Origin of the sequence: Rhodobacter aestuarii (assembly GCF_900156655.1) — a bacterium.
In the GTDB taxonomy this organism is placed as follows: domain Bacteria; phylum Pseudomonadota; class Alphaproteobacteria; order Rhodobacterales; family Rhodobacteraceae; genus Rhodobacter; species Rhodobacter aestuarii.
Genome location: NZ_FTOG01000003.1, coordinates 1 through 56,477 on the forward strand (window position 1 = coordinate 1; position 56,477 = coordinate 56,477).

The following is a 56,477-nucleotide window of genomic DNA, read 5'->3' on the forward strand; positions in this document are numbered from 1 at the left end:
GAAGCTAGAGCGCCGATATGTCTCGGTTCGCAGTCGCATTCGCGCCCAAACCGCCCACATATCTCTTCAGATATCCATCAATGTCAAAGAGCAAGAGGCAAAAACGAACCAGAAGCGCCATTCTTACTATGGCGTTTCAGGCTGCCTGACCTCTTATGTTTTTTTTGCTTCCCTGCGCCGTCTTTCGTTGGCGCCGTTCCGCGTCCCGCTGCGGTGTGTGCCGCTTCGGTGAGGGGTGTTCTACGCATCTCGACCGGGGGCCGCAAGAGGCTTTTTTGCGAAAACGTCATTTTTCTTCGTTACACTCGGATTTCCTGAGGAAAACTTGGGCATTTTGAAAACGCAGCTACGATATCTGCTCAACCCTTCGCTGTGGGCTTTCGCCTTCCGGCAGAGAATCAATATCGATTCCAGCGCGAATCTGCTGTCCGAGTCGCCTGTCGGCCCCCTACCCCACCGCTTCGGAGCCGAAATCAGAATCAAAAAGGCCGAGTCGGAGCGTTCCGACTCGGCCTTTCATCGAATCTGAAGAGGATCAGCGTAAGATTCGCCCCTTCATCCGCCAGATGCCGGGCATCAGCACCGCGATGTAAAGCAGATCGACGACGATCAAGAACACCCACAGCTTCGTCACCAAAAGCCCGACGCCGATCACCGTCCCCATCAACGTGGCGACAACCCCCAGCCCTTTGAGCTTGAGTGACTTGGGCGAGAAGGTGCGGAGACGGGAGATCATCAGCACCCCCACAAAACCAAGCCAGATCGCCGCCAGCATCGGCACGCTGCGCGCATTGACCCAACCTTCAAAGCTAAGGAAAACCGGCAAAAGTGCCAAAAGTGCTCCGGCAGGCGCGGGCACCCCGGTGAAATGCGTGGTCGAGCCCTCTTCCCCGCGCATCACGTTAAACCGCGCAAGCCGCAAACAGGCGGCCGCCGCATAGACCAGCACAAAGACCCAGCCCAGCGCATTCCCCTCCCCCATCGCGAAACGATAGACGAGCACCCCTGGCGCCACACCAAAGCACAGAAAGTCAGAAAGGCTGTCGAGTTCGGCCCCAAATTCGGAGGTGGCCTTGAGACGGCGCGCAATCAAGCCATCCAGCCCATCAATCGCGGCGGAAAACAGCAGCAACAAGACCGCAGTTTCATATTTGCCTACCATCGCAAATCGGATCGAGGTCAGGCCAAGGCACATCCCCGACAAGGTCACAAGGTTGGGCAGAAGCATCAGGAACGGCATGCGTTCGCGGTCTTGTGGCTCTAGGCTCATCTTCGGTCTTTCTTATTGCCCGCGCCCTTCGCGCGGGGCTTCGCGGCTTAGCAGATCGGCAATAACCGTCTCGCCCGCAATCATCGTTTGCCCGATACAGACCATCGGGTCCACCCCGTCGGGCAGATAGATATCAAGCCGCGAGCCAAAGCGAATAAGCCCGAACCGTTCGCCCGTGGCGAGGCTATCGCCCTCACGCACGAAGCACAAAATGCGCCGCGCCACGAGACCGGCAATCTGCACCACGCCATAGCGCAACCCATCGGGGGTTTCGACAGCAAGGCCGTTACGCTCGTTGTCTTTCGACGCTTTGTCGAGCGAGGCATTGAGGAACAGCCCCTCATGATAGGCGACCTTGGTGATTTTACCCGCCATCGGCAAACGGTTCACATGGCAGTTGAACACCGACATGAAAACCGAAACCCGGGTCATCGGCTGATCGCCCAAGCCCAGTTCCATCGGCGGCACCGCAGGCTCAAGCAGCGAGACAACCCCGTCTGCGGGCGAAACCATCAGCCCCGGGCGTGTGGGCGTCACCCGCACCGGATCGCGGAAGAAGTAATAAACCCAAACCGTCAAGCCGGTGCCGATCCAGCCCAACGGGGCCCAGATCAAAAACAGCACCAAGGTGATCGCGGCGGCAATGGCCACGAACTTGCGCCCCTCGGGGTGCATTGGCTTGATGAAGGTGGAAAGCATGGAAACGGACATCGCAAGCCTTTCTCTTTGGTCTTTCCGTTGCCGCCTTCTACCGCAGCCCGTCTGCAAAGGGAACGGTCCCAGACCCGACATGCCGTCGCGGCCTATTTGAGCGGCTCAGATGCGCAAGCGATTAGGCTGTCTAGTGACAAAACCGCCAATCGGAGACATAGCCGCGGCGGATCACATAGACACCATCGTCATGCGACAGGATCATCACCCGCGCAGTGTATTCCATACCCTCGCCACTACAGACGGCATCATAAAGGACGGCCTTCATGTCGCGCACGGGGGTGGGCTGCGTGAGCTCGCAACTGCTTTCTACGCCTTCGAGCCAATCACCGCGGATCGCAAGCGCGCCGCCATCTGCCCCAATCAGCTCAACACGGCAGGACCAATTCATTCCAGCAGGTTGATAAAGCCCCTCAAACGGCCCTGCGAAAACCGGCGCAGCCATCATGCAAGTGAGAGCGGCAAGACAAATATGTTTCATCGCAACCTCCAATCCCTCTCCTCAGCCTGCCAGCCTCCCCCCACCTGTCAACAGGACGCGAGGCCGCAAAAGCAAATGGGCCCGCAAAACTGCGAGCCCATTCGAATGTGCAAGAGACGATCTGACAGATCAGCGCTTCGAGAACTGGAAGCTACGGCGGGCTTTCGCTTTACCGTATTTCTTACGTTCGACGACACGCGAGTCGCGGGTCAGGAAGCCAGCCGCTTTGAGCGCGGCGCGCAGGCCCGGCTCGTGCAGTTGCAGCGCTTTCGAGATGCCGTGCTTGACCGCACCGGCTTGGCCCGAAAGACCACCGCCAACAACGGTCGCCATCACGTCATATTGGCCTTCGACACCGGCCACACCGAAGGGCTGGTTGACGATGAGCTGGAGCACAGGGCGCGCGAAGTATTCGTTCATCGCTTTGCCGTTCACGGTGATCTTGCCCGAACCCGGTTTCACCCACACACGGGCGACAGCGTTTTTACGCTTGCCGGTGGCATAGGCGCGGCCTTGGGCGTCGCGCACCGGGGCGCGGGGCGCGGCGTCAGTCACGGCGGTCTCGGCAGCAGCCGGGGTGCCCGACACGGCCGACTTCAGATCGTCGAGGGATTTGATATCGGACATGATTACGCGCTCCGGGTGTTCTTCTTGTTCAGGACTTTCACGTCCAGAACTTCGGGCTGCTGGGCTTCATGCGGATGCTCGGCACCGGCGTAAACGCGCAGGTTCGCCATTTGCGCACGGCCAAGACGGTTGCGCGAGATCATACGCTCAACGGCTTTGATCACGACGCGCTCCGGGTGGGCCCCTTCCAGCACTTGACGCGCGGTGCGGAACTTGATGCCGCCCGGGTGGCCAGTGTGCCAGTAGTAGCGCTTGTCGGCGCGTTTGTTGCCCGTCATCTGCACCTTGTCGGCGTTGATGATGATGACGTTATCACCCATGTCCATGTGGGGGGTGAAGGTCGGCTTGTGTTTGCCACGCAGGCGCATGGCAACGATCGTGGCGAGGCGGCCCAGAACGACGCCTTCGGCGTCAATCAGGATCCACTTCTTCTCGATCTCCGCCGGTTTCGCGGTATAGGTTTTCATTGTCGATCGCCCTTTGAAGGGTTGTGGAATTCGGATGCGGGCTTTTCGATGATTTCGGCGCGCAGATCAAGGGCCTTGATGTGCATTTTTTGAAGCGTTTTCAATAGCCTAAAAAATAGGTATCTATTTACCCCACGCGCCGCACGGAAAATAGCCCTGATTCCGGCCCGTTTGCCGCGCAACAGCCCGCCCCGGACAATATGCCCGCCCTGCACATCGCGTCGCGGCCCGCGCGCGCAGCGCTCATGTTAGACTGGAGCGCGGAGAGAGGGAGGACATCATGGCAGAAGACATATCAGAAGACGTGCCCAAACCGAAACGCATTGGCCTTTTGCGCCTGATCGCCCTAGTTCTCGGCCCGCTTTGCCTGATCCCGGCGCTTGCGCTTCCCGCCCCGTTTGAGCTTTCTCCCGAGGCGTGGAAGCTTGTCTGCGTTGCGGCTTGGATGGTGATTTGGTGGCTGTCTGAAGCGCTCCCCCTTTCCGCCACCGCACTTTTGCCGGTGGTGGTGATGCCGAGCCTTGGCATCTTGCCCAGCGCCGAGGTGACAGCTCAATATGGCAGCCCTTTGATCTTCCTTTTCCTCGGCGGCTTTCTTTTGGCTGCTGCGATGCAACGCCACGGGCTGCATCGACGCATTGCACTTTTCATCGTCGCCAATATCGGCCGATCTGCCAGTGGCATCATCGCGGGCTTCATGCTGGCCACCGCTTTCCTGTCTATGTGGATCTCCAACACCGCGACGGCGGTGATGATGGTCGCTGTTGGGGCCTCGGTCGTGGATTTTGTGGCAAACCGTCTTGGTGCCGCACAGGCGCGCAACTTTGGCGTCGCCCTGATGCTCGCCATCGCCTATGCGGCCTCCATCGGCGGCGTTGGCACGCTGATCGGCACGCCGCCCAATGCGCTTTTGGCGAGCCTTCTGGCGCAGACCCATGAAATTGAGATTGGCTTCTTTCAGTGGATGAAGCTGGGCCTACCGGTCGTGGCGGTGATGCTTCCGCTCACCCATCTTTTGCTCACCCGCGTTATCTTTCCGGTGAAGGGGCTCGATCTCGCCGCCGTCCGCCCGCTGATCCGCGCGGAACTTGAGGCACTTGGCCCGATGTCGCGGGGCGAGGGCATTGTGGCCGCGGTCTTTGCGCTCGCCGCTTTTGCCTGGATCTTCCGCGCGGCGCTGAACCTGCCCATTTCCGACAGTGGCATTGCTATTTTGGCGGCTGTTATCCTGTTTGCGATCCCGCTTGGGCGTGATGAAGGTTTCGTGCTGGATTGGTCCGTGGCGCCAAGCCTGCCTTGGGGCGTGCTGCTGCTTTTCGGCGGCGGGCTTGCCCTTGCGGCGGCCTTTGAGGCAACCGGGCTTGCGGGCTGGATTGGTGCGCGCGTTGCGGGGTTGGAGGCCGTGCCGCTTTGGGCGCTGATCTTGGTGGTGGCTCTGGTGATCGTGTTCCTGACCGAGATCACCTCTAACACCGCATCCACCGCAACCTTCTTGCCGGTGCTCGCCGCGGTCGCGGCGGGCTTGGGCGTAGCTGTGGAATGGCTCACTGTGCCCGTGGCGCTTGGCGCCTCGATGGCGTTTATGATGCCAGTCGCCACACCCCCCAATGCGATTGTCTTTTCCCACACCGGGCTTCGGCTCGCCGATATGGCCCGCGCCGGGGTGGTGCTGAACGTGATCTCTATCGTCACCGTTTGGGCGGCAACGCTCTGGCTCGCCCCCATCGTCTTTGGGCTTTAGGGTCCGGGCTGCACCGCTTTCGGCGGGATCGCATAGGTCATCGAAGCGCGCGCGACCGGCGCCCCCTGCCCCTCTGAATAAATCAGCGCCTCGCCCACAGCGAGGCTGCGCCCCAGTTTGAGCATCCGCACATGCGCCAGCAAATCCGCCCCGGCGGCGGGTTTGCGCAAAAAGTCGATGCTCGCATTTGTGGTAACCGCCAGCGCGACCGGCCCGATCCGCGCCAAGATGGCCAGATAAATCCCAACATCGGCCAGCGCGAACATGCTCGGCCCCGACACCGTGCCACCGGGGCGCAGATGGCTGCCATCTACCTTGAGCCGCACAACCAATTCTTCGCCCAGCCGCTCAATCGCGAACATCCCGGCAACCTGCGGGAACTCTTGCGCCAAGAAGGCCTCAAGTGACGTAACGTCCATTTGCAGTTGCATCTTCCCCTCGCGGCTACGGCCTTTCAGACTTCAGCCCAAAGGGAGGAAGTTCAATGACCGATTTGGTGGAGTTGGAAAAACGTGGCGTCATCGCGCATTTGACGCTGAACAGCCCCGGCAGCCTCAATGCGCTGTCAGACGCAATGCTGGATGCGCTGAAAGCCCGGTTTGAGGAACTGGGGGCCGACAGTTCCGTCAAGGTCGTGGTGCTCAAAGGCGCGGGCAAGGTGTTTTGCGCGGGCCATGACCTGAAGGAAATGCAACGGGGCCGCGAAGCGGAAGATAAGGGCCGGGGCTATTTCACCGATCTCTTCACCCGCTGCGCAGAGGTAATGCAGATGATCCCCACCCTGCCCCAGCCGGTGATTGCCGAGGTGCATGGCATCGCCACGGCAGCGGGCTGCCAGTTGGTGGCGTCGTGCGACCTCGCCGTCGCCGCCGAAGGCACCCGCTTTGGCGTGAATGGCGTCAATATCGGGCTTTTCTGTTCCACGCCGATGGTCGCACTGACCCGCGCTGTGCCGCGCAAAGTGGCCTTTGAAATGCTGACCACCGGCGAATTTATCAGCGCCGAGCGGGCGCGGGCGGTCGGGCTGGTGAACCGCGTGGTGCCGCATGAGGAATTGGACGCCGCCACCAACCAATTGGCCGAAACGCTCGCCGCCAAACTCGGTGCGGCAGTCAAAGTGGGCAAACGCGCCTTTTACGAGCAAATCGAGATGGGGCTGGCCGAAGCTTACGCGCATGCCGGCGCGGTGATGACGGAAAACATGCTTTACCGTGACACCGCCGAGGGGGTGCAAGCCTTCATTGAAAAGCGCAAGCCCGACTGGGCCGAATAAGTTAGCGCAGCCGCCGCGCGATATTCGCCGCTTGGCGCGCCCGCCGTGCCGCTTGGCGGGCTTTGGCGGCGGCTTGCTTTTCCTCGGGCGTCATCTGTGCGGCGGGTTTGCCTTTGCCCGCCATCATGTCGATGCCCTTATTGATCCCGGTGCGCATCGCGCGGCGCATCACCATATTCACGACCATCTGCACCAATCGGCCAAGGTCCATACCTCACTCCTCTTCGAACAATTCGCTTTGGCCGACCATATCGCCCTCGTCGTCCTCGGCGCCGGGCATCGGGCGGTTGTCCAACAGCCCCGCCGAGCGCAGTTCCTTGATGCCGGGCAAATCGCGCGCCGATTCCAGCCCGAAATGGTCCAAGAATCCCTCGGTCACGATAAAGGTCACGGGCCGCCCTGGTGTCATCCGCCGCCGCCCAAGGCGGATCCATTCCATCTCCAAAAGCTGGTCGATGGTGCCCCGGCTCACCGCCACACCGCGAATTTCTTCGATCTCTGCGCGGGTGACGGGCTGGTGGTAGGCAATGATCGCGAGCGTCTCGATCGCCGCGCGCGAAAGTTTGCGCAGTTCCACCGTTTCCTTTTGCATCAAAAAACCAAGGTCCGGCGCGGTGCGAAAGGCCCAAGCATTGCCCACCTTGACCAAATGCACCCCCCGCCCCTCGTAGCGGCGCTGCAAATAGGCCAAAGCCTCGGCGGCATCCGAGCCATGCGGCATCCGATCTTGCATTTCGCGCACGCTTACCGGCTCGGGCGAGGCAAACAAGATCGCCTCCACCATCCGCTCCTGTTCTGCCAAGGGCGGTGCCTCAAAGAGCGATTTCTCGTTTGGATCGTAGCGGCTGTCACTCATGCGTGGCTCGCGGTGTGGTGCGCGCCCGGATCGCAATCGGCGCGAAGGTTTCACTTTGGCGAATTTCGATATGGCCTTGCTTGGCCAGTTCGAGCGAAGCGGCAAAGGTCGCTGCGGTGGCAGAACGGCGGCGTTTCGGCTCCAGCCCCCAGCCCTCGGGCAAATAGCTGGTGAGTTCCGTCCAATCGCCCGCAAAACCGATCATGCCACGCATCCGGTCGAGCGCATCTTCCATCGTGAAGACATCGCGCCGATCAAAGGCATAGGGGCGAAATTCGTCGCGGGTGCGAATGCGGGCATAGGCTTGGATCAGCTCCAAAAGGCTTGCGGTATAGCGCACCTTGCGCACCCGCTCGACGCTTTCCTCAAACCCACGCCCGAAGAAATCTCGCCCCAGCCTGTCGCGCGCCATCAACTGCGCGGCAGCCTCACGCATCGCCGAAAGCCGTTCAAGCTGGAAGGCCAGATGCGCGGCCATATCCTCGGCCGAAGGCCCCTCTTCCCCCGGTTCGGGCGGCAGCAAAAGGCGCGATTTCAAAAATGCCAGCCAAGCCGCCATCACCAGATAATCAGCGGCAAGTTCAATTCGCAGCGCTTTAGCGCGGTCCACAAAGGCCAGATATTGCTCGGCCAAGGCCAAAACGGAAATGCGCCGCAAATCCACCTTTTGCGTGCGTGAAAGCGTCAGCAAAAGGTCAAGCGGGCCTTCAAACCCGTCCACATCGACAATCAGCGCCTCGGCCGCAAGCCGTTCGCTGACTGAGGTGCTTTCAAAGAGGCTTGTCTCTTCAGCCATCCATTTTCCCGTGCGAGAGGTTTTCAAACTCGGCACTCAAAGCATCCAAGTCAACCTCTTCGGGGGAATGACGCCAGCGCAAAGCGGCTTCCGCTCGCAAAGCAGCGGCGGGAGACAGCGCCCCGGCAGCGGCCACGGTCTCGGCCATTTCTGCACGCGTGCCATTGCAATGAAGCACCACATCGCACCCCGCCGTGAGCGAGGCTTTGGCCCGCTCGGCATAACTGCCCGTGAGCGCCTGCATCGTGATGTCGTCGGTCATCAAAAGCCCGGCGAAGCCGATCTCTTGGCGGATCAGATCAATCATCTTGGCGCTTTGCGTGGCAGGCGCGGCATCGAAGGCCGGAAAGCGGATATGCGCGGTCATACCCAGCGGCAAGTCATTCAGCGCGGTGAAAACGGCAAAATCGCGCGCGCGCAGATCATCGGCGGTGGCGGCAACGGTTGGCAGGTCTTTGTGGCTATCGGCCTCGGCCCGGCCATGACCCGGCATGTGCTTGATCACCGGCAGCATGCCCCCAGCCAAGAGCCCCTCAGCCGTGGCGCGGGCGTTTTGCACCACCTCGGCCACTGTCTCGCCCATGCAGCGGTTGTGCAAAAACGGATGCGTGCGCGGCCCGGCGATATCGCAAGTGGGAGCGCAATTGCCATCAATCCCCACCGCGCGCAACTCTGCCGCTTGCAGCCGCGCGCGCAACCAAAGCCCACGCGGCCCGGTGGCGCGGGCTTCGTCAAACGGTGGCAGCCATTCGCGCCAATGCGGCGCGCGCAACCGCTGCACCCGCCCGCCTTCTTGATCGACGAAAATCGGCGCATCGCGACCAAGCGCATCGCGCACCCGTGCCGTCAGCCGTGAAAGCTGCGCGGGGCTCTCCACGTTGCGGGCAAAAAGAATAAGCCCCCAAGGATCGGCCTCACGCAAAAACGCCGCCTCATCGGGCCGAAGCTCCAGCCCCTCAAGCCCCAAGATCGTCGCGCCGGGTTGGCTCATTTAATCACCGTCGGGATGCAATTGGCGCCTTCGGCCACCAAAGCCGCGCAGAATTGGCGCGCTTCATCGACATTGGCGAAGCCCTCAACCCGGAGCCGCCAGAAGCTGCGTCCGCCGGAAATCGCCTCTTGCACGATGCGGCGCTTGCCCGCCATCAGCGGCTCAAACTGGCGCATCGCCCGATCCCATTCGCCGCGTGCGATCTCTGGGCTGTCATAGGCCCCCAATTGCACCACGCGCGTGCCAGCGGGCAGACTTGCGGGATCAATTTCAATAACGGTTGTATCGCCTGTTTGCGCGCGTGCAGCCGCCGCCGCTTCGGCCTGCAAATCCCGTGCGGGGCGCGGCACCGGGCGCGGCGAGCGGGCAAGCCCCGGCACATCAGGAGAAATAATGTCAGCGGCTGGTGTTTCGGGCGCGTCCTCGGGCGGTTCGCCTTCGGCCTCTTCTTGCAAGATCTCTTGCATGGCGGCGGCGACAGCGGCCTCAATCCCCGGTTCGGGCGGGTCGTCCAACTCGGGCGTCGGGCGCGCGGAATCGGGCACCGGCAAGGCGGCGACCTCTTCCTCCGCCTCAGGCGCGGCATCCTCTTGTTCGGATTCAGGCGGAGCGATCTCAGGCAGCGGGCGCAGCGCAGCCATCGGCGCGTCATCGGGCGCAAGCTCAACCGGATCGGGCGCCAACACAACACGGTCGGGCCCCGGCGCGGCAACGCCCGAACCCGCTACCTCGTTCACCGCAAGGCCAACATGGGCGGCCAAATCCCCCCCGGGGTTTTCCGGCGCCACGCGCGCGGGCCCTTCAATCGCACGGATGATTGGAACGCCAGAGACATCGCGCACCGCAAGCTTATAGCCCCAGATCACAACGCCAATCACCAGCGTAACAGAACTTGCCGCGCCCGCCCATTGGACCCAGCGCTGCACGGGGGCCCCGCCCCCGCCTGTCATGTCATGTGACCCGCCCATCCGGGGGTCGGGATGTTGCATGCTCGCCTCTTTGCCGGTTGGGGGTTCTCCCCGCGGACGTCCAGCGCCCCGGCAGGAGCTTAGCGCATCTCTTCAGCCGGGGTGACGCCAAGAATACCAAGACCCGCCGAAATCACAACGGCACAAGCCCGAGCAAGGGCGATTTTCGCCGATGTAAGCGGCAGGTCGTCTTCTTGCACGAAACGGAGCGCCGTTTCCTCATTGCCGCGATGCCAAAGCGCATGCAGGTCCGAGGCGATTTCGTAAAGGAAGAAGGCGATCCGATGCGGCTCATTGGCCCGCGCGGCAATCTCCACCAAGCGCGGCCATTCGGCGATTTTCCTCGCCAAAGCGCGTTCCGCCTCATGGGTGTTGCGGGTCAAATCCGCGCCCGCCAGCGCCGCATCATTCACATCTACGCCCAGTTCCACCGCCTTGCGCAGCACCGAGGCCACGCGGGCATGGGCATATTGCACATAGAAAACGGGGTTGTCTTTCGACTGCTCCAGCACCTTGTCAAAGTCAAAGTCCAAAGGCGCGTCGTTCTTACGGGTGAGCATATGGAACCGGGTCACATCCGCGCCCGCTTGCTCCACCACATCGCGCAGCGTCACAAATGTGCCCGCGCGTTTCGACATTTTGAAAGGCTCGCCGTTTTTGAACAGCTTCACGAGTTGGATCAGCTTGATGTCAAGGCTGACCTTGTTCTCGCTCAGCGCCGCGACGGCCGCTTTCATCCGCTTCACGTAACCGCCGTGGTCGGCCCCGAACACGTCGATCAAGAGATCAAAGCCGCGTTCGATCTTGGTCCAGTGATAGGCGATATCGGGGGCGAAATAGGTCCACGCGCCATCCGACTTTTTCACCGGGCGGTCGACGTCGTCGCCATAGTTGGTGGATTTAAAGAGCGTTTGCTCACGCTCCTCCCAATCTTCGGGCAGCTTGCCTTTGGGCGGCTCCAGCACGCCTTCATAGATCAGCCCCAAATCCTCAAGCCGTTTCAGCGCGCCTTCGATCTGGCCCGTACCGTAAAGCGATTTTTCCGAATAGAAGACATCCATCTCCACGCCCAAAAGCGCGAGATCGCCACGGATCATCTCCATCATCGCCTCGGTGGCGAATTCGCGAACATCGGCCAGCCAGTCTTCCTCGGGCTTATCGATCAGGCTTGCGCCGTATTTTGCCTTCAGCGCCTCGCCCACCGGGATCAGGTAATCGCCGGGGTACAGCCCTTCGCGGATTTCCGGCTCAAGGCCATTCGCCTCGCGGTAGCGCTCATAAGCCGAGCGGGCGAGCACATCGACCTGCGCGCCGCCATCGTTGATGTAATATTCGCGCGTGACATCGTAGCCCGCGAAATCAAGCAGGCTGGCCAAAGCATCGCCAAAGACCGCGCCACGGGTATGACCGACATGCATCGGCCCGGTCGGGTTGGCCGACACATATTCCACGTTCACCTTCACGCCCCGGCCAAGGTCCGAGCGGCCAAAATCGCGCCCGTCTTGGAGCGCGGCGCGGATCACCTCGTCCCAAATCCCCGGCGCAAGGCGCAGGTTGATGAAGCCCGGCCCCGCCACTTCGGCAGAGGCGATACGCGGATCATCGGAAAGTTGCTCCACCAGCGCCTCGGCCAAGGCGCGCGGGTTCATTTTGGCGGGCTTCGCCAGCACCATCGCGGCATTGGTCGCCATATCGCCATGCGCGGCATCACGCGGCGGTTCCACCGAGACGTTGGCGGTGTCGAGCCCGGCGGGCAGCGTGCCCTCGGCTTCCATTTCCTCAAGCGCCGCAATGACCGTGCAGCGGATATCGGCAAAAATGTTCATGATCGGCATCCTTCGTTGCCTTTCCCCTGCCAGAGCGTTGCGCCCCCGTCAACTCACGCAGTGGCTCTCTCGCGTGGGCGCGGCGCCACGAAAGCGGCAAAAAACCGCCCCGCGCCCCTGCGTCGCAGGCCGAATCAGCCCTATTTTTGGCAGTTTGTTGACGTTCGCCCGCGTATGAAGTAGGGCAAGCGCGTCGCAATCCGTGCGACCAATCGACCGGGACGCCCGGAAATAGCGTCCCCCCACCCCGTGCCAGCCCGCTGGCGGCGCGATCAAGGACGCTCATGACGAAGTTTACCGATCTCAAACTGTCCCCCGATGTTCTGAAGGCGATCGCCGAGGCAGGCTATGAAACGCCCACCCCGATTCAGGCTGGCGCGATCCCCCATGCACTCGAGGGCAAGGACGTGCTTGGCATCGCCCAAACCGGGACCGGCAAAACCGCCTCTTTCACGCTACCCATGGTGACGATGCTCGCCAAGGGCCGCGCTCGTGCGCGGATGCCGCGTTCGCTGGTGCTGTGCCCGACGCGCGAACTCGCCGCGCAGGTGGCTGAGAATTTCGACACCTATGCTAAATACACCAAGCTGACGAAGGCGCTGTTGATCGGCGGCGTCAGCTTTGGCGAACAAGACAAGCTGATTGACCGTGGCGTCGATGTGCTGATTGCGACCCCGGGCCGGTTGCTTGACCATTTCGAGCGTGGCAAGCTGCTGCTGACCGGCGTGCAGATCATGGTGGTGGATGAAGCCGACCGGATGCTCGACATGGGCTTTATCCCTGATATTGAGCGCATCTTCCAACTGACGCCCTTTACCCGGCAAACGATGTTCTACTCGGCCACGATGGCACCCGAGATCGAGCGGATCACCAACACCTTCCTGCACACGCCCGCCCGCATCGAGGTCGCGCGTCAGGCAACCACCTCGGAAACGATCACCCAGACGCTGGTGGAAATTGCCCCGCCGCGCCGTGACCAAACCGCGAAAGCCAAGCGCGAACTGCTGCGCGCGCTGATTTCGGCGGAAGGCGAGACCTGCACCAACGCGATCATCTTCTGCAACCGCAAGACGGATGTGGATATTGTCGCGAAATCGCTCAAAACGCATGGGTTCAACGCCGCGCCAATCCATGGCGATCTGGACCAAAGCCAGCGCATGCGCACACTTGATGCGTTCCGCGATGGCGGTTTGCAGCTGCTGGTGGCCTCGGATGTCGCCGCGCGCGGGCTTGATATTCCCGCCGTGAGCCATGTGTTCAACTATGACCTGCCGAGCCATGCCGAGGATTACGTGCACCGCATTGGCCGCACGGGCCGCGCGGGCCGCAAAGGCACGGCGATGTCGATTGGCACCCCCGGCGATGCGAAATACCTCGCCGCGATTGAAGCGCTGGTGAAGATGGAAATCCCCCGGGCCGAAGCGCCCGAGGGGTTTGCGCTTTCGGAAGCGGCGCATCGCGAGCCGAAGAAATATGACGATGACAAGGGCGGCCGTGGCAGCCGTTCGCGCGGTGGCCGTGGGGGTCGCGGGCGTGACCGCGATGACAAGCGCAGCGCGCGCCCGGAAAAGGACCGTCCCGAGAAGGAAGCCGTCGTCGAGGCCAAAGCCGCACCGCAAGTCGAGGTTGAAGAGGATCTGATCGTCGAAGTTCCGGAGGCGAAACGCCCCGAACCGCGCCGCGATGACCGTCGAGACAACCGCCGCTACCGTGACAATGGCCCGGCGGTGGTCGGCATGGGCGATCATGTGCCAGACTTCCTGCTGCGCTCGTTCCGTCCCAATACGAAGCAAGCCGCAAGCGCAGACAAAGCCAGCAACGAGACCACCGCGCCGGAAGTGGAAGAAGCCTCAGAAAGCTGAGGCTGCGCAAGCGCCGGACAGAAAGAAAGCCCCAGAGCATCGGCTCCGGGGCTTTTTCTTTGGCAAATGGCCGACCTTTGGCGAGGTTCAAACCACCCCGATGGGTCGCGTTGGGCTAAGCCCAAGGCGAAACAGTTCTTAGACTTTCAGCGCCGGGATGATTTGCTTTTTGCGGCTCATGATGCCGGGCAGCACCAAGGTATCGCCCGAGACGGTGCAACCAAACGAGGCCTCAGCCACCGCTTTAACGAAATCGTTCGGCACCAAAAGCGTGGCTTCTTCGTTCAAGATGTCGATGATGAACAAAAGCACCTGATCGGCCCCGTCTTCTTTGGCGACATCCACCATCGAAGCCATCAGGCTGTCTTTGCGGTCCAAAAGCAGCTTCGGCGCAGTGGTTTCCAGCACCGAGACGCGCAGTTCTTTGCCGTCGACAGTGTATTCCTTGCTGTCCATGCGCAGAAGCTCGGCATCCGAAAACGCCGATACATCGGATTTGGCTTCAAACATCGCCGCCGCCAATTCGCCCATGTTCACACCGAGATCGGCGGCCAGCGCCTCGGCCACGGCTTTGTCATGCTCGGTCGTGGTCGGGGAACGGAATTCCAGCGTGTCAGACAGGATGCACGAGAGCATCGCGCCCTTGATACCGCGCGGGGCTTTGGCGATCGCGCCGCCCATCAGGTCATACATGATGGTGGCGGTGCAGGCGAGCGGACGGATCGTGATGTCGATCGGGCCTTTGGTTTCCAGCCCACCCACCAGTTTGTGGTGGTCGATGATCGCGGTGATATCGGCTTTGTTGATCCCGGCGGGCAATTCGGCGGGGTTGTTGGTGTCGACGATCACCACTTTCTCCCCTTCGGCCACGTCCGAAATAATCTCGGGCTTGGACAGGTTCCAATGTTCCAGCACAAAGGCCGCTTCGGTATTGGGCTCGCCCAGCAGCACCGGGGTCGCCGGCGTAGCAAGCACTTCGCTCATGTACCAAGCCCAAGCGATGGGCGAACCGGTGGAGTCAGTATCGGGGGATTTGTGGCCGAAAACCTTGGTGGTCATGCGTTCCTCGGGTGATCTGTGGCAGTTTGGAAATTTGCGGGGGTTATAGGCGCTGCGCTGGCTCTTGTCACGTCTTGGGCGTCTAATTTCGCACGTGCAGCAAGGCTTTGCCGCCGCAATGCCCCCTAAACGGCTGTCACAAAAAATCTGCAAAATTTTTCGCGGGCCGGATGTTGACAGGCCGCGAGGGCGTGACTAACTCCCTGTGCGTTGGCACTCACCAGATGTGAGTGCTAAAAGCGACAACCTGGAACCTTAGGGAGTGACCCAGATGGCATTCAAACCGCTTCATGACCGCGTGCTGGTCAAGCGCGTGCAAAGCGAAGAAAAAACCAAAGGCGGCCTGATCATCCCCGATTCGGCGAAAGAAAAGCCCGCTGAAGGCGAAGTGGTTGCTGTGGGCGAAGGCGCGCGCAAAGATTCTGGCGAACTGATCGCCCCCTCCGTGGCCGTGGGCGACCGCGTCCTGTTCGGCAAATGGTCGGGTACCGAAGTGACCCTCGACGGCGTCGAAATGCTGATCATGAAAGAGTCGGACATCATGGGGATCATCTCGTAATCGCGAGACGACCCTGATCCCCACAGAATATTCAAGGAGCCTCAAGAATGGCAGCCAAAGAAGTCAAATTCTCCACCGATGCCCGCGACCGGATGCTGGCCGGTGTGAACATCCTCGCGGATGCGGTCAAAGTCACCCTCGGCCCGAAAGGCCGCAACGTGGTGATCGAAAAATCCTTCGGCGCCCCGCGCATCACCAAAGACGGTGTCTCGGTCGCCAAGGAAATCGAACTGGCCGACAAGTTCGAAAACATGGGCGCGCAAATGGTGAAAGAAGTCGCCTCGCGCACCAATGACGAAGCTGGCGACGGCACCACCACCGCCACCGTGCTGGCCCAAGCGATCGTTCGCGAAGGCATGAAAGCCGTGGCCGCTGGCATGAACCCGATGGACCTCAAGCGCGGCATCGACCTGGCCACTGCCAAAGTCGTCGAAGGCATCAAAGCCGCCGCCCGCCCGGTGAAAGACAGCGACGAAGTCGCCCAAGTCGGCACCATCTCGGCCAACGGCGAAGCGCAAATCGGCCGCTTTATCGCTGACGCGATGCAAAAAGTCGGCAACGAAGGCGTCATCACCGTCGAAGAAAACAAAGGCATGGAGACCGAAGTTGAAGTGGTCGAAGGCATGCAATTCGACCGGGGCTACCTGTCGCCCTACTTCGTGACCAACCCCGACAAAATGATCGCGGATCTCGAAGACTGCTACATCCTGCTGCACGAGAAAAAACTCTCGTCGCTGCAACCGATGGTCCCGCTGCTCGAGTCGGTCATCCAATCGACCAAACCGCTCCTGATCATCGCCGAAGACGTGGAAGGCGAAGCGCTTGCCACCCTCGTGGTCAACAAACTGCGTGGCGGCCTGAAAATCGCTGCCGTCAAAGCCCCGGGCTTTGGTGACCGTCGCAAAGCCATGCTGCAAGACATCGCGATCCTGACCGGTGGCCAAGTGATCTCGGAAGACCTCGGCATGAAGCTCGAGAACGTCACCCTCGACATGCTCGGCACCGCCAAGAAGATCTCGATCTCGAAAGAGAACACCACGATCGTCGACGGCGCTGGCGACAAAGCGGAAATCGACGCCCGCGTCGCGCAAATCCGCACCCAAATCGAGGAAACCACCTCGGACTACGACCGTGAAAAACTGCAAGAGCGCGTGGCCAAACTGGCTGGCGGTGTTGCCGTTATCCGCGTTGGCGGCATGACCGAAGTCGAAGTGAAAGAGCGCAAAGACCGTGTGGACGACGCCCTGAACGCGACCCGTGCGGCCGTGCAAGAAGGCATCATCGTCGGCGGTGGCGTTTCGCTGGTTCAAGCCGCGAAAACCCTCGAAGCCCTCGAAGGCGCCAACAGCGACCAAAACGCCGGTATCTCGATCGTGCGTCGTTCGCTCGAAGCGCCGCTGCGTCAGATCGCTGAAAACGCGGGCGTCGACGGCGCCGTGGTGGCGGGCAAAGTCCGCGAGTCGAGCGATGTGGCCTTCGGCTTCAACGCGCAAACCGAAGAATATGGTGACATGTTCGCCTTCGGCGTGATCGACCCGGCCAAAGTGACCCGTACCGCGCTCGAAGATGCGGCCTCGATCGCTGGCCTGCTCATCACCACCGAATGCATGATCGCCGAGAAGCCGGAGCCGAAAGGCGCTGGCGGTGCCCCCGACATGGGCGGCATGGGCGGCATGGGCGGCATGATGTAAGCCTTGCCTCAGAATAGCGGAAAGGGCGCCCCTAGGGCGCCCTTTTTGTTTGTGCCCCAATCCCCTGCCCAAGCCAGGCCCGGCGCTTAGGGCGTAAAAAAACGGGCCCCCGAAGGGGCCCGTCAGAACTTTACTCAGGGATGGCTTAGGCCGCGCGGCCCACCAGAACCTCGTCCACCTTTTTGGCGGCGCCCGCCTCATCGGTGCCCGAGACAGCGGCCACTTCGCGGGTGAGCCGCTCCAGCGCCGCTTCATAAAGCTGACGCTCGGAATAGGATTGCTCGCGCTGATCGTCGGCGCGGTGCAAATCGCGCACCACCTCGGCAATCGACAGCAGATCCCCGGAGTTGATCTTTTGCTCGTATTCCTGCGCGCGGCGCGACCACATCGCCCGCTTGACCTTGGCCTTGCCCTTCAGCGTTTCCAGCGCCTTGGTCACCACATCGGGGGTGGACAGGCCACGCATCCCGACATCGGCCGCCTTGTGCGTCGGCACACGCAAGGTCATTTTGTCTTTTTCGAAGGAAATCACGAACAACTCGAGCCGCAGCCCCGCAATTTCTTGCTCCTCGATCGACATGATCTTGCCGACGCCATGGGCGGGATAGACAACGAAATCATCCGGGCGAAACTCGGTTTTCTTCATTTTGGTCATTCAGTCGCTTCCTTGCAGCCGGGCTGCCCCCGTTTCAGCGCACAAAACACCCACGGCACAGACTGTGCCGCGATGTCTTGTCTTGATCTGAAAGTTCCCCACAGACGAGCAGATCTGCGCGGGGGCTTGCTCCTTTGTAACAGAACGATAGCATAAAAACTGCCCGATTCATAGCATCGCGGCCCGCCACAAGCCTGTGATCAGGGCGATTCCGGTCGTTAACCTTGCTTAAACGTGACTGTTATTTTGTCGCGCGACACAAAACCGGGCCGGAAAGCAAACGGGGACCGATCTCGGCCCCCGCGCAAAGAATCGCCTTCACAAGCTGAGTCGCAGCCCAGCCTGCCTTTGGCTCAATCCCCGGAGCCCGGGTTGGGCGAGAAGTATTTCTCGCGCTTGCCGGTCTCGCCATCGTATTTCTTGGCGTCGGGCAGCGCATCCTTCTTGATGGTGATCACCGGCCAGAGCTGAGCATACTGGCGGTTGAATTCCACCCAATCCTCCATCCCCGGTTCGGTATCCGGGCGGATCGCATCAGCGGGGCATTCGGGTTCACACACACCGCAATCGATGCATTCATCCGGATGGATCACCAGCGTATTTTCGCCCTCATAAAAGCAATCAACCGGGCAAACCTCGACACAGTCGGTGTATTTGCAGGCGATGCAGTTGTCGGTGACGACATAGGTCATTTCGTTACCCCAATCTTCGACGCTGGATTTACCTATCCGCCGAAACAGTCGCAATCAAGGGAAAGAGATACATAAATAACAAACTGCGGCGATGTGGCAGAGGTGCCCCGCACCGCAAGGCCCAAAGCTTGCTGGATCAGGCGTTTTCGGTCTCGGGCGCACGGCCCTCGATCAACTCATAAAGGGTGGCGGCTTCGCTGGCAGGGCCGCGGCGCGTGCCACAGGCCAAGATCCGCACCACCCGCACCTGCCCATGCAGCGCAAAGGTCAGCACGTCACCCGGGCCGACGGCGCGGCCCGGCTTGATCACCTTCTGACCATTGACCCGCAAATGGCCGCCACTGATCAAGGTGACGGCCAAAGGGCGGCTTTTGACAAAGCGTGCCTGCCAAAGCCATTTATCAATGCGAAGTCGGTCGTGGGTATCGACCACGGCTCAGAGCTTGCCCTTGAGCCCCATCAGCGCGGCGGCGAAGGGGTTATCGGGGTCGATCTTCTTCTCTTTGCGCGGCGGATGCGACTCGAAGCCCCGGCCGCCTTCGGGCTTGCCGCCCTTGTGACCGTGCTTGCCCTTGGACTTGCCACCCGGCTTGCCCTCACCGTCGTGGCGACGCGGCTTGCCGCCCTTGTCGCCACCGCCGCGATGATCTTTGTTGCCGCCGCCGTGCTTGGCCTCGCCACCACGACGCGGGCCACGCTCGGCGCGCGGGCGCGGCGCCCAAGCAAAGGTGTAGAAGATTTCAAGCTCCGGCTCCGCCTCGGCTTGCGCGGCGGCTTCGGCCTCAGCCTCCGCCACGGGCGAGCTTTCCTCGGGGATCGGGTTTTCGGCAGCCGCTTCGCCTTCGGTCGGCGCGACAGGGGTCGCCTCGACCTCGGCCACCGGGCGGGCCTTCGGGCGCTCGCCCTTTTCGGCCTTGTAGCCCAGACCCGACATCAGATCGGCGAATTGCTCCAGCGTCATGCCCGTGATCGAGAGCATGTCGGGCGTGGCTTCAAAGCCGCCCTTGCTGTCTTGCGTGCGCAGAATATCGGCCAGACGTTCCAGCATGTCGATGCGGATCGCGCGCGACCCCGCCGGGCGATAGCCCGAAAGCGTATAGGCCGACGCCGGCACTTCCGCGATATTCGGGATCGTCACCAGACCCGGAGGCGGGCTTTCGGGGAATTCCGCAAGACCTTCCCACAGCGACATCAGCACCAGCCGCAACCGGGTCGGAGCGGGCTTGAGAAGCGCTTGCTGGAAGATCGTATATTGGCCAAAGCGCACACCATGCTTGCGCAGGCTGCCACGGGCGTCTTGATCCAGCTCTTTGACCTCGGCGGCAACGCCCTCCCGCGGGAGGATCCCCATGCCTTCAACCAGACGGAAGGCAAAGCCACGGGCAAGCCCGGTCAGCGCTTCATCCCGGCTCATTGCCAAAAGCGGCTCAAAGAGCGCAGCAACTTTGCGGTCGATGAAATGTTGCAGACGGCGACGGACTTTTTCCACCACCTCAGGCCCGGCTTCTTCGTCAACGAAAGCCTCGACGGCGGGCTTGAGCGGTTCGGAGCCCTTCACAAGCTTGCCCACGGCAAGTTCGCCCCACATCAGGCCCCCTTGCTCGGTGAAATCCATCTCGGTGTCCGGCGCATTGTAGAACCGGTCCGAGCGCAGGCTGAATTCGGGCTTGAGCGCCTCATAGGCGGTACGCGCCAGCATCTTTGCCTCGTCGGGGGAGGAAGTGCCGTCCTGACGGAACCGGAACCCCTCGAGACGGCCGGCAAATTCGCCTTCAACCGTGACTTCGCCCTTGTCGTTCACCTCGGCCACGAGGGTCTCCTTCTGCTTGAGCCGGCGCAAAAGCACAGATGTGCGCCGGTCCACAAATCGTTGGGTCAGCGCGCCATGCAGCGCATCTGACAGACGGTCTTCTACAGCGCGGGTTTCCCCGCGCCAATGGGTTTCATCATCCACCCAGCCCTTGCGCTGCGCAACATAGGTCCAAGTGCGGATGAAGGCGAGACGTTTCGACAATGTGTCGATATCTCCGGTGGTGCGGTCGATCCGCGCAATCTGACCGGCCAACCAGTCAGAAGGCACCCCCTTACCGGTTTGCAAAAAGCCAAAGATGCGTGCCAAAAGTGTGGCGTGTTCGGTCTCAGAAATTGAACGGAAGTCCGGAATCCGGCACACATCCCACAACAGCCGCACATCGGCGGGGGCACGCACCTTATCGCGAATTTCGGGGAATTCAGAGAGCGCCTTGAGCGCCAGAAGGTCATCCGCCTCGCGCCCTTTGGTGAGCCATTGGTTTTGCGGATTTTCTTCAAGCGCGCGGATCAGCCGCGCCACGGTGCCAAATTCAAGCCGCGGATTGCGCCATTGCAGCCGCTGAATCGGCGCAAAGCGATGTTCTTCAATGGCTTCAATCACATCCTCGGGCAAAGCATGGGCCTCGCCGGTCACGCCAAAGGTGCCATCTTGCGTGTGCCGCCCCGCCCGCCCAGCGATCTGACCCAACTCATGCGGGAATAGATGCCGCATCCGGCGGCCATCGAATTTCGCCGTCGCGGAAAAGGCGACATGCTCGATATCGAGGTTGAGGCCCATCCCGATTGCATCGGTGGCGACGAGGTAATCCACATCGCCATTTTGATACATATCGACCTGCGCATTGCGGGTGCGGGGTGAAAGCGCCCCCATCACCACCGCCGCTCCACCCTTTTGGCGGCGCAGCAGTTCGGCAATCGCGTAAACATTGTCGACCGAAAAACCGACGATTGCCGCACGCGGTTTCATACGCGAGATTTTTTTCGATCCCGCCCAGCTTAGCTTAGAGAATCGCTCGCGGCGGGTGAATTGCACCTTGGGCACCAGCGCAGCGATCGCGCCTTTCATGCTTTCCGAGCCCAGAAACAACGTTTCATGCAACCCGCGCATATACAAAAGCCGATCCGTGAACACATGCCCGCGCTCGGGGTCGGCGCAAAGCTGGATCTCGTCAATCGCCACAAAATCGGCGCCGAGTTCCGGCATCGCTTCGGTGGTACAAACCCAATATTGCGCGCGCTCGGGCACGATGCGTTCTTCGCCCGTCACCAGCGCCACGACCGAAGGGCCACGCGCCGCCACGATCCGGTCATAGACTTCGCGCGCCAAAAGCCGCAAAGGCAGGCCAATCACCCCAGTGCGATGCGCCAGCATCCGCTCAATGGCGTAATGGGTTTTGCCGGTGTTGGTCGGCCCAAGGACCGCGGTGATCCGCCCAGTCATTTTTTGGCCATCATCGCATTCTCAAGCGGCCATCAAAGACTGACGCCCGCAAGCTCCTTTTCCAGCCGCGCAATCGCGTCTTTCACATCCTGTTGATGCGGGTTCAAGGCAAAAGAGGCGCGAAACGCCTTTAGTGCCCGCTGCGTGTCGCCCATGTCGGCGTAAATCATGCCAAGCCCGGACAAAGCCCCCCAATGACGCGGCTCCAACCGCAGCACTTGCGCGATATCGGCAATCGAAGGCCCATAGAGCCCAGCCATGAAATAAGCCGTCGCGCGGGCATTCCAGCCTTCGGCAAAATCGGGGGCATGATCGGTCAGCGCAGTCAGATGCTCGATGGCGGCGGCCACATCGCCCGCGTCCATCGCGTCTTCGCCGCGCTTGAGCAACAAATCCATCGCTGCGGAGCCAGAGCGCGACCAAGCACGCCGGATATCTGATTCGGCGCGCTCCCATCCCGCATAGCCGGGATCGGACAATTCCTCGAAGGCACGATCCAATCCTGCGGTCTCGGCATGTGCGACACCACAGAAGTTGACGAAGACGGCAACTGCCGCAACGATATATTTGTTTCGGAGCGCAAGGACCTTCATATACTGAAATGTAAGCCATCTGCTGTGAAAAGCGAGAGGCCAAACCACATTCGGAGGGAACATGAGCATCGTCATCGAAAAGGCCGTGGAACAACTGTCGGAAAAGCTGCCCAACGGCTTCTCGTCGACTGCGAAATTCGTCATTGAGGGCGAAGGCTCGATCATTGCCGACCCAGATGGCGTGCGCGCAGGCGACGACGATGCCGAAGTGACGCTGACCGCCGACACGGACACCTTCCGCGGGATGCTTTCGGGCGATGTGAACCCGACGATGGCCTTCATGCAGGGCAAGCTGAAAATCGACGGCTCGATGGGGCTGGCGATGCAGCTTGGCGCGGCGCTTTCGTGATCGAAGAGGCCCCGCTTTATAACGACCTCGCACGTGGCCCCGAAGGGGGCTCCGCTTGGTGGCTCAAGGCCGCTGACGGGGTGCGCATTCGCTTAGCGGTTTGGTCAAAGGCGGGGTCGAAGGGCACGGTCTTCCTGCTGCCCGGACGCACCGAATATATCGAGAAATATGGCCCCGCAGCCGGCGAGTTTCTGGCGCGGGGCTATGCCATGGTCGCCATCGACTGGCGCGGGCAAGGGCTGGCAGACCGGCTTTGCGCCGATCCGGTGAAGGGGCACGTCGCCGAATTTGGCGACTATCAGCGCGACTTTGACGCGGTCTTGGACGCCGCCGCACGGTTTTGCCTGCCCCGGCCTTGGTTTGTGCTCGGCCATTCGATGGGCGGGGCGATTGGCCTGCGCCGGATCATGGGCACGCATCCGTTTACCGCAGCCGCCTTTTCGGCGCCAATGTGGGAAATTGGCTTGCCCAAACTGATCCAACCCATTGGCCCGGCGCTTGCGCAAATTCTGCGCAACGGTCCCTTGTCGATGATCTATCCGCCGGGCTTCAGCGCACAAAGCTATGTTCTGCGCGCGCCGTTTCTCGACAACAAGCTGACCAAAGATGCGGGCATGTGGGCCTTCATGCTCAACCACCTGCACGAACTGCCCGCGATCACGCTTTCCGGCCCCAGCCTGCAATGGGTCTGCGAAGGGATCTTGGAATGCGAAGATCTTGACGAGCATCCCTCGCCCGATCTGCCCTGCTATTGCGCAATTGGCTCCAATGAACGGATCATCGAAACCAGCGCCGTCTTTGACCGGATGCACCGCTGGCCGAAAGGGCGGCTTGAGATTTTTGAAGGTGCGGAGCACGAATTGATGATGGAAAGCGAAGAACGCCGCCGTCGGTTTTATGACGGCTGCGTCGCTTGCTTTGCGGGCGCGTCAGAGCATTTTCACGCTATCGGCTAAGCGCCCTAGGGGGCTGAACCTAGAGCGTGATCTTGCTGAACCCTTGGCACAGCGCCTCAGACCAATCTTGTGACATCTGCGCAAATTGCGGATCGTCTTTCTCGATCCGCCGCCTCATCGTCACTCGGCATTCATCCCGCGCAATCACTGCCAGATCGAGCGGCATCCCGACAGAGAGGTTTGAGCGCAGCGTCGAATCCATCGAAAGCAGCACCGCCTTTTGCGCATCTTCAAGCGTGGTGGCGACGCGCACGACCCGATCCAAGATCGGCTTACCGTATTTATGCTCGCCAATTTGCAAAAACGGCGTGTCTTCCGTGGCTTCGATGAAATTGCCTTCCGGGTAAACAAGGAACAGCCGCATCGTGCCGCCCTTGCGCTGCCCGGCAACGATCATCGAGGCCGAGACCGAGACCTTGGCCGCGTTCATCTTATGCTCGATGTCTTGGCGCACGCTGGCGAGCGTATTGCCAATGATCTCTGCCACCTTCAGCATGGTGGGCGCGCGCATGATCGAGGTTTCTTCGTTCGCTTCTGGCTGCTCTATCGCCTCGCGCAGCCGCGCCAGCGCGGTTTGCGTCACAGAAAGCGAGCCCGCGGTGAGGATGGTGATCACCCGCTCGCCCGGCTCTTCAAAGACGAACATCTTGCGATAGGTCGCAATATTGTCGAGCCCCGCATTGGTGCGCGTGTCGCTCAAAAGCACCATGCCCTCGTCGAGCAGAAGGCCTACGCAGTAAGTCATGTCTTATTCCCTGCCCCCCGGCACAGCGCCAGCGGCACCCTATTGCTGGACCTGTTCCAAGGCAACCGTTACCTCAAGTCGCTCTGCGCCCTCGCCTTGGGCAACACCCTTGATCGGCGCGGCTTCGCGCGCATCAAGGCCAGAACCCAGCCGAATGAACCGCGCGTCAGGGCAGCATTGATTGGCCGGGTCAAAGCCGATCCAGCCGATGCTCTCTATCCAAATCTCGGCCCAAGCATGGGCGGCTTCATGCGCCTCACCATCCTCGCGGGCAAACAGATAACCCGACACATAGCGCGCTGGCAGGCCCAGCGCGCGCGCGCAAGCAATCAGCGCATGGGCGTGGTCTTGGCAGACCCCCTCACCCTGCGCCAAAGCCTCTGCCGCCGTGGTATGGGCATGGGTCACGCCGGGGCGATAGGCGATCGCCTCCGCCACCGCATTCGAAAGCCTATGCGCGCGATCCAGCGTATCGCTCGCCCCCTCAACCGCTTGATGCGCCAGATCACGGATTTCCGCGCTTTGCCATGTTGCCGTGGTTTCGCGCATATAAGCGAGGGGGGAGACGGTTTCGCGATGCCCGCGCAACACGCCTGCGGTATCGGTTGTGTCGACCTGCCCCACGACCGAGATTGTGACCTCGCTCACCGGGCCCCGGATCGACCAACCCTCGACCTTATCGCCTGCGCCATCGCGGAAGCTGCCGCCACGCGTGCCGCCCAGCACCTCAACATCCCAGCGGATCGTGCGCTGCCCGTCAAACCGCGCCGGAAACAGCCGCAGCGATTGCACCGCCCCGCGCATCGGCGCGTCGTATTCATAGGTGGTGACATGATTGACCGTGAGGATCATCGCGCTTCTCCGCTCAAATAGGCTGCCTGCACCATCTCTGTCAGTTCACTGACATCGCGAATGAACCGGGTCAGAAACTCATGCAGGCCCTCGTCGAAAATCTCTTCGACGCGGGTCTCCGAAATTTCGCCGACAAGCGCGCGGGCCCGCATTTGCGCCGGGCCAGATTTGTCATAGCCGCGCGCCAAAGCATCAAGGTGATCCATCGCCATCGTCACCGCGGTGATGAGCGAGCGCGGCGATTGCGGGTTCAAGATCAAGAAATGCGCGATCTTTGCCGCGGTGATGTCGCCGCCATAGGCCCAATGGAAGGCACGATGCGCCGAAAGCGCACGCAAAAGCGTTTGCCATTGGTAGTTATCGAGCCCCGAGCCAACGAAATCGACGCTGGGCAGCAGCACGAAATACTTCACGTCGATCAACCGCGCGGTATTGTCGGCGCGTTCTAGCGCAAAGCCGAGGTTGAGGAAGCTATAGCCATCGTTGCGCAAAAGCGTGGCATCCATCGCACCGCGCACCAAGGCCGCTTGCCGGTTTACCCATTCGGTAAGTTCGGTCACCTCAAGCTCAGAGCGCGGCATCCGCTCCAGCCGCCGCATTTCTTGAAACGCGCTGTTGAGCGCATCCCAAACTTGGCTGGTCAACGCGGTGCGCACGATGCGCGCATTTTCCCGCGCCCGCTCAAGGCAAGAAACAACGGAGGATGGGTTGTCGCGGTCAAAGAACAGGTAGCTTTCGATATTGCGCTGCACCGGGTCGCCATATTTGGCAGAGAACCCCTCCGCCGTGCCCGAGGCTTGCAAGATGCTTTCCCATTCGCTGCGATAGCCATGCCCGGCAGAGGGCATCAGCGCGATCCGGGCGCCCACTTCCAACAGGCGCGCCATGGTTTCCGCACGCTCAATATAGCGCGCAATCCAAAACAGGTTTTCTGCGGTCCGGCTCAACATGATCTTACTCCGCCAAAACCCAAGTGTCTTTTACGCCGCCCCCTTGGGAGGAGTTCACCACAAGCGAGCCCTCCTTCAGCGCAACGCGGGTTAGCCCGCCGGGCACCAGCTCGATCTTTTCGCCAACCAAGCAATAGGGCCGCAAATCCACATGGCGCGGCGCGATCCCCTCTTGCACGAAGGTCGGCGTGGCCGAAAGCGCGAGCGTCGGCTGGGCGATATAGTTTTCGGGATGGGCCTCGACCTTTTTGCGGAAGGCTTCAATCTGCTCGGTGGTGGATTTCGGGCCCACCAACATGCCGTAGCCGCCCGAGCCATGCACTTCTTTCACCACCAGTTCGGCCATATTCTCCAAAACGTATTTGTAGTCATCGGGCTTGGCGCATTGCCATGTGGGCACGTTGTTCAACAGCGGCTCTTCGCCAAGGTAGAAGCGGACCATCTCGGGCACAAAGGTATAGACCGCCTTGTCATCGGCGACGCCCGCGCCGGGGGCGGAACAAATGCTGACCCCGCCCGAACGATAGACATCCATCAAGCCGGGAATACCGAGCATGGAATCTGGCCGGAAACAGAGCGGATCAAGGAAGGCGTCATCAATGCGCCGGTAGATCACATCAAGCTTTTTCGGCCCTTCGGTAGTGCGCATCCAGCAAAAGCCGCCTTCCACGAACAGATCCTGCCCCTCGACCAGTTCAACCCCCATCAAATCCGCCAAGAAGCTGTGCTCGTAATAGGCGGAGTTGTAATGGCCGGGCGTCAGGATGCCGATGTTGGGTTCGCGGTCGCATTTTGCGGGCGCGACCGAGGCCAAAGTGCGGCGCAGGGCGTCGGGGTAGCCATCCACCGGCTCAATCCGGTTTTCACGGAACAGTTGCGGGAACATCCGCATCATGATCTCGCGGTTTTCGAGCATGTAAGACACACCCGAGGGCGTGCGGCAGTTGTCTTCCAGCACGAAAAACTCGTCCGGCCCGGTGCGCACAATGTCGATGCCGACGATGTGGCTGTAAATCCCGCGCGGCGGCGTGAAGCCGGTCACTGCGCGTTCAAAAGCCTCGTTTTGAAACACCAAACGGCCCGGAATTTTGCCCGCGCGCACAATTTCGGCGCGGCCATAGACATCGAGCAAAAAGGCATTGAGCGCACGCGCGCGCTGCTTGATGCCGCGTTCCAGCTTGCGCCATTCATCTTGCGTGAACACGCGGGGGAACATGTCAAACGGGATCAGCCGATCCGGGTCGCCGCCCTCGCCATAGACAGCAAAAGTGATGCCGATGCGGCGAAACAATGCCTCGGCCTCGGCCTGTTTCATCGCGCGCAACTCTGTTGGCATGGCATTTGTCCAGTCTTCAAGCCGCCTGTAGGGCTCCCGGACTTTGCCGCCTTGATACATTTCGTTGAAATTCTCAGTCATACGCGTGATTCCTCCGGCCTTGTCCAAAGCTTAGGCAGCGCCTTGGGGGAGTAAAAGCGGCCCTCGGCGAAAAACCGGGGGAAACTGGGCGTTAGCGCCGCCAAACTATGCGAGCGCTGAAAATTTAAGCAACGGCCCGTCGTCGCCCAGAAACGGTGATGCTTGCACGGGTCCAACCTGCGCCCTATCTCTGATCCGACCGAAGGAGATGTTCATGATCCGCAGCTTTCCCGCCCCCGTTTTGGATGCCACGCCCGCGCAAGGAGGTGCCGGAGATTTCGGCGCCCTGCCCGATTGGGATCTGACCGATCTTTACCCCGCGCCGGATGCACCGGAATTTGCCCGCGATATGGAGTGGCTTGAAAAGGCCTGCGCCGATTTCGCCACGGATTACGAGGGCAAACTCGCCAGCCTTGATGCGGCGGCGATGGCCGAATGCATCACGCGCTATGAGGCGATTGAGACCACCGCCGGGCGGATCATGTCTTACGCGGGGCTGCGCTATTACCAATGCACCACCGATGCGACCCGCGCCAAATTCATGGCCGATGCGCAAGACAAGATCACCAATTTCACCACGCCTTTGGTGTTCTTCAGCCTTGAGTTCAACCGCATCGAAGACGCGCAATACGACGCTGTCTTTGCCGATGAAAAGGTCGCGCGCTTCAAGCCGGTGTTTGACCGGATGCGGGCGATGAAGCCCTACCAACTTTCCGATGAGCTGGAAAAGTTCCTGCACGACCAATCCGTTGTGGGGGCAGCCGCTTGGAACCGGCTGTTTGATGAAACCTCTGCCGCGCTCACCTTCACCATTGATGGCGAAGAGCTGAGCCTAGAGGCCGCGACCACGCTGATGAGCGACCATGACCGCACCAAACGCGAAGCGGCCGCGCGCGAATTGGCCCGTGTGTTCGGTAACAACGTCAAGCTTTTCGCCCGCGTCCACAACACGCTCGCCAAAGAAAAAGAAATCGAGGATCGCTGGCGCAAGATGCCGACGCCGCAAACCGGGCGGCACTTGTCAAACCATGTCGAGCCGGAGGTGGTGGAGGCTTTGCGCAATGCAGTGGTCGCCGCCTATCCGCGATTGAGCCACCGCTACTATGCGCTCAAAGCCAAATGGCTGGGTCTTGAGAAGCTGCAAATCTGGGATCGCAACGCGCCGCTGCCCACCGAGACGCCGCGCAAGATTATGTGGAAAGAAGCCCGTGAGACGGTGCTGAATGCCTATTCCGGCTTTGCCCCGCGTATGGCGGAGATTGCGCTGCCCTTCTTCGACAAAGGCTGGATTGATGCGGGCGTGAAGCCCGGCAAAGCCCCCGGCGCCTTTGCCCATCCGACGGTCACCACCGTGCACCCCTATGTGATGCTGAACTACTTGGGCAAACCGCGCGATGTGATGACGCTCGCGCATGAGCTTGGCCACGGCGTGCACCAAGTGCTGGCGGCGAAGCAAGGCCCGATGCTTTCCGACACGCCGCTGACGCTGGCCGAGACCGCCAGCGTCTTTGGCGAGATGCTTACCTTCCGCGCGCTGCTGGATGGCGCCAAGACGCCCGCCGAGCGCAAGCAATTGCTCGCGGGTAAGGTCGAAGACATGATCAACACGGTCGTGCGCCAGATCGCGTTCTATGACTTCGAATGCAAGCTGCACGCAGCCCGTGCCCAAGGCGAACTCACGCCCGAAGATATCAACGCGCTGTGGATGTCTGTGCAGGGCGAAAGCCTCGGCCCGGCATTTGAATTCATGGAGGGCTATGAGACTTTCTGGACCTATATCCCGCATTTCGTGCATTCGCCCTTCTACGTCTATGCCTATGCCTTTGGCGACGGGCTGGTGAACGCGCTTTATGCGACCTACGCGGATGGCCTGCCGGAGTTCCAAGACAAGTATTTCGAAATGCTCGAAGCGGGCGGCTCGAAACACCATAAAGAGCTTTTGGCGCCATTCGGGCTTGATGCCTCTGACCCGGCATTCTGGAACAAGGGTCTCGATATGATCGCGGGCTTCATTGATGAGCTGGAGGCGATGGAGGGCTGAGGGCTTTCATCGCTTGAAGACCGAACAGACAAAGGGCCGCCCAGAAGGAGCGGCCCTTTTGTATGGTTCCTCATCGCGAAGCGGCCTGCGGTCCGGCCCCAAAACAGGCGGTTTCGGGATTACTCCCCCGGCGCCGCCAAGGCCGGGTCGTTTTCGCATTTGCTCAGCGGCAGGGCGCGCAACCGCGTGATACGGAGCACCGTGCCCTCGGCTGCCGCGCCGAAGCTGCCTTCGATGCAGGCACAGCCATAGCCGTAATGGCCATTCACCTCGACCCAGCGCGCGGTGAAATCGGCCTCTCCCCAATCCAGATCGTCCCAGCCGGGCACGCCGCCCATGCCCTGCACGGACAGTTCCCATGTGGCATCGGCATCGGTCAGCCAGAAGTTTCCGGGCGTCGGGTTGGCAAACCAGCCGCAGCGGGTTTCGGCGGCAGCCACCACCGGCACCAAGACGACAAGCGCCGCGCAGAGAGCCTTAGGTAAGCAGCCCGCCATCGCTGTCATCCCCTGCCTCCATCAGCAACCGCTCCATATCCGGTACGATCACATGACGCTTGCCCGTGAGTTCAATCACCCCATCGCGTTTGAGCGCCGAAATCTGCCGACTGACGGTTTCGAGCGTCAAACCGAGGTAATCGGCCATCGCTTCGCGCGTCAGAGGCAAATCGAAGGTCAAACTGTTGCCATTTCCCCGGTGACGTATCGACGCATCCCGACGTGCGACAATGGATAGCAGTGACGCGATTTTCTCACGTGCCGTTTTACGCCCCAAAAGCAGCATCCACTCCCGCGCGGCATCCAGCTCATCGAGGGTCATTTGCAGCAGCCGCTGGGCGATATGCGGGGTGCGATCCATCAGCTCTTCAAAGGGCTTTCGACGGAAGCAACACATAAGAATATCGGTGGTTGCGGTGATGTTGTAGGCGGCCCGGTCCCGGCCCGGGCGACCCACGAAATCAGAGGGAAGAAGCAGTCCGACCATCTGAGTCCGACCGTCTTCCAGGGTCTGTGTGAGGGTCGCGATTCCGGAGACGACAGAGGCCACAAAGTCCATCTTATCGCCTGACCAGATCACCGTCTGACCCGCCTCGAAGCTTCGGTAGTACTTGACCGATTCGAGTTCATCTAGTTCGTTGGCCTCGCAACGCGCACAGACGGCCCGATGTCGAATCGGGCAATCTCCGCATTGCAACGAGGCAGGATACACGTCGTCGTGAGACATTGCCTTGCTTGATATGGGTCAAATCCTGGTGCGCGTCTTGAAGGATAGAATACGCCTATGAAACATGAATCGCAACTCGCCCGGCTCGGTCTATTCGACGCTCGGGTGCCCCGTTATACCAGCTATCCGACTGCGCCGCACTTCTCGAATGCTGTGGGCGCGTCGAAATTTATCGAATGGATCGAGGCGATTCCGGCCGGAGCCGCGATCTCGCTCTATATCCACGTGCCGTTCTGCCGCCGGCTGTGCTGGTTCTGCGCCTGCCGCACGCAAGGCACGCAAACCGATGCGCCGGTGAAGGCTTATGCCGACACGCTGGTGACCGAGCTTGGGATGCTGAAAAAGCACCTCGCGCCGGGCGTGAAACTGTCGCGCCTGCATTGGGGCGGCGGCACCGCCACCCTGCTGCCCGCCGACAGCATGCGCAAAGTCGCCGACGCCGTCTTTGATGCGGTGGATCTTGGCGAGAACGGTGAATTCTCGGTCGAGATTGACCCCAATGAGATTGATGACGAACGCATGGATGCGCTGGCGCAATCGGGCATGAACCGTGCCTCGATCGGCATCCAAGACTTCGACCCCTTCATCCAATCGGTGATCGGGCGCGAGCAAAGCTATGAAGTGACCGCCAAGGTCGTCGACATGATCCGCACCCGCGGCATCGACAGCCTGAACACCGACATTCTCTATGGCCTGCCGCATCAGACCAAAGAGAAGATCACCGAAAGCATCGAAAAGGTGCTGACGCTGAAACCCGACCGTGTGGCGCTTTATGGCTATGCCCACGTGCCGTGGATGGCGCGCCGTCAAACGCTGATCCCGGCGGACCAGCTGCCGACGCCGCAATCGCGCCTTGGCCTCTTTGAACGCTCGCAAGAGCTGTTCACCGAAGCGGGTTATGACATCATCGGTATCGACCACTTCGCACTGCCCACCGATGGGCTCTCGAAAGCGTTGCGTGCAGGCAAACTGCGCCGCAACTTCCAAGGCTACACCGATGATCTGGCCGAAGCGCTGGTGGGGATCGGGGCCTCGTCGATCTCGAAATTCCCGCAAGGCTATGCGCAAAACGAATCTGCTACGGGCGCGCATACCTCGGCCATTCGTGAGGGCAACTTCTCGACCCACCGCGGCCACGTCTTCACCAAAGAAGACCTGATGCGCGCGCGGCTGATCGAGATGCTGATGTGCGATTTCGCCGCTTCGAAGAAGGAACTGGTCGAGGAATGGGGCGCCGATGGCGCGCAACTCGACAGCGAATTCGCAGCCTGTGTCGAGAAATTCGGCGATATGGTCGAGATCACCGAGGACGGGATCGCGATTCCCGAACCGGGCCGCCCGCTCACGCGGATGATCGCGCGCCATTTCGACGCTTACGATCTGTCGAAAGCCGGACACAGCTCGGCGATCTGACGGCAATTTGCCACCACGGAAACAGGACTGGGCGCCGCGAGGCGCCCTTTTCATTTCGCCCACGAAGGCACGACGCTCCGGGTGCTTTGCTCTGAGCGCTTTGCCCCAAATCCCAAGGGACGGTTGCGTCGCAGACGGGAACAGCGCTCGGCTACTTAGCCAAGCGTGCCGCCCGCCGTTTCGACAAACTCAATCAGCCGCGGCAGGCAATGGGTCTCTAAATCGTATTTCTCGACCACCGAAGCACGCGCGGCCTGCCGCATCCTTTGATAGCGCTCCGGATGCGCCAGCGCCTCGGTCAGCGCTGCGGACCAGCCCTTGATATCAAAGAAATCAACGAGCCTGCCGTTCGCCCCATCGGTGATCACCTCACGAAGCGGCGCGGTGTCAGAGGCCACCACCATCGCGCCCGCGGACATCGCCTCCATCAGCGACCAACTCAGCACGAAGGGATATGTCAGATAGGCATGCGCCCGCCCGACCTGCATGATCGAGACAAAATCGGCGTAAGGCACGCGCCCCAGAAAATGCACGCGGCTTAGGTCGAGCCGGTCTTTGACCTCATCGAGGAATTTTTGCTTCCAACTGCCCTCCGGCGGGGCCGCGCCATAGCTTTGCCCTTCCTCCCCGATGATCAGCACCTGCGCCTCGGGCCGGGCCGCCAACACATCAGGAAGCGCGCGCATGAAGCTGTGATAGCCCCGATAAGGCTCCAGCGAGCGATTGATGAAGGTCAGCACCTCATCGCCCGCGCGCAGCGTCAAATCCTTGCCCGGAACGGTGTAACTGGCCTGCGGGTTCGGTGTGAGCCGCGCAGTATTCACCCCATCATGGCAGATGGTGATCTTCGCGCGCAGTTCAGGCGGGAAGGTCGAGGCCTGAAACTCGGTGGGGGAAAGCGCCGCATCGGCCTGCACCAAGGTCTGGATCAGATGCGCAGACCGGGCGGTGGTTGCGATGCGGCCCTCGAGCGTGCCCTTGGCAAATTCGGGGTCGAAATCGGTATCGAGCCCGGTGGTTTTGTACATCAACTCCGCATAAACAAGCAGCTTCGCCTCGGGCCACACCTCGCGCAGGTAAAGCGTCTCCCCCCAACCCGGATGGCCAAAGATCACATCCGGCACGAAACCGTGCTGATCGCGCAATTGCCGTGCCGCGCGCGCCGCTTTCACACCGCGCTCGCTTACCTCGGCATACATTTTCGTCAGCCGCGGCTCGAGCTTCACCTCCTCGGGTTTGCGGTATTTCACCACCCGGACGGGCGAGGGACGATTGTTCGTTTCAGAGGTCAGGGCCAGCACCTCATGGCCACGTTTGACAAGCGCTGGGGCCAAATGCGGAAACTGACCGGGAAAGTTCTGATGCACGAACAGGATCTTCATCAGACCTCCCCAAGTGCCGCCGCCAACAGAGCGCGCGTATAGTCTGTTTTGGGCGCGGCAAAAAGCTCTGCCGCAGGCCCCGCCTCGACCACATCGCCCGATTTCATCACCATGATCTTGTGAGAAAGCGCGCGCACCACGCGCAGATCGTGGCTGATGAAAAGGTAAGCCAGCCCATGGCGGCGCTGCAAGTCGCGCAACAACTCCACGATCTGCACCTGAACGGTCATATCAAGCGCGGAGGTCGGCTCATCCAGCACCACCACACGCGGCTGCAAAATCATCGCGCGGGCAATCGCAATGCGCTGGCGCTGCCCGCCCGAAAACTCATGCGGGTAGCGGCTCATGGCGGCGGGATCGAGCCCCACCTCTTCCATAATCGCAGCCACCATTTCGCGGCGGTTGCGGCCCGGCTCCAGCCCATGCACCGTAAGCCCCTCGGCGATGATCTGTTCAATCGTCATGCGGGGAGACAGGCTGCCAAACGGGTCTTGAAACACAATCTGCATATCACGCCGCAGGGGCCGCAACTGCTTGGATTGCCAGCGCGAGATATCTTGCCCATCAAAGTGGATCGGCCCTTCGCTCGCAATCAGCCGCATCAGCGCGAGCGCAAGCGTGGTCTTGCCCGAGCCACTTTCCCCCACAATACCGAGCGTCTCCCCCGCGCGCAGCGACAGGCTTGCCCCGTTCACCGCCTTCACATGGCCGACCGTGCGGCGCAAAAGCCCCCGCTTGACCGGGAACCAAATCTTGAGGGCCTCGGTCTCCAACAATGTCTGCGCGCCTTCGGGCACCGGATCGGCGATGCCTTTAGGTTCAGCCGCCAGCAGCTTTTTGGTATAGGGGTGCTGCGGGTTGGTGAAAATCTGATCGACTGGGCCTTGCTCAACAATCTCGCCTTGGCTCATCACGCAGACCCTATCGGCGATGCGGCGCACCACCCCAAGGTCGTGCGAGATAAAGAGCAGGCTCATCCCAAGATCGCGCTTCAGATCCGCCAGCAGATCGAGGATTTGCGCTTGGATTGTCACATCCAGCGCCGTGGTCGGTTCATCGGCGATCAGCAGTTCCGGCCCGTTGGCCAGCGCCATCGCAATCATCACCCGCTGGCGCTGCCCGCCCGAAAGCTGGTGTGGGTAGTCGGCAAGCCGGGTTTCTGCATTGGCAATGCCCACCTGCCGCAACAACTCGATGATCCGCGCGCGTGCCGCGGGGCCGGTTAGCCCTTGGTGGACGCTCAGGCTCTCGCCCAATTGCTTTTCGATCGTGTGCAGCGGGTTGAGCGAGGTCATCGGCTCTTGAAAGATGAAGCTGATGTCATTGCCGCGCACATCGCGCAGCACCCGCTCCTCCGCCCCCACCATCTCGCGGCCCAGATAGCGCACCGAGCCCTCGGTCTGCGCATTTCCGCCCAAAAGCGCTACGGTCGAAAGCGCCGTGACCGATTTGCCCGAGCCAGATTCCCCCACCAAGGCGACGGTTTCGCCTTTCGCAACGGTGAAGCTGACGCCTTTCACCGCCGGGATCTGACGCCCCTCTTGGCGGAAACTGACACGGAGGTTTTCAACAGAGAGAACAGTTTCCATGGGGCGGCTCATTTGAACACCTTGCGCGGATCGAAGGCGTCGCGCAGCCCCTCGAAGATAAAGACCAAAAGCGAGAGCATGGTGGCAAAGGTCACGAATGCGGTGAAGGCGAGCCACGGCGATTGCAGGTGGTTCTTGGCTTGCAGCGCCAACTCCCCAAGGCTGGGCGCCGAAGAGGGCAGCCCATAGCCAAGGTAGTCCAGCGTGGCGAGGCCAGAGATCGCGCCGGTGATCACAAAGGGCAGCATGGTGAGCGTCGCCACCATCGCATTGGGCAGGATATGGCGGAACATGATCACCGCATCTGAAACGCCAAGCGCCCGCGCCGCGCGGACATATTCAAAGTTGCGCGCACGCAAAAACTCAGCGCGCACGACACCGGTGAGCGCGGGCCAACCGAACAGAATGGTCACAAACACCAACAGCCAGAACGACCGCCCCAAGATCGCGAACAGGATGATGATCACATAAAGCGAGGGGGTGGAGGACCAGATCTCCAACAAACGTTGAAAGATCAGATCGACCTTGCCGCCGAAATAGCCCTGCACAGCCCCCGCCGCGATACCCAGCACCGACGAAGCCGCCGCCACGATCAGCGCGAAAGCCACCGAGATACGGAAGCCATAAATCACCCGCGCCGCCACATCGCGCGCGGTGTCATCGGTGCCGAGCCAATGATCGGCATCAGGGGCCGAAGGTGCGGTGCCCACATTGTTGATGGTGCGGTAGTGGTAGGGGATCGGCGGCCAGAGGATCCAGCCCTTCTCCACGGGCGCGCCCTCAACCGTGCCTTGGCTTTGCACCTCTGCCATGATGCCCTCGGGGTCATCCCAACAAGCCTCTGCCCCGCCGGACACGATCAGACATTGCACGCCCGGATCGGAATAAACCGCCTCGGTCCGGAAATCGCCGCCAAAGGCGGTTTCGGGGTAAAAGTTGGTGACCGGGTAAAAATATTCACCGCGATATTTCACCACCAGCGGATGGTCATTGGCGATGAATTCCGCAAACAGCGAGGCGATAAAAAGAACGCTGAAAATCAGCAGCGAATAGAACGCACGGCGATTGGCGCGGAAGTTGCGCCAGCGGCGGCGGGCAAGCGGAGACAGTGCCATCAGCCCGCCCTCTTCTCAAAGTCGATCCGCGGATCGACAAGGGTGTAGGTGATGTCCGACACGATCCCGATCACCAGCGAGATCAGGCCGAAGGCGTAAAGCGAGCCGAAGACAAGCGGGTAATCCCGCTCCACCGCTGCTTGGTAGCCCAAGAGCCCCAGCCCATCGAGCGAGAAGACGGTTTCGATGATCAGCGAGCCGGAGAACAAAACGCTCAGGAACAGCCCCGGAAAGCCCGCGATCACGATCAGCATCGCATTGCGGAACACATGGCCGTAGAGCACGCGCCGCTCGGTCAGCCCCTTGGCGCGGGCGGTCATCACATATTGCTTGTTGATCTCATCGAGGAACGAGTTCTTCGTCAGCAGCGTCAGTGTAACAAAGGAAGAAAGCGTGATCGCCACCGTTGGCAACACTATGTGCCAAAGGTAATCGACCGCTTTTCCAGTGAGGCTGAGCGTATGCCAGTCATCCGAGGTCAGCCCCCTTGCCGGGAAGATGCTCAAGAAACTGCCACCGGCAAAAAGCACCATCAGCAGCACCGCAAAGACCAATGTCGGGATCGCATAAGCGACGATGATCGCGGCAGAGGTCCAAGTGTCAAAGGCCGTACCGTCTTTCACCGCCTTGCGGATGCCAAGCGGGATCGAGATCAGATAGGCCAAAAGCGTGGACCAAAGACCAAGAGAGATCGAGACCGGCAGCTTATCGATCACCAGTTCCACCACCGACTTGTTCTTGAAGAACGAGGTGCCAAAATCGAACCGAAGGTAGTTGCCCATCATCGTAAAAAACCGCTCGGTCGCGGAGATTTTCTCGGAGGTGCAGGCGGGGTCTTTGAGGTCTGGCGTGCCGGTAAAGCCGTCTTCACAGGCGATACGGGCAAAGCCCATCTGCACCTCAAGCTGCGCGAGCAAATCAGGCGAAATACCGCGCGCACCTTGATAGGTGCTGTCTTCCATGCCTTGGCCCTGCCCCGCATCGGCGCCACCGGTGATATTGCGGGTGGAATCCGCCTCGCCCTGCACACGGGCTATGATTTGCTCAATCGGCCCACCGGGAACAAATTGCGTCAGCGCAAAGTTGATCAGCATGATGCCGAACAACGTCGGCAAAACCAGCATCAACCGCCGCAGGATATAGGCGCCCATCGTCTCTTTCAGCCTTGCACTTTTCCAACAAATCCGAAGGGTATCTGGCTTAGATAGCCCCTTCCGCTTTCAGTTTTGCGGCTTTTTCGGCGTTATACCACCAGAAGTCCGTCTCGCCCAGCGTATAGGGCGGCAAGGTCTCGGGGTGCTCATACATGTCATAGTAAGCGACGGTGTATTTGTCTTTGTACCATTGCGGCACCCAGAACCGCAGCGCGCGCAACACACGATCAAGCGCATGGACGCGCGGCAGCAGCTCCTCTTGCGTCTGCGCCTCTTCCACTTTGCGAATGAGCGCATCCACCGCCGGGTTCGCCAGCCCCGCCGCATTGAACACATCCCCCACCGCGCCAGAGCCGAAGTATTGCTGCAAGCCAGACCCCGGGATCAGGTCTTGCCCGAAATGGGTGGTGATCAGGTCAAAGTCATGGCTGCGGCGGCGCGCTTCATATTGCGCATCATCCACGCGGGCCATTTTAGCATCCACGCCAAGCGCGCGCAGGTTTTCGACAAAGGGGTTGATGACCCGGTCAAAGCTTTGACTGTCATTAAGGAACTCAACGGTCAGAAGCGCGCCTTGCGCATTGCGGCGCATCCCGTCATCGCCCACTTCCCAACCGGCTTCATCCAATAGCGCCGCCGCACGGCGCATGTTGCGCCGATCAAGTTGGCGCGCCCCCGAAACCGGGGCCATCACGGCCTCGTCGTTCAGCACACCTTCGGGAAGGTCCGCCGCGAAGGGTTCAAGCAGCGCCAGTTCCTCTGACCCCGGCGCGCCGCTGGCAGCGAGAGGCGAGTTTTCCCAGATCGAATTGATCCGCGCGTAAAGCCCGTAAAAGAGCGACTCGTTTGACCATTCGAAGTTGAACATCAACCCAATCGCTTCGCGCACGCGGATATCGGCAAATTTCTCGCGCCGCAGGTTGATCGCAAAAGCCTGGCCACTCGCCACATTGCCATCATGCAACTCATCTTTGACCACATGGCCAGATGTCATTGCCGGGAAGTCATATTGCGTGGCCCAGATGATAGAACTGGTTTCATTTCGGAAGGTGTAGCTGCCCGATTTGAATCCCTCAAACGCGGCTTGGTAATCGCCGTAATATTCCACCCGGATCCGGTCGAAATTGTTGCGCCCCACATTGATCGGAAGGCTCTCCCCCCAATAGTCGGGGTTGCGCTTCCACACGACCGTGCGCCCATCTTTGGCGCTGTCGAACACGTATGGCCCCGAGCCAATCAGCGCCACTTGGCTTGGCTCGTCCAATGCGAGCCCAGCGTTTTCAAACTGCGCCTTGGAAAAGACCGGCAAGCCGCCCGCCAGTTGGATGATGTCACGGCGCGGCGCATCGGCCGTGAAGGTGAATTTGATCCGGCGGTCATCGAGCACCTCGGCGCCCGCAATCTGCTGCGCCACCACCGCGCGGAAGCTCGAAAGCCCCTTGTCGCGCATTTGCTCATAGGAAAAGAGCACATCAGCCACGGTGAGCGGCACCCCATCGGAGAAGGTAATCCCATCGCGTAGGGTGAAGATCACCCAATCCTTGCTCTCGGGGTATTCAAAGCTCTCGCACAGCAGGCAATACGCCTCTCCCACCGTGTCGGCAGTGCCAGTGAGCATGGTTTCAAGAGGCGCAGAGGCCAGCGCGGCCGCGCGGCCCTTGATCGTGAAGGGGTTGAAATTGTCAAAGGCCCCCGGCGCCCATTCGGAGATTTCGCCGCCCTTCGGGGCCTCGGGGTTGACGTAATCAAGATGCGCAAAACCGGGGCCGTATTTCACATCCCCCAAGGTCGCAATCGCCGCGACTGAGACCGTATCCGCCGCTCGCACTTGCGTTGCAACGCCACCCGCCAGCGCCAAAGCCACAAGCCCCGCGCCCAAAGCGCTCAAAAACCGCCCGCGTTCTTCGATCTGCCGTGCCGCAACCGCTACTCGTGCCATGCCTATCTCCCTCTTTGCGCCTACTAAAGGGCGTCCGGGCGGCGGGGGCAAGTTGCAATGGTGTGAGCCGTGCGTTGGAGCACGCAAAAGCAAAGGGCCGCCCTATTGGAGCGGCCCTTGCAAACCCTGGAATTGGTTTTCTTAGCGCTTATTGCGACACAGAGTAGAGATAGGCGATCACGTCTTGGATCGACTGGGTGTCGTCTTTGAAGCCCGCGAAGGCCATTTTGTTTTTCGGCACTTCGGCTTTCGGCTCGGTCAGGTAAGCGGTCAGGCGGTCAGCGGTCCAGTAACCGGTGTGGCCTTTCATCGCTTTCGAGTATTTGAAGCCTTCCACCGTGCCGGTGGCGCGGCCCACAACACCATCGAGGTGCGGACCAACAGCGTTTTTGCCGTCAACTTTGTGGCAGGTTTTGCAGTTCTTTTGGAACACCGCTTCGCCCGCGGTGGCATCCCCTACGATCGTCGCCGGATCGATTTCGGTGAAGGGATCGAGTTCAACGACCTCTTCCACTTCTTCGGGCGCAGCAGCCGGGGCGGGCGCGGCCGAGGCGGCCGGCGCGGCTTCGGCGAGCACAACATTGGGATCCATGGCGATCGCACGACCGTTTTCGTCGATCGGCACCGAGGTTGCGGGACGCGTGTTAAACAGCGTCGCCGAGGTAAAGGAGATCAATCCATAGAACAGAACCACACCGAACAGCGTGGCTCCCAACTTCATCATATGCGTCTTGAGCATGGCTCCCCCGCGATTTTCATTCTATTTGCCGTTGCGCGCATCTACGCCCGTCAGGCACGAGATTTCAAGGATCATATACGCTTCGCGCCAGAATCGGCTGCGTCAAATAGAACCGATTGGCGCCTTTTATGCAGTTAATCGCGCTTTTCCTGCCGCGCAGCTTGCGCCATTAAGAGAGGCGATCGCAACGGGAGAAGCACATGGACAAGATGAACCAAGGTCTCATCGCCTTTCAAGGGGCGCTTGGCTCTTATTCGCATGAAGCGGCAGAGCGTGCCCGTCCGGGCTTTGCCCCCCTGCCCTGCGCCACATTTGAAGAGGTGATCGAGGCCGTGCGGTCGAGCCGTGCAGATCTGGCGATGCTGCCAATTGAAAATTCCACCTACGGACGGGTGGCCGATATTCACCGTTTGCTGCCGGAATCGGGCCTGCATATTCTCGACGAGCATTTCTTGCGGGTGCGGATTGCGTTGATGAGCCTTGCGGGTACCAAACTTGAAGAGGTCAAGACCGTCCGCGCGCATTTGGTGCTTTTGCCGCAATCGGCCCGGTTCCTGAAAACCCATGGAATCACGGGGCTTGCGGCGGCCGATAGCGCGGGCGCTGCGGCCGATCTGGCGCAGACCCGCACGCCCGGCGAGGGGGTTCTGGCCTCCGAACTCGCGGCGGGCATCCACGGGCTAGAGGTGCTGGCCCGCGATATTGAAGACCACGGCCACAACACGACCCGCTTTTTGGTGATGGGCCGCGAACCCGATCCGCGCGCCCGTGCGGACAAGATGATGACCACCTTCGTCTTTGAAGTGCGCAACATTCCAGCCGCGCTTTACAAGGCGATGGGCGGCTTTGCGACCAACGGCGTTAACATGACAAAGCTGGAAAGCTATATGCTGGATGGCTCCTTCACCGCGACACAGTTTTACGCCGATATCGAAGGCCACCCCGACGATGCGAATGTGAAACTCGCGCTGGACGAATTGCGCTATTTCACCTCGCATATGCATATTCTGGGCACCTATCCAGCAGACCCCAAACGCTATGACTAAAAGGGGGCCGAAGCCCCCTTTTCTTTTCAAAACCCCAATGAATAATTGGCCTTAAGCGGCTTAGAACCGGGTCTCGTAGCCGATGCGCAGCGTCTTTGTCAGCCCTGCCGAATAAGCGGTTTGTGCCACCCCCAGATCAAGATTGACGGTCCCGCCCGCCGCAAGACGGTGGTCATAGCCAATTGATGCCTCAAGCCGCGCCTTGTAATTGACTGCAAGCGCAGGCGCGGTGATCGCCCCAGCGCCGCTCGTGCCACTGATATCATCGGCATCGCGATCCAGATCGACAGACAAGCCGATATCGTAGCGCAGCGTGTCACGCGGGCTCAGCACTTGGCGGCCAGAGACGCCGAGCGTCGCCGCCCAAAGATCAACCGATTGCCCCTCCCACGTGACCGGGAAGCCAATATCATTCGCCTCAGTATAGCCCGCACGTTTCATCCGGCTGCGCTCAAGCCGCAGATACGGCGTCACCTCACCTTGGGCGAGCGGCTTACGCCAGCCAAGTTCAACCGCCGCCGTCGAGGCACTCAACCGGGTCGTCCCATGGCCCGCCTCGGTGTTGGAAAGCGTGGCCGGGCGCATCACCTCGACATCGCCCGCACCATGCGCCAGCGCGAGTTTCCACGTCAGCCCCTGACCATTGGCGGGCTCATGGCGCAGATACAGCGCCCCCGCCACCATTTGCCCGTCATAATCGACGGTCTCAATATCGGACGAGCCGCTCGACAGGCTCAGCGCGCCACCAAGCGTGAAACCGGGCGCGACGGCCGCCGCAACCCCGATATCGCCAAAGCTGAGCGTGCCGGAGCCAGAGGCATCCACCACACCAGCCCCAAGGCGCAGCCCGACCGGCACCGGCGCCACACCTGCCACCCCTTTCGACGAAAGCCGCGGCCCGGCGTTGATCAGCCGAATTTCATTGGTGCCAACCTGCGCAACTTTCATCAATTGCTGCGCCCCAGCGGCGCCCAAATCGCCCGCCGTCGCAGCCATCGACGCGCCGGTATTCTCCAGATCAAGCATCCCCGAGGTGTCGCGGTAGATGAAGGCGCGCGTTCCGCTTAGACCGACAACGGTGGTCCCATCGTCACTGACCGCGCGCGCGTAAGAATAAGACGTGCCATTTAGCACCCCCAGATCGGTCATCACCCCATCAACCCAACGAAAGGCGTGCGTCTGATTTCCGCTCGTGAGCGCGTTCCCCACAACCACAGCCCCGTCCGCGCTCATGTCGGTGGTTTCGGAAGTCAGCCCGCCAAGGGTGCCCAAATCCACCATATTCTCCGCTTGCGTCCACCGAAACGCATGTTGCTGAGATGAGCCAACTGTGTAGCTCCACCCTGCCACCACAGATCCATCGCTGCTCACAACAAGAGCGCGGCTGCCGTCTCCGCCCAAAGTGCCAAGATCGCCCATCACGCCGCCTTCCCAACGGAACGCACGATATTGCGCCGAAGCGATCTGCGCTTCGCCTACGATAACACTGCCATCTAGATTCACGTCAAAAGCCCGGGACTCATTGCCTCCAAATGTGCCAAGCTCGACCATCCCGCTAGAATCCCACCGAAAAGCACGTGTATTATAATTTGGAAGAACGTTATGGAGATTGCCGACCACAACAGCACCGTCGGCACTAACCGCAGTGGCTTCAGAGCCATTACCGTTCATCACGCCAAGATCGGTCATCACCCCATCTTGCCATCGAAAGGCGTGATAAATTGAGGTGGAATTTATCCTGCTTTGCCCGACCACCACACTGCCATCGGCACTTACATCCGTCGCGGTAGAAAACTCTCCGGTCTCTAGTAGGCCTAAATCTGTCACGCCCGTGCCGCGCCAGAGGACCGCGTGAAACCGACCCGAAGAATTATAGCTTGCGCCGATAATTGTGCTGCCGTCCGCGCTGACGCCATTGACCATCGCATGAGATCCCAAGTGATCAAGCGCTGTGACATTCGCGCCATTGGTCCAGCGCACGGCGTATCTGATAGACGGTGTGCCCCCGAAGCTTGTGCCCGCAATCACCGACCCATCGGCGCTTACCGCCAGGGCATCAGTCGTAGAATTATCGAGTGCCTCAAGTTCGGTCATGGTGATCGGGGCCGCCTGCCCGAACGATAGTCCGGGCAGCAGGCTACAGGCCAAGATGGATGCGAGGAGCAAGCCTTTAAGCGGGCGGCGCGGCGGTGCTGACAATCGGCGGGTTGACTGGTGAAATAGGTCTTGCATCATCTTGCTCCTTTCTGCCGCCAAGACCTGTCGACTTGGCGAGAGCGCCGGCAAACCGCCGACAGGACTGCGCAAAAGCAATGAAACTTGCGCGAAAGCGCAGCATTTTAAACTTTTGTTTAGCCTAAACCCGAAGGAACCCCGGTGTTGCCCGGACAAGATGACGCAGCGCCACCAGTTGACACGGCGCACAAAAGCACACGCGCGGCGTGCACGCGTGCCGATTAATGTGAGAGAATTTCAGACCTTAAACGGCCCGGGTCTCCAATTCCCGCAGGAAGGATTTGATCCGCTCGTCATAGCGGCGATCAAGATTGGCCCGCCCAAGCCGCGCCGATTGCAGCAAGAGCCGCGCGCCCAAGGTGCGCGGGCGCACCTCTAGCCCTGTGGTCAGCCGGGTACGGTTCGGCGCAAGGGTGGTGAAGCCAAGCGAAAGCGTCAATTCAAAGCTCGACGAAGTGCCCGCGTAATCGACCAATGCGGCTGGCTCAAACCGGGTCACATCGACAATCATCTGCCGCGCGCGCCCACGCAGCATGAAGCCCACATCCCAAGACATGCCCGCGCCTTTGGCTTGCAGCGTATCCAAGCGGCGCATGGAAACGCCCTTGCGCCGTGCGGCACGCTCGATTGCCGCCAGATCCGTCAGTTGCTCAAAAAGCTGATCGGCGCTCAAGGCCACATCGACGCGGTTCGAAAATTTCATGGCTGTCTCCAAATGCGCGCGCACGCCCGCGCGGCATGCTCTGCCCTCGTGCTTGGCCCAAGCGAGGGGCTGGTGTCAATTGTCCGCCGTCACATCTGGAAAAAGCCAATCTGACAGCATCCACCGCGCCACGGTGCCGGGGCGCGCGGCGCGGATCTCTGGGTCTTCGCCTGCATAGATGCGCGCAAGTCGATTGCGCGGCACCCAAAGCGCGGCCTCGATTTCAGCCGGATCAAGGGTGATCGCTTCGCTTGTCGCCTCGCCTGCACAGCCGAGCATCAGCGAACCGGGGAACGGCCAAGGTTGCGCTGCCAAAAACCGCACGGCGCCAACCTGCACCCCGGTTTCCTCCAACACCTCTCGCCGCACCGCCATTGCAGGGGTCTCACCGGGCTCCATGAACCCCGCCGGACAAGAATACATTCCCTCGGGCCAGCCGGGAGAGCGGGCGAGCAATACACTATCGCCGCGCGTGATACGCATGATCACCACCGGGTCGGTACGCGGGAAATGGCTCGCCCCGCAACTGGGGCAAAGCCGCTGCCAACCGCCCTGCGCCAACACACTTGGGCCGCCGCAGGTTGAACAAAACTGATGCGATTGATGCCAAGCGATCAGCGCGCGCGCCGTGGCGGCAATTTCGCCCGCGCGCGGGTCGAGCCGAGGCAGCACGCCGCGCAAATCCGCCCAATCGGAACCTTCGGGCGCAGCGGCGCCCTCAGGCAAACTGAGCGCGAAAACCGGCGCGCCCTCGGCCAGTCCCAAAAATATCGGCGCGCCCGCGCCCTGCACCAAGCTATCTTCCGGGCCGAGCGCCTGAAGCCCCGCACCAACCACCTTGTCGGGCGCAGCACCTTCGGGAGCCAGTAGCGCCGCACCTTGGCAAAAAGCCACAAACCGCGCCCGAGGCTGCGCCGCCATCTCCGCAAGGGCCACCGTATCGCTGCGCAGATGCGCCGCGCGCTCCAACCCTGCTAGGCCGCCTGCTCCGACAAAAGCCATCGCCTCTTTTTGCTGCGCCGCCATATCGTTGTGCCCTCACGTCAATCTGACGTCTTGTGGCACTTCGCATCCGCCTTGGCCAGAGCCCCTCCCGGCGCAGATTCGTCGGCGAATTCCGCACAACTTTTGCCGAATGGCCCAAAAATCAGGCAGCCGCCGCGTTTTTGCCCGCAGGCCGCACATTCTCTCCTCTTTTGCTGCTTCTTGAGGCAGCGGCCCCTTCCGACTTCCGCTGCCACAGGCAAGCATTGCCCGAACAAAAACCAATAGGGGATACATCATGTTCCACCGCCTTGGCCTGTGCGCGGCGCTGCTGCTGACCGCCTCGCCGCTTGCCGCCGAAACCGCCATGCCTTTCGCACTCGACTGGAAATTCGAGGGCCCGGCCGCGCCTTATGTGCTGGCCGCCGACAAAGGGTATTACGCGGCCGAAGGGCTGGACGTGACCGTGACCGAAGGCGCAGGCTCGCTTGACGCGATTCCGAAAGTGGCGACGGGCGCCTATCCGGTGGGCTTCACCGACATCAACAGCTTGATGAAGTTCCTCGATCAAAACCCCGGCGCGCCGGTCAAAGCGATCATGATGATCTATGACAAGCCGCCTTTTGCCGTGGTGGGCCGTAAATCTTTGGGCGTGGAAGCCCCCGCTGATTTGGAAGGCAAAGTGCTTGGCGCACCGCCGCCGGATGGCGCTTGGGCGCAATTCCCGATCTTTGCCGCCGAAAACGGCCTTGATATGAGCAAAATCACCGTGGAACCCGTTGGCTTCCCGGTGCGCGAACCGATGCTGGCCGAAGGTAAGGTCGCTGCGATCACCGGCTTTTCTTTCACATCGACGCTCAACGCCGAACGTCTGGGCGTGCCCGCGGATGATGTGAGCCTGATCCTGATGGCCGATTATGGCGTGGCGCTTTACGGCAACGCGATCATCGTCAACACCGATTTCGCCGCAGACCACCCGACCGAAGTGACTGGCTTCCTGCGCGCCACTGCCATGGGCTGGAAAGATGCCATCGCAGACCCGGCGGCGGCCGTGGAAGCGCTGGTGGGCAAAAACCCCGCTGCCGATGCGAGCCTTGAAGAACGTCGTCTTGGCTTGGCGATCTCGGGCAACGTGCTGACCGATTACGTTAAAGAGCACGGTCTGGGCGGCGTGGATGCCGAACGCTTTGCCAAAGCGATCGACCAGCTTTCGACCACCTATGAGTTCACCACCAAACCGTCGATGGGCGATATATTTGACGCCTCCTTCTTGCCGACGGATGGCAGCCTGAACCTGCAATAAGACCACGGGATGTGGTCATAGGGGCGGCACGGCCTTGTTCCTTCCGCTGTGTCGCCCCGACGAATTCCGGGCCGCGCGTCAAGCGCGCCCGTTGCCTTTGGGGCTTACATGACAAAATTCATAGACATCAAAGGCGTGAAGCACGCCTATCGCACCAAGAACGGCCCGCTTCCGGTGCTGGACGGGCTGGATATCGAGGTGCCAGAAGGCACGTTTTGCGCTGTTGTTGGCCCCTCGGGCTGCGGGAAATCCACCCTCACCCGGCTCGTTTCGGGGCTGATGAAACCTGATAGCGGCGCGGTGGTGCTGGCAGGGGAAGAAGTGGCAAGCCCACGCAAAACGGTGGGCATGGCGTTTCAAAACCCGGTCATGCTGGAATGGCGCACGATCTTGCAAAACGTGATGCTGCCCCTAGAAATCGTTGCCCCCAGCATGGCGAAAGCGGAGGCCGAGGGCCGCGCGGCGCATTTGCTGGACATGGTGGGGCTGAAAGGGTTCGAGAACAAGAAACCCTCTGAGCTTTCGGGCGGCATGCGGCAGCGTGCCAGCCTGTGCCGTGCTTTGGTGCATAAACCGCAAGTTCTCATCATGGATGAGCCCTTTGGCGCGCTGGATAACTTCACGCGTGAAGACCTTTGGCAAACGATGCGCGATCTGCGCGCGGCGGAGCCGTTTACCTGCGTGCTGATCACTCATGATCTGCGCGAGAGCGTGTTTTTGGGCGACCAAGTGGTGGTGCTCTCGGGGCGGCCTGCGCGCACGCAATATGTGCTGGATGTGGACCTGCCCGCCGACCGCACGATTGATATTTTGTATGAACCCAAAGCCGTGGAAATGCTGCACCTGTTGCGCGACCAAATCCGCATGGCACAGGGCCGCGACGGAGACATGCACTGATGGAAACCGCGCAAAAAATCCTAGTGCCGCTCTTGGCGATCTTAATCTTTTTGGGTCTGTGGGAAGCGCTGGTCTGGATCAATAACTGGCCAGATTACAAAATGGCCTCCCCCTCTGACCTGCCGCCTGCCTTCATGAAATATAAGGCGCTCTTTATCTCGGGCGGATGGGAAACGCTTTGGCGCACCGTCGCGGGGCTGGTGCTTGCCGTGATCTTTGGCACCGGGCTTGGCATGGTCATGGGCTTTTCGCGTATTGCCCGCGCCGGGCTTTACCCGCTGCTTGTGGGCTTTAACGCGATCCCCAAAGCGACGCTCGTGCCGGTGATCGCGCTGGTGTTCATTGGGCAATATGACTTCAACACCGTCTTGATGGCGTTCTTGATTTCGTTCTTCCCGATTGCGGTCTCTGTCGGCATCGGCCTTTCAACGCTCGAACCCGAATACCGCGATATTTTGGCCGCGCTTGGGGCCTCCAAATTCACGATCTTTCGGAAGATCGCGCTGCCCAAAACCTTGCCCGAGTTTTTTGGCGCGCTGAAGGTGTCGGTTACGCTGGCTTTCATCGGCACCAATCTGGTGGAAATCGTCAGCCCGCATGGGCGCGGCCTCGGGGCGTTGTTCCTCTCTGGCCAAACAAACTCCGACTATCCGTTGATGTTTGCCGTGCTGATCGCCCTCGCTGCGCTGGGGATCGTGCTCTACTACGCCGTGGTCGCGCTTGAGCGGATCTTTGCAGGCTGGGCCGAGCGCAATCCGGGCTGATCCCCACGCCAAAGAACAAACACGTTAAGGCCCGGGCGCTTCGCTCGGGCCTTAACGTTTCGCGGCGAAGAAATCTTTCAGCAGCTTTTCGGCGGGCTCCGCGGCGATGCCGTCATAGACCTCGGGCACATGATGGCACTGGGAATGCGCAAAGATACGCGGGCCTTGCGCCACGCCGCCTGATTTTGGGTCTGCCGCGCCATAATAAACCCGCGCAATCCGCGCATTTGAAATCGCCGCCGCACACATCGGGCAGGGTTCCAGCGTCACATAAAGATCGTGCCCCGGTAGCCGCTCAGACCCCACCGCCGCGCAAGCCGCACGCATGGCGAGAATTTCAGCATGCGCGGTAGGATCACAAAGTTCGCGCGTGCGGTTGCCTGCGCGCGCGACGACCACGCCCGATGGCGCAACCACCACCGCGCCCACCGGCACCTCGCCCCGCTCTGCCGCCGCGCGCGCCTCGGCCAGCGCCTCATCCATATAGCTGCGAAAATTCATCCCCCTTCATCGCGCGCAAACCATTCCCCATCAAGCCGCTTTCCAAGCCCAAGCGAAAGGTGTAGGAGGGCACCTTCGCCCGCGATGGTCGCGCGCCCCCTCCCCTTGAAGGATCAGATATGGCTGATGCCCCCAATCTCCCCGAATCCGCTGAACGTATTGCCAAAGTGATCGCCCGCTCTGGTGTGGCCTCGCGCCGCGATGCTGAGAAAATGATTCTCGCAGGCCGTGTGACCGTGAATGGCAAGCGGATCGAAAGCCCCGCGCTTGACGTGCTGCCCAATGACAAAGTGGCGATTGACGGCAAGCCGATTGATGCGCCGCAAGAAACCCGGCTGTGGCTTTATTACAAACCCCTTGGCCTTGTGACGACCGAAAAGGACGAACAAGGCCGCCGCACGATTTTTGATGAAATGCCCGAGGGGATGCCGCGCGTTTTGAATGTGGGCCGGCTCGACCTCAACTCCGAAGGGCTGCTGTTGCTCACCAATGATGGCGGGCTGAAGCGCCGGTTGGAACTGCCCGAAACCGGCTGGCTCCGCAAATACCGCGTGCGGGTGAATGGCCGCCCGCTGTCTGACACGTTCAACCCGCTGCGCGAAGGGCTGACGATTGAGGGCGAAGATTTCCAACCGATGGAAGTTTCGCTCGACCGTCAGCAAGGCGCGAATGCGTGGCTGACCGTGGGCATTCGCGAAGGCAAAAACCGCGAAATTCGCCGCGCGATGGCCGAGGTGGGGATGACGGTGAACCGGCTGATCCGGGTCAGCTACGGCCCGTTCCGCCTCAATGACATGCAACCCGGCGATGTGATGGAAGTGAAGCGCAAATTGCTGCGCGATCAGCTGGGCGACAGGCTGCTGTTTGGCATTGAAGATGGCAAACCCTCCCGCGCCGAGCGTGAAGAGGCACGCGGCGCCCGTCGCGGCCCGAAACCGGGCGGCAGAGGCGAGTTTAAACCGCGTGACGCGCGCGGCGAAGATGGCGAGGCCCCGAAAAAAGGCTTTGGCCGTCAGCGCGATTTCTCGGAAGGCGCGGAGCCGCAGGCGCGCAAGCCGCGCGCGTTTGGCTCGAAATCGCATCACGATGATGATCGCAAACCTTTCTCCCGGCGTGAGGATGGGGATCGCAAACCCTTCGCGCGTCGCGAGGACGGGGACCGCAAGCCCTTCGCCCGTCGGGACGATGGGGACCGCAAACCCTTTGGCCGCCGCGAAGATGGCGAGGGCAAACGCCCGTTCAAGCCGCGCTTTGACGGCGAGAAAAAACCTTTCGGCAAGCGTGACGATGGGGATCGTAAACCGTTCGGCAAACGCGAAGACGGGGACCGGAAGCCTTACCAGCGCCGCGAAGACGGCGAAGGTAATCGCTCCTTCAAGCCGCGTTTTGATGGCGAGAAAAAGCCCTATGGCAAGCGCGACGATGGGGATCGCAAGCCCTTCAACCGGCGTGAAGATGGCGACCGGAAACCCTATGCCCGCCGCGAAGACGGGGACCGCAAACCTTACGCCAAGCGCGAGGATGGAGATCGCAAACCCTACGCGAAACGCGAAGACGGCGACCGCAAGCCCTACCCGCGCCGTGACGACGGGGATCGTAAGCCTTATGCCCGCCGGGAAGATGGCGACCGTAAGCCCTTTGGTAGCCGTTCGGGCGGGGACAAGCCGGGCTTCAAATCGGCGGGCTTCAAAAGCCACGGTGGCAAACCCGGCGGCAAGCCGCGCTCCGAAGGGTTCAAAAGCCACGGCGACGATGCCCGCAAAGGCGGAGACTTCAAACCGAGCAGGTTCAAAGGCGGCAAACCCGGCCCGAAACGGGGCTAAGAGCAGCCTTTAAAGCACAAGGGCGGGGCAACACCCCGCCCTTTGTTTGTCGCGGCCCCTTTTCCTGCGCGGCGGCTGCGCTTACCTTTGAGGAAAGCGCCCGAAAACCGGAGGCCCCATGTCGCGCAAGACGCTTCAGAGCATTGCTTTTTACCTGCTGCTTGCGCTGACCTTCTCGGTCGCGCTGAAAGGCACGGTCTAAAATGGCGCAGCGTTTTGGCGGCAAATACTCGCCCAAAGGCTATGCGGGGGTGGCCCCCGACCGGCTGCCGGAAACCGCGCACAGCCATCCGATGACCCGCCGCCTCGTTTGGGTGGGCGTCGCGGCGGTGCCGTTTTTATTCAATGCCTTTGGCGGGGGGCCGGTGGCGCTTGCTCGTGGGCTTGGCGGTTTTGCACTGGTGGCAGGCGCGGTAGTGCTGATCCGCGAAGGGCTCAAGGCCGAGGCCGCTTGGGCCGCGCGCAAAGTGGCCCGCCGCCCCGCCCTGCCCCGCAAGGCGCTTGGTGCGGTGATCTTGGGCCTTGGGCTCGCCACCGGCGCGCAAGCCCCGGAAATTGGGATCATCGGGGCCGCCGTGATTGGCGTGATTGGCGCGGCGCTGAGCCTTTTTGCCTTTGGCCTCGACCCGATGCGCGACAAGGGTATGGAAGGGATCGACCCGTTTCAACAAGATCGCGTCGCCAAAGTGGTGGCCGCTGGCGAAGAACAGCTCGCGGCGCTTAATGACGCGATCACCCGCGCAGGCGATGCCCGGCTGACCGCTCGTGTGGCCGGTTTTGCAGGGACTGCACGGAAGCTCTTCCGGGCCGTTGAGGAAGACCCCGGCGATCTCAATGCCGCGCGGCGCTATATGACGGTGTATCTGTCTGGCGCGCGCGCCGCCGCGGAGAAATTTGCCGATCTTTGGGCAAGCCGCCAAGATGCCAAAGCCCGCGCAGACTTTGAGGCGCTTTTGGATGATCTTGAGGCCAATTACACGGCCCGCACCGCACAGCTTTTAGAAGAGGGACGCGAAGGTCTTGAAATTGAAATAGAAGTTCTGCGTGAGCGGTTGGCACGCGAGGGCCTTGCCCCCGCATCGGACCATACTGCCTAAGCGCGATTTCCGTTTCCAAGCCGGAAACCGAGCGTTTTTCATCCCTCAAGGATTCACCCTGTCCAAGCCATAATCTGGCCCCGCTTGGCCGTAAGTTTACGAAAAATCGTAGCAGGTGAACCATGTTGAAGACCCTTCCGCCCCCCGCCGTTTCCGTTGCTCTTGCACTGGCGCTTTCCGCCTTTGTGGCATTGGATGCCGAAGCCTCCGCCAGCACCGAGGCGGACACGCTGGCCAATCTTCCCAGCGCAATTTTTGGTTTTTTGCGCAGTGCGGCGGTGTTTTTTGTGGCCCCTGTGGCACTGGCAATGGTGTTTTGGCACCGCAACCTGATCAGCCATGCGCATGCGCTCATTCTGCGCGTGTCGATCCGCGCCTCGGCATTGCGCCCAGCCCCTGTCGATGAGCCCACGCCCCTCGCCCCGGCGAAACACCTCGCCCAAGGTGGTCACATCGACCATGAGGTGAAATTGCGCATGACCGAAGTCCATCGGCAATTGCGCGCGCGTGCGCCTGAATTGTTGCCCGTTTTTGCTGATTGTCGCGCCGCACAGGCCCGCCTCTTGTCTCAAGCCCGGCAGCATGAAGATGGCCTGCCAGAGGCGGAGCGGATGCTGATCGGCGGGTTGGTGCAGATCGAGACGGCAACGCGCAAACTTTCGCTTGTTCTTGACGACGCGACGAAGGAACATACGTTTGGCAACTTCGTGGATACGCTCGAAAAAGTGACGGGCGACACATTAGATTGCCTGATTGCGCTACGCGCCCATGCCAAGGGGGCGCAGCAGGGGATGCAGATCGGGGGCGAGGCGCATCACGCCTGACAGGCCGCCCCCAAATGGGGGTGAAGCATGACCGAAACGATCCGCGTGCAGGCCGCGCAGGCCGGGGCTGAAATTGAAGCCGTTGCCGCGCTGACATTGCCGGAACCAACAGCGGATCTTGTGCCGCTTGAGGCCGCGCCCGCGCCTGTGGCCGCAGATATTCGCAACCGGATGGCGGAAATTGACCTCAGCGATACTGGCTCGATCATTCAATTTGGCGCGCGGGCGCAGACGGATTTACAAGCGATCAGCCAAGAAATGCTGGCGGATGTGAAAGCGAAAGACCTTGGCGCAGCGGGCGATAGCCTGAGCGCAATGGTCAGCGCTTTGCGCGGCTTTTCCGAAGGCGAATTGGACGTGCGCCGGGAGCGTTCGCTTTGGGAAAAAATCACCGGGCGCGCCGCCCCCTTTGCCCGGTTCCTCGCCCGTTATGAAGCGGTGCAGGGCCAGATCGACACGATCACCGATACACTCTTGAGCCATGAACAACGGCTTCTGATCGACATCAAAGCGCTTGATCGGCTTTATGACAAAACGCTGAAATTCTACGATGAACTCGCGCTTTACATCGCGGCGGGCGAGGCGAAGCTGGCCGAAGTTGACGCTGAAATGATCCCGACCAAAGAGGCGGCCGTTGCCGCCGCGCCGGAAGCCGAGCAAGTGCTGCGGGCGCAGGAACTGCGCGATCTGCGCGCTGCACGCGACGACCTTGAACGCCGGGTGCATGATTTGAAACTCACGCGTCAAGTCACCATGCAATCCCTGCCCTCGATCCGGCTTGTGCAAGAAAACGACAAGAGCCTGATCACCAAGATCAATTCCACATTGGTCAACACCGTGCCGCTGTGGGAAACGCAACTGGCACAGGCGGTGACCATTCAACGCTCGGCCGAGGCCGCCTCGGCGGTGAAGGAAGCCTCTGATCTGACGAACGAGCTTTTGACCGCAAATGCCAAAACCTTGCGCTCGGCCAATCAGATGGTGCGCAGTGAAATGGAACGCGGCGTGTTCGATATTGGGGCCGTAAAAGCCGCGAATGAAGAGTTGATCGCGACGATCGAGGACAGTCTGCGGATTGCCGATGAAGGCAAGCGCAAGCGGGCCGAGGCGGAAACCGAACTTGTGCGGCTCGAAGGCGCTTTGCGCGACACGCTCGCCTCGGCGCGCGCAAAGCCGGTGCAGGGCTGATCATGCAGCAGCGCGCGTGGGGGCGCATTTCTGCTTTGGGCCGGGGCGCGAGCACGGCTGTGCTTTGCTTGGCACTTGCGGGCTGTATCGAGGCGCCTTTCGGGCAAGGGGGAATGCGGCAATCGCCCCGCCCCGCCCCCGCGCCCGATGTTGTGACCCCGCAAAGCCCCGAAAGCTTAGCCGTTGCCGCCTATTACCAGCAGATTGAAGACACGCTGAAGGGCCGTGGGCTGTTGCGCACAGATGTCGCCCCGCGCGATGCGCCTATCACCACGCATCAACTGATCGATGATTTCATCCATATCGCGCTTTATGACGAATATTCTTCTTTCGGCGGCACCTATATTGCCCGCCCAACGCCCTCGCGGCTGCGGCGCTGGCAGGTGCCGGTGCGGATGTCTGTGGAATTTGGCGCCTCGGTGCCGCTGGAACAGCGCAGCCAAGACCATGCGGTGATTTCCGCCTATGCCGGGCAATTGGCAAGCGCCAGCCGCCACCCAGTGCAAGTGGTTCCTGCAGGCGGCAACTTTACCGTCTTTGTTGTCAATGAAGATGAGCGTCGTGATCTTGGCCCACGGTTACAGCAGTTGGTGCCGGGCATCGACCCGGGGTCGGTCGATGCGATCACCAATCTTGCCCCCTCCACCTTCTGCGTGGTTTTTGCCTTCTCGGAAGGGGCGGCCCCGGCCTACTCGCGCGCTGTTGCCGTGATCCGGGCAGAGCATCCGCCCACGCTGCGCCGCTCTTGCGTGCATGAGGAACTGGCCCAAGGCCTTGGCCTTGCCAATGATTACCCCCATGCCCGCCCCTCGATCTTCAATGATGACGAAGAATTCGCACTGCTCACCCGCCATGATGAGCTGTTGTTGCGAATGCTTTACGACCCGCGTCTGCGCCCCGGCATGGCCGAGGCGGAGGCGCGCCCGATCGTGACCACCATCGCCAGAGAATTGATGGGCGGCAGCTAAGAGGACCAGATGGGCATTTTCGACTTTCTCACCGGCGAATTCATCGACGTCATTCACTGGACCGATGACACCCGCGACACCATGGTCTGGCGGTTTGAGCGCGAGGGCCACGAAATCAAATACGGCGCCAAGCTCACGGTGCGCGAGGGGCAAGCCGCCGTTTTCGTGCATGAAGGGCAATTGGCCGATGTCTTTGGCCCCGGCCTTTATATGTTGGAAACCAACAACATGCCGCTGCTGACCACGCTGCAGCATTGGGACCACGGCTTCAACTCGCCCTTCAAATCCGAAATTTACTTCATCAACACGACGCGCTTCACCGATCAGAAGTGGGGCACCAAGAACCCGATAATCTGTCGGGACCCGGAATTTGGCCCGGTGCGGTTGCGCGCCTTTGGCACCTATGTGATGCGGGTGGCAGACCCGGCGAAGTTTCTGACCGAAATCGTGGGCACCGATGGCGAATTCACGTCGGATGAGATTTCGTTCCAGATCCGCAATGTGATCGTGCAAGAGTTTTCGCGCGTGCTGGCCAGCGCCGGGGTGCCGGTGCTCGACATGGCCGCCAACACCGCCGATTTGGGGCGGCTGGTGACCAAGGCGATTGATCCGCTGGTGGCGGCCTATGGGCTGTCGATTTCCGAATTTTACATCGAAAACATCAGCCTACCCGAGGCGGTGGAAGCGGTTCTGGATCAACGCACCTCGATGGGGGTGGTGGGCGATCTCAACCGCTATATGCAGTTCAACGCCGCCCAAGCGCTGGCCCAGCCGGGCTCGGCCATGGGGGCAACCATGGGCGCCACGATGGGCGCGGGCATGGCCGCAGGAATGGGTGCAATGGCCGCGGGCCCATGGGGGGCACCTGCCGCCGCGCAGCCTGTGACGGCGCCTGCGATAGCCCCGCCACCACCCCCCCCGCCGCCGGTGGAAAAGGTCTGGCATCTGGCCGTGAATGGGCAAACGCAAGGGCCTTATGGCCGGGGCCATCTGGGCCGCATGGTGAGCGAAGGCAGCTTTAGCCGCGACACGCTTGTTTGGACCGCGGGGCAAGACGGCTGGCAAAAAGCGGGCATGGTGCCCGAACTGGCGCAGCTCTTCACCATTGCGCCCCCGCCGCCTCCGCCCGCAGTCTAAGCAAGGCACCGTCTTATGCCTGTCCCCATCACCTCGCGCAGCACAAGCGAGCATCATTACCCCTGTGAAAGCTGCGGGGCCGATTTACGCTTCGCCCCCGGACAAGACCAACTGGTCTGCGATTATTGCGGCCATCAGCAAACGATTCCGCAGGCGCTTGGGCGGGGCGCATCTGGCCTGCGCGAGATTGATTTGGCCACTGGCCTTGCGGCACGTCTGCCCGAAGCAGAGATGGAAAGCCATCGCACGGCGAAATGTCCGAATTGTGCAGCGGAGATCGCCTTTCAGGGGGCAAATCATGCCTCTGAATGTCCGTTTTGTGCAACTCCGGTGGTCGTCGATACCGGGCTGACGCGGCTTATCAAGCCCCAAGGTTTGGTGCCCTTCACCCTAACCGAGGCAGAGGCGCGCAAAGCTGTGGGGCAGTGGCTCGGCAGCTTATGGTTTGCGCCGAACGGGCTCGTGCAATACGCGCGGCGCGGGCGCAAAATGACCGGGATCTACGCCCCCTTCTGGACCTTTGATGCCGATACGCACAGCAGCTATAGCGGCGAGCGGGGCGACGCCTATTACGTCAGCCGCCAAGTGCAGGTGCGGGTCAATGGCAAGATGCAAACCCGCACCAAGCAAGAACGCCGCATTCGCTGGAGCCCGGCTTCGGGGCGCGTGGCCCGGGTGTTTGATGATGTGCTGATCTACGCCTCCCGCTCGCTGCCGCCCGCCTATTTGCATGCGCTGCAACCATGGGATTTAAGCGTGCTCACCGCCTAT

55 protein-coding genes (1 of these 55 running past the window's edge) are annotated in these 56,477 nt (G+C 61.0%); 21 read left to right on the forward strand and 34 right to left on the reverse strand.

Annotation, left to right across the window (positions count from 1 at the left end; genetic code table 11):
- Positions 1-232 (forward strand): hypothetical protein (locus BW967_RS18845; protein ID WP_217696370.1); only part of this gene is annotated, 232 nt, incomplete at its 5' end.
- A 303-nt stretch (positions 233-535) separates the two neighbouring features.
- Here BW967_RS18845 and pssA read toward each other — a convergent pair.
- The 5 genes from pssA to rplM all read right to left on the reverse strand — a co-directional run bounded on the left by pssA (position 536) and on the right by rplM (position 3,556).
- Positions 536-1,270, reverse strand: coding sequence for a CDP-diacylglycerol--serine O-phosphatidyltransferase (pssA, locus tag BW967_RS05305; protein WP_076484030.1), 735 nt, complete (start codon positions 1,268-1,270; stop codon positions 536-538).
- Between the two features lie 12 nt (positions 1,271-1,282).
- Positions 1,283-2,062 (reverse strand): phosphatidylserine decarboxylase, encoded by a 780-nt coding sequence (locus BW967_RS05310; RefSeq protein ID WP_083951966.1) that lies wholly within the window; start codon positions 2,060-2,062, stop codon positions 1,283-1,285.
- A gap of 49 nt (positions 2,063-2,111) precedes the next feature.
- Positions 2,112-2,462 carry a hypothetical protein gene (locus tag BW967_RS05315; RefSeq protein WP_139327798.1) on the reverse strand — a complete coding sequence of 117 codons (351 nt, stop codon included), beginning with the start codon at positions 2,460-2,462 and terminating at the stop codon, positions 2,112-2,114.
- A gap of 129 nt (positions 2,463-2,591) precedes the next feature.
- Complete coding sequence (rpsI, locus tag BW967_RS05320; protein ID WP_076484033.1) at positions 2,592-3,089, reverse strand: 30S ribosomal protein S9; 498 nt, start codon at positions 3,087-3,089, stop codon at positions 2,592-2,594.
- A 2-nt stretch (positions 3,090-3,091) separates the two neighbouring features.
- Positions 3,092-3,556, reverse strand: coding sequence for a 50S ribosomal protein L13 (gene rplM, locus BW967_RS05325; protein ID WP_076484034.1), 465 nt, complete (start codon positions 3,554-3,556; stop codon positions 3,092-3,094).
- Between the two features lie 280 nt (positions 3,557-3,836).
- On the opposite strand from rplM, the gene BW967_RS05330 reads away from it, so the two are divergent.
- Entirely contained in the window at positions 3,837-5,297 is a 1,461-nt protein-coding gene (locus BW967_RS05330; protein WP_076484035.1) for an SLC13 family permease, read from the forward strand.
- Here the strand turns inward: BW967_RS05330 and BW967_RS05335 are convergent.
- Positions 5,294-5,728 (reverse strand): PaaI family thioesterase, encoded by a 435-nt coding sequence (locus tag BW967_RS05335; RefSeq protein ID WP_076484036.1) that lies wholly within the window; start codon positions 5,726-5,728, stop codon positions 5,294-5,296. The genes BW967_RS05330 and BW967_RS05335 overlap by 4 nt on opposite strands.
- Before the next feature lie 53 nt (positions 5,729-5,781).
- Between BW967_RS05335 and BW967_RS05340 the strand changes: the two genes are divergently transcribed.
- Positions 5,782-6,570: an enoyl-CoA hydratase gene (locus tag BW967_RS05340; protein ID WP_076484037.1), complete on the forward strand. Its 789-nt coding sequence runs from the start codon at positions 5,782-5,784 to the stop codon at positions 6,568-6,570.
- A gap of 1 nt (position 6,571) precedes the next feature.
- Here the strand turns inward: BW967_RS05340 and BW967_RS05345 are convergent, their stop codons facing one another.
- The 6 genes from BW967_RS05345 to argS are packed head-to-tail and all read right to left on the reverse strand — an operon-like array spanning position 6,572 to position 12,007.
- A complete protein-coding gene (locus BW967_RS05345) occupies positions 6,572-6,781 on the reverse strand; it encodes a hypothetical protein (RefSeq protein WP_076484038.1) in 210 nt (69 codons plus the stop codon).
- Between the two features lie 3 nt (positions 6,782-6,784).
- Positions 6,785-7,426 carry an SMC-Scp complex subunit ScpB gene (gene scpB, locus BW967_RS05350; RefSeq protein WP_076484039.1) on the reverse strand — a complete coding sequence of 214 codons (642 nt, stop codon included), beginning with the start codon at positions 7,424-7,426 and terminating at the stop codon, positions 6,785-6,787.
- Positions 7,419-8,222, reverse strand: coding sequence for a segregation and condensation protein A (locus tag BW967_RS05355; RefSeq protein WP_076484040.1), 804 nt, complete (start codon positions 8,220-8,222; stop codon positions 7,419-7,421). The genes scpB and BW967_RS05355 overlap by 8 nt, the downstream gene beginning before the upstream one ends.
- Complete coding sequence (gene nagZ, locus BW967_RS05360; RefSeq protein ID WP_076484041.1) at positions 8,215-9,213, reverse strand: beta-N-acetylhexosaminidase; 999 nt, start codon at positions 9,211-9,213, stop codon at positions 8,215-8,217. Before nagZ ends, BW967_RS05355 begins: the two co-directional genes overlap by 8 nt.
- On the reverse strand, positions 9,210-10,202 hold the full coding sequence (locus BW967_RS05365; protein WP_245826449.1) for an SPOR domain-containing protein: 993 nt from the start codon (positions 10,200-10,202) through the stop codon (positions 9,210-9,212). The genes nagZ and BW967_RS05365 overlap by 4 nt, the downstream gene beginning before the upstream one ends.
- A gap of 59 nt (positions 10,203-10,261) precedes the next feature.
- Positions 10,262-12,007 carry an arginine--tRNA ligase gene (gene argS, locus BW967_RS05370; RefSeq protein ID WP_076484253.1) on the reverse strand — a complete coding sequence of 582 codons (1,746 nt, stop codon included), beginning with the start codon at positions 12,005-12,007 and terminating at the stop codon, positions 10,262-10,264.
- Positions 12,008-12,291: 284 nt separating this feature from the next.
- Between argS and BW967_RS05375 the strand changes: the two genes are divergently transcribed.
- Positions 12,292-13,869 (forward strand): DEAD/DEAH box helicase, encoded by a 1,578-nt coding sequence (locus BW967_RS05375; RefSeq protein ID WP_076484042.1) that lies wholly within the window; start codon positions 12,292-12,294, stop codon positions 13,867-13,869.
- Between the two features lie 138 nt (positions 13,870-14,007).
- Here the strand turns inward: BW967_RS05375 and BW967_RS05380 are convergent, their stop codons facing one another.
- A complete protein-coding gene (locus tag BW967_RS05380) occupies positions 14,008-14,928 on the reverse strand; it encodes a manganese-dependent inorganic pyrophosphatase (RefSeq protein WP_076484043.1) in 921 nt (306 codons plus the stop codon).
- A 271-nt stretch (positions 14,929-15,199) separates the two neighbouring features.
- Here BW967_RS05380 and BW967_RS05385 point away from each other — a divergent pair, with 271 nt between their 5' ends.
- Together BW967_RS05385 and groL are read left to right on the forward strand one after the other, a co-directional pair.
- Entirely contained in the window at positions 15,200-15,487 is a 288-nt protein-coding gene (locus tag BW967_RS05385) for a co-chaperone GroES (protein ID WP_076484044.1), read from the forward strand.
- A 47-nt stretch (positions 15,488-15,534) separates the two neighbouring features.
- Positions 15,535-17,178, forward strand: coding sequence for a chaperonin GroEL (gene groL / locus BW967_RS05390; protein WP_076484045.1), 1,644 nt, complete (start codon positions 15,535-15,537; stop codon positions 17,176-17,178).
- Between the two features lie 145 nt (positions 17,179-17,323).
- Here the strand turns inward: groL and BW967_RS05395 are convergent, their stop codons facing one another.
- The 5 genes from BW967_RS05395 to BW967_RS05415 all read right to left on the reverse strand — a co-directional run bounded on the left by BW967_RS05395 (position 17,324) and on the right by BW967_RS05415 (position 22,278).
- On the reverse strand, positions 17,324-17,833 hold the full coding sequence (locus tag BW967_RS05395; protein ID WP_076484046.1) for a CarD family transcriptional regulator: 510 nt from the start codon (positions 17,831-17,833) through the stop codon (positions 17,324-17,326).
- Positions 17,834-18,186: 353 nt separating this feature from the next.
- Positions 18,187-18,525, reverse strand: a complete 339-nt coding sequence (fdxA, locus tag BW967_RS05400; protein ID WP_076484047.1) for a ferredoxin FdxA — start codon at positions 18,523-18,525, stop codon at positions 18,187-18,189.
- 136 nt (positions 18,526-18,661) lie between these two features.
- Entirely contained in the window at positions 18,662-18,958 is a 297-nt protein-coding gene (locus tag BW967_RS05405) for an RNA-binding S4 domain-containing protein (RefSeq protein WP_076484048.1), read from the reverse strand.
- A gap of 3 nt (positions 18,959-18,961) precedes the next feature.
- On the reverse strand, positions 18,962-21,778 hold the full coding sequence (locus BW967_RS05410; protein WP_076484049.1) for a helicase-related protein: 2,817 nt from the start codon (positions 21,776-21,778) through the stop codon (positions 18,962-18,964).
- Between the two features lie 32 nt (positions 21,779-21,810).
- The gene (locus BW967_RS05415; protein WP_245826450.1) at positions 21,811-22,278 is read right to left on the reverse strand and encodes a tetratricopeptide repeat protein; all 468 of its coding nucleotides are present in this window, start codon (positions 22,276-22,278) and stop codon (positions 21,811-21,813) included.
- Between the two features lie 154 nt (positions 22,279-22,432).
- Here BW967_RS05415 and BW967_RS05420 point away from each other — a divergent pair, with 154 nt between their 5' ends.
- The gene (locus BW967_RS05420; RefSeq protein WP_076484050.1) at positions 22,433-22,720 is read left to right on the forward strand and encodes an SCP2 sterol-binding domain-containing protein; all 288 of its coding nucleotides are present in this window, start codon (positions 22,433-22,435) and stop codon (positions 22,718-22,720) included.
- Positions 22,717-23,676, forward strand: a complete 960-nt coding sequence (locus tag BW967_RS05425) for an alpha/beta fold hydrolase (RefSeq protein ID WP_083951970.1) — start codon at positions 22,717-22,719, stop codon at positions 23,674-23,676. Before BW967_RS05420 ends, BW967_RS05425 begins: the two co-directional genes overlap by 4 nt.
- Positions 23,677-23,695: 19 nt before the next feature.
- Here the strand turns inward: BW967_RS05425 and BW967_RS05430 are convergent, their stop codons facing one another.
- From BW967_RS05430 to BW967_RS05445, 4 genes are read right to left on the reverse strand one after another with little or no spacing between them, the layout of a single operon-like run.
- A complete protein-coding gene (locus BW967_RS05430) occupies positions 23,696-24,421 on the reverse strand; it encodes a proteasome-type protease (RefSeq protein ID WP_076484051.1) in 726 nt (241 codons plus the stop codon).
- A 39-nt stretch (positions 24,422-24,460) separates the two neighbouring features.
- On the reverse strand, positions 24,461-25,273 hold the full coding sequence (locus BW967_RS05435) for a transglutaminase family protein (RefSeq protein ID WP_076484052.1): 813 nt from the start codon (positions 25,271-25,273) through the stop codon (positions 24,461-24,463).
- Positions 25,270-26,223, reverse strand: a complete 954-nt coding sequence (locus BW967_RS05440; RefSeq protein ID WP_076484053.1) for an alpha-E domain-containing protein — start codon at positions 26,221-26,223, stop codon at positions 25,270-25,272. The genes BW967_RS05435 and BW967_RS05440 overlap by 4 nt, the downstream gene beginning before the upstream one ends.
- 4 nt (positions 26,224-26,227) lie before the next feature.
- The gene (locus BW967_RS05445) at positions 26,228-27,640 is read right to left on the reverse strand and encodes a circularly permuted type 2 ATP-grasp protein (protein WP_076484054.1); all 1,413 of its coding nucleotides are present in this window, start codon (positions 27,638-27,640) and stop codon (positions 26,228-26,230) included.
- A gap of 214 nt (positions 27,641-27,854) precedes the next feature.
- Here BW967_RS05445 and BW967_RS05450 point away from each other — a divergent pair, with 214 nt between their 5' ends.
- On the forward strand, positions 27,855-29,681 hold the full coding sequence (locus BW967_RS05450) for a M3 family oligoendopeptidase (protein ID WP_076484256.1): 1,827 nt from the start codon (positions 27,855-27,857) through the stop codon (positions 29,679-29,681).
- A 119-nt stretch (positions 29,682-29,800) separates the two neighbouring features.
- Here BW967_RS05450 and BW967_RS05455 read toward each other — a convergent pair whose 3' ends face one another.
- Positions 29,801-30,187 carry a DUF4087 domain-containing protein gene (locus BW967_RS05455; RefSeq protein WP_217696371.1) on the reverse strand — a complete coding sequence of 129 codons (387 nt, stop codon included), beginning with the start codon at positions 30,185-30,187 and terminating at the stop codon, positions 29,801-29,803.
- The gene (gene fnrL / locus BW967_RS05460; protein ID WP_076484056.1) at positions 30,159-30,905 is read right to left on the reverse strand and encodes a transcriptional regulator FnrL; all 747 of its coding nucleotides are present in this window, start codon (positions 30,903-30,905) and stop codon (positions 30,159-30,161) included. Before fnrL ends, BW967_RS05455 begins: the two co-directional genes overlap by 29 nt.
- A 57-nt stretch (positions 30,906-30,962) precedes the next feature.
- Between fnrL and hemN the strand changes: the two genes are divergently transcribed.
- A complete protein-coding gene (hemN, locus tag BW967_RS05465) occupies positions 30,963-32,318 on the forward strand; it encodes an oxygen-independent coproporphyrinogen III oxidase (protein ID WP_076484057.1) in 1,356 nt (451 codons plus the stop codon).
- A 155-nt stretch (positions 32,319-32,473) separates the two neighbouring features.
- Here hemN and BW967_RS05470 read toward each other — a convergent pair whose 3' ends face one another.
- From BW967_RS05470 to BW967_RS05495, 6 genes are all read right to left on the reverse strand, one after another.
- Positions 32,474-33,700 carry a glycosyltransferase gene (locus tag BW967_RS05470; RefSeq protein WP_076484058.1) on the reverse strand — a complete coding sequence of 409 codons (1,227 nt, stop codon included), beginning with the start codon at positions 33,698-33,700 and terminating at the stop codon, positions 32,474-32,476.
- Positions 33,700-35,289 carry an ABC transporter ATP-binding protein gene (locus BW967_RS05475; RefSeq protein ID WP_076484257.1) on the reverse strand — a complete coding sequence of 530 codons (1,590 nt, stop codon included), beginning with the start codon at positions 35,287-35,289 and terminating at the stop codon, positions 33,700-33,702. The genes BW967_RS05470 and BW967_RS05475 overlap by 1 nt, the downstream gene beginning before the upstream one ends.
- Before the next feature lie 8 nt (positions 35,290-35,297).
- Positions 35,298-36,404, reverse strand: coding sequence for an ABC transporter permease (locus BW967_RS05480; RefSeq protein ID WP_076484059.1), 1,107 nt, complete (start codon positions 36,402-36,404; stop codon positions 35,298-35,300).
- Positions 36,404-37,555 carry a microcin C ABC transporter permease YejB gene (locus tag BW967_RS05485; protein ID WP_076484060.1) on the reverse strand — a complete coding sequence of 384 codons (1,152 nt, stop codon included), beginning with the start codon at positions 37,553-37,555 and terminating at the stop codon, positions 36,404-36,406. The genes BW967_RS05480 and BW967_RS05485 overlap by 1 nt, the downstream gene beginning before the upstream one ends.
- Positions 37,556-37,604: 49 nt before the next feature.
- Positions 37,605-39,497: an extracellular solute-binding protein gene (locus BW967_RS05490; RefSeq protein ID WP_076484061.1), complete on the reverse strand. Its 1,893-nt coding sequence runs from the start codon at positions 39,495-39,497 to the stop codon at positions 37,605-37,607.
- Between the two features lie 148 nt (positions 39,498-39,645).
- Positions 39,646-40,236 carry a c-type cytochrome gene (locus tag BW967_RS05495; RefSeq protein WP_076484062.1) on the reverse strand — a complete coding sequence of 197 codons (591 nt, stop codon included), beginning with the start codon at positions 40,234-40,236 and terminating at the stop codon, positions 39,646-39,648.
- A gap of 209 nt (positions 40,237-40,445) precedes the next feature.
- Between BW967_RS05495 and BW967_RS05500 the strand changes: the two genes are divergently transcribed.
- Positions 40,446-41,282 carry a prephenate dehydratase gene (locus BW967_RS05500; protein ID WP_083951998.1) on the forward strand — a complete coding sequence of 279 codons (837 nt, stop codon included), beginning with the start codon at positions 40,446-40,448 and terminating at the stop codon, positions 41,280-41,282.
- A gap of 60 nt (positions 41,283-41,342) precedes the next feature.
- Here BW967_RS05500 and BW967_RS05505 read toward each other — a convergent pair whose 3' ends face one another.
- From BW967_RS05505 to nudC, 3 genes are all read right to left on the reverse strand, one after another.
- Complete coding sequence (locus BW967_RS05505) at positions 41,343-43,376, reverse strand: HAF repeat-containing protein (protein WP_076484064.1); 2,034 nt, start codon at positions 43,374-43,376, stop codon at positions 41,343-41,345.
- A 385-nt stretch (positions 43,377-43,761) separates the two neighbouring features.
- On the reverse strand, positions 43,762-44,220 hold the full coding sequence (locus BW967_RS05510) for an SRPBCC family protein (RefSeq protein ID WP_076484065.1): 459 nt from the start codon (positions 44,218-44,220) through the stop codon (positions 43,762-43,764).
- Positions 44,221-44,295: 75 nt separating this feature from the next.
- Positions 44,296-45,246 carry an NAD(+) diphosphatase gene (gene nudC, locus BW967_RS05515; protein ID WP_245826452.1) on the reverse strand — a complete coding sequence of 317 codons (951 nt, stop codon included), beginning with the start codon at positions 45,244-45,246 and terminating at the stop codon, positions 44,296-44,298.
- 256 nt (positions 45,247-45,502) lie between these two features.
- Here nudC and BW967_RS05520 point away from each other — a divergent pair, with 256 nt between their 5' ends.
- The 3 genes from BW967_RS05520 (at position 45,503) to BW967_RS05530 (ending at position 48,168) form a co-directional block, all read left to right on the forward strand.
- Positions 45,503-46,507, forward strand: a complete 1,005-nt coding sequence (locus BW967_RS05520) for an ABC transporter substrate-binding protein (protein ID WP_076484066.1) — start codon at positions 45,503-45,505, stop codon at positions 46,505-46,507.
- Positions 46,508-46,615: 108 nt separating this feature from the next.
- Complete coding sequence (locus BW967_RS05525) at positions 46,616-47,404, forward strand: ABC transporter ATP-binding protein (protein ID WP_076484067.1); 789 nt, start codon at positions 46,616-46,618, stop codon at positions 47,402-47,404.
- Positions 47,404-48,168, forward strand: a complete 765-nt coding sequence (locus BW967_RS05530; RefSeq protein ID WP_076484068.1) for an ABC transporter permease — start codon at positions 47,404-47,406, stop codon at positions 48,166-48,168. The genes BW967_RS05525 and BW967_RS05530 overlap by 1 nt, the downstream gene beginning before the upstream one ends.
- A 51-nt stretch (positions 48,169-48,219) precedes the next feature.
- On the opposite strand, the gene BW967_RS05535 is transcribed toward BW967_RS05530, so the two are convergent.
- Positions 48,220-48,669 carry a nucleoside deaminase gene (locus BW967_RS05535; RefSeq protein WP_076484069.1) on the reverse strand — a complete coding sequence of 150 codons (450 nt, stop codon included), beginning with the start codon at positions 48,667-48,669 and terminating at the stop codon, positions 48,220-48,222.
- 119 nt (positions 48,670-48,788) lie between these two features.
- Between BW967_RS05535 and BW967_RS05540 the strand changes: the two genes are divergently transcribed.
- The 7 genes from BW967_RS05540 to BW967_RS05570 form a co-directional block, all read left to right on the forward strand.
- Positions 48,789-50,492 (forward strand): pseudouridine synthase, encoded by a 1,704-nt coding sequence (locus BW967_RS05540; RefSeq protein WP_076484070.1) that lies wholly within the window; start codon positions 48,789-48,791, stop codon positions 50,490-50,492.
- Between the two features lie 203 nt (positions 50,493-50,695).
- Positions 50,696-51,589, forward strand: coding sequence for a 5-bromo-4-chloroindolyl phosphate hydrolysis family protein (locus BW967_RS05545; RefSeq protein WP_076484071.1), 894 nt, complete (start codon positions 50,696-50,698; stop codon positions 51,587-51,589).
- 122 nt (positions 51,590-51,711) lie between these two features.
- A complete protein-coding gene (locus tag BW967_RS05550; RefSeq protein ID WP_076484072.1) occupies positions 51,712-52,413 on the forward strand; it encodes a hypothetical protein in 702 nt (233 codons plus the stop codon).
- 27 nt (positions 52,414-52,440) lie between these two features.
- Complete coding sequence (locus BW967_RS05555) at positions 52,441-53,601, forward strand: toxic anion resistance protein (RefSeq protein ID WP_076484073.1); 1,161 nt, start codon at positions 52,441-52,443, stop codon at positions 53,599-53,601.
- A gap of 2 nt (positions 53,602-53,603) precedes the next feature.
- Positions 53,604-54,569, forward strand: a complete 966-nt coding sequence (locus BW967_RS05560) for a DUF2927 domain-containing protein (protein WP_076484074.1) — start codon at positions 53,604-53,606, stop codon at positions 54,567-54,569.
- A 9-nt stretch (positions 54,570-54,578) separates the two neighbouring features.
- Entirely contained in the window at positions 54,579-55,706 is a 1,128-nt protein-coding gene (locus BW967_RS05565) for an SPFH domain-containing protein (RefSeq protein WP_076484075.1), read from the forward strand.
- Between the two features lie 15 nt (positions 55,707-55,721).
- Positions 55,722-56,477: the 5' portion of a TFIIB-type zinc ribbon-containing protein gene (locus BW967_RS05570; RefSeq protein ID WP_076484076.1), read on the forward strand. 372 nt of this gene lie beyond the right edge of the window; only the first 756 of its 1,128 coding nucleotides appear in the window; the start codon lies at positions 55,722-55,724; its stop codon lies beyond the right edge, outside the window.

Coding starts and splice junctions, on each gene's coding strand:
- pssA (WP_076484030.1), bottom strand. CDS start 1,270: ATGAGCCTAGAGCCACAAGACCGCGAACGCATGCCGTTCCTGATGCTT.
- BW967_RS05310 (WP_083951966.1), bottom strand. CDS start 2,062: ATGTCGGGTCTGGGACCGTTCCCTTTGCAGACGGGCTGCGGTAGAAGG.
- BW967_RS05315 (WP_139327798.1), bottom strand. CDS start 2,462: ATGAAACATATTTGTCTTGCCGCTCTCACTTGCATGATGGCTGCGCCG.
- rpsI (WP_076484033.1), bottom strand. CDS start 3,089: ATGTCCGATATCAAATCCCTCGACGATCTGAAGTCGGCCGTGTCGGGC.
- rplM (WP_076484034.1), bottom strand. CDS start 3,556: ATGAAAACCTATACCGCGAAACCGGCGGAGATCGAGAAGAAGTGGATC.
- BW967_RS05330 (WP_076484035.1), top strand. CDS start 3,837: ATGGCAGAAGACATATCAGAAGACGTGCCCAAACCGAAACGCATTGGC.
- BW967_RS05335 (WP_076484036.1), bottom strand. CDS start 5,728: ATGCAACTGCAAATGGACGTTACGTCACTTGAGGCCTTCTTGGCGCAA.
- BW967_RS05340 (WP_076484037.1), top strand. CDS start 5,782: ATGACCGATTTGGTGGAGTTGGAAAAACGTGGCGTCATCGCGCATTTG.
- BW967_RS05345 (WP_076484038.1), bottom strand. CDS start 6,781: ATGGACCTTGGCCGATTGGTGCAGATGGTCGTGAATATGGTGATGCGC.
- scpB (WP_076484039.1), bottom strand. CDS start 7,426: ATGAGTGACAGCCGCTACGATCCAAACGAGAAATCGCTCTTTGAGGCA.
- BW967_RS05355 (WP_076484040.1), bottom strand. CDS start 8,222: ATGGCTGAAGAGACAAGCCTCTTTGAAAGCACCTCAGTCAGCGAACGG.
- nagZ (WP_076484041.1), bottom strand. CDS start 9,213: ATGAGCCAACCCGGCGCGACGATCTTGGGGCTTGAGGGGCTGGAGCTT.
- BW967_RS05365 (WP_245826449.1), bottom strand. CDS start 10,202: ATGCAACATCCCGACCCCCGGATGGGCGGGTCACATGACATGACAGGC.
- argS (WP_076484253.1), bottom strand. CDS start 12,007: ATGAACATTTTTGCCGATATCCGCTGCACGGTCATTGCGGCGCTTGAG.
- BW967_RS05375 (WP_076484042.1), top strand. CDS start 12,292: ATGACGAAGTTTACCGATCTCAAACTGTCCCCCGATGTTCTGAAGGCG.
- BW967_RS05380 (WP_076484043.1), bottom strand. CDS start 14,928: ATGACCACCAAGGTTTTCGGCCACAAATCCCCCGATACTGACTCCACC.
- BW967_RS05385 (WP_076484044.1), top strand. CDS start 15,200: ATGGCATTCAAACCGCTTCATGACCGCGTGCTGGTCAAGCGCGTGCAA.
- groL (WP_076484045.1), top strand. CDS start 15,535: ATGGCAGCCAAAGAAGTCAAATTCTCCACCGATGCCCGCGACCGGATG.
- BW967_RS05395 (WP_076484046.1), bottom strand. CDS start 17,833: ATGACCAAAATGAAGAAAACCGAGTTTCGCCCGGATGATTTCGTTGTC.
- fdxA (WP_076484047.1), bottom strand. CDS start 18,525: ATGACCTATGTCGTCACCGACAACTGCATCGCCTGCAAATACACCGAC.
- BW967_RS05410 (WP_076484049.1), bottom strand. CDS start 21,778: ATGACTGGGCGGATCACCGCGGTCCTTGGGCCGACCAACACCGGCAAA.
- BW967_RS05420 (WP_076484050.1), top strand. CDS start 22,433: ATGAGCATCGTCATCGAAAAGGCCGTGGAACAACTGTCGGAAAAGCTG.
- BW967_RS05430 (WP_076484051.1), bottom strand. CDS start 24,421: ATGACTTACTGCGTAGGCCTTCTGCTCGACGAGGGCATGGTGCTTTTG.
- BW967_RS05435 (WP_076484052.1), bottom strand. CDS start 25,273: ATGATCCTCACGGTCAATCATGTCACCACCTATGAATACGACGCGCCG.
- BW967_RS05440 (WP_076484053.1), bottom strand. CDS start 26,223: ATGTTGAGCCGGACCGCAGAAAACCTGTTTTGGATTGCGCGCTATATT.
- BW967_RS05445 (WP_076484054.1), bottom strand. CDS start 27,640: ATGACTGAGAATTTCAACGAAATGTATCAAGGCGGCAAAGTCCGGGAG.
- BW967_RS05450 (WP_076484256.1), top strand. CDS start 27,855: ATGATCCGCAGCTTTCCCGCCCCCGTTTTGGATGCCACGCCCGCGCAA.
- BW967_RS05455 (WP_217696371.1), bottom strand. CDS start 30,187: ATGACAGCGATGGCGGGCTGCTTACCTAAGGCTCTCTGCGCGGCGCTT.
- fnrL (WP_076484056.1), bottom strand. CDS start 30,905: ATGTCTCACGACGACGTGTATCCTGCCTCGTTGCAATGCGGAGATTGC.
- hemN (WP_076484057.1), top strand. CDS start 30,963: ATGAAACATGAATCGCAACTCGCCCGGCTCGGTCTATTCGACGCTCGG.
- BW967_RS05470 (WP_076484058.1), bottom strand. CDS start 33,700: ATGAAGATCCTGTTCGTGCATCAGAACTTTCCCGGTCAGTTTCCGCAT.
- BW967_RS05475 (WP_076484257.1), bottom strand. CDS start 35,289: ATGGAAACTGTTCTCTCTGTTGAAAACCTCCGTGTCAGTTTCCGCCAA.
- BW967_RS05480 (WP_076484059.1), bottom strand. CDS start 36,404: ATGGCACTGTCTCCGCTTGCCCGCCGCCGCTGGCGCAACTTCCGCGCC.
- BW967_RS05485 (WP_076484060.1), bottom strand. CDS start 37,555: ATGGGCGCCTATATCCTGCGGCGGTTGATGCTGGTTTTGCCGACGTTG.
- BW967_RS05490 (WP_076484061.1), bottom strand. CDS start 39,497: ATGGCACGAGTAGCGGTTGCGGCACGGCAGATCGAAGAACGCGGGCGG.
- BW967_RS05495 (WP_076484062.1), bottom strand. CDS start 40,236: ATGCTCAAGACGCATATGATGAAGTTGGGAGCCACGCTGTTCGGTGTG.
- BW967_RS05500 (WP_083951998.1), top strand. CDS start 40,446: ATGAACCAAGGTCTCATCGCCTTTCAAGGGGCGCTTGGCTCTTATTCG.
- BW967_RS05505 (WP_076484064.1), bottom strand. CDS start 43,376: ATGACCGAACTTGAGGCACTCGATAATTCTACGACTGATGCCCTGGCG.
- BW967_RS05510 (WP_076484065.1), bottom strand. CDS start 44,220: ATGAAATTTTCGAACCGCGTCGATGTGGCCTTGAGCGCCGATCAGCTT.
- nudC (WP_245826452.1), bottom strand. CDS start 45,246: ATGGCGGCGCAGCAAAAAGAGGCGATGGCTTTTGTCGGAGCAGGCGGC.
- BW967_RS05520 (WP_076484066.1), top strand. CDS start 45,503: ATGTTCCACCGCCTTGGCCTGTGCGCGGCGCTGCTGCTGACCGCCTCG.
- BW967_RS05525 (WP_076484067.1), top strand. CDS start 46,616: ATGACAAAATTCATAGACATCAAAGGCGTGAAGCACGCCTATCGCACC.
- BW967_RS05530 (WP_076484068.1), top strand. CDS start 47,404: ATGGAAACCGCGCAAAAAATCCTAGTGCCGCTCTTGGCGATCTTAATC.
- BW967_RS05535 (WP_076484069.1), bottom strand. CDS start 48,669: ATGAATTTTCGCAGCTATATGGATGAGGCGCTGGCCGAGGCGCGCGCG.
- BW967_RS05540 (WP_076484070.1), top strand. CDS start 48,789: ATGGCTGATGCCCCCAATCTCCCCGAATCCGCTGAACGTATTGCCAAA.
- BW967_RS05545 (WP_076484071.1), top strand. CDS start 50,696: ATGGCGCAGCGTTTTGGCGGCAAATACTCGCCCAAAGGCTATGCGGGG.
- BW967_RS05550 (WP_076484072.1), top strand. CDS start 51,712: ATGTTGAAGACCCTTCCGCCCCCCGCCGTTTCCGTTGCTCTTGCACTG.
- BW967_RS05555 (WP_076484073.1), top strand. CDS start 52,441: ATGACCGAAACGATCCGCGTGCAGGCCGCGCAGGCCGGGGCTGAAATT.
- BW967_RS05560 (WP_076484074.1), top strand. CDS start 53,604: ATGCAGCAGCGCGCGTGGGGGCGCATTTCTGCTTTGGGCCGGGGCGCG.
- BW967_RS05565 (WP_076484075.1), top strand. CDS start 54,579: ATGGGCATTTTCGACTTTCTCACCGGCGAATTCATCGACGTCATTCAC.